This is a genomic window from Virgibacillus xinjiangensis, assembly GCF_042643145.1.
GTDB lineage: Bacteria > Bacillota > Bacilli > Bacillales > Amphibacillaceae > Virgibacillus_O > Virgibacillus_O xinjiangensis.
The window spans coordinates 1-57,671 of record NZ_JBHRSA010000034.1 but is presented as its reverse complement, the minus strand read 5'-3'; the positions used below and the strand labels follow the sequence as shown (position 1 = coordinate 57,671).

Here is a 57,671-nt window from a genome sequence, read left to right as displayed (position 1 = left end):
GCAACTCCCATATTCATCTCGTCTTTTGAAAGGGCGTTTGTACCGGCAGCAAGCGGCTGCAGACATATATCTGCCACTTGAAGTCCTGCACGTTCCACACATTTCAATATGTTATGTAAAAGTGTCTTAGAACAGGTAATGATCGTTCCTTCCATTTCCAGCCTCACGCCGATCATCCCCCGCGGATCAGTGATTTCGTCGAGCCCATCCACGATAAACTGTTTCGGCACCACATCAATTATTTCCCTTTCAGGGGGAATTGAAACCACCTGGGCTCCATCGATTACTCTGGTGATGTCTTCTTCGCCGATTTCTCTGTTTGCGCTTTGAACAGCGACGACTCCATGGCAAGGCTGTAATTGAACATGACTGCCATTAACTCCGACAATGACACGTTCAATCTGCATTCCCACCATCCGTTCAGCCTGTTCTACCGCATTTCGGATTGACTGTACAGTCTGATCGATATCTACAATGGCACCTTTCTTCATGCCATTTGACTTAGCAGTTCCAACACCGATAATGTTCAGTGAATCGTTCAACACTTCACCAATGATAACTTTTATTTTGCTGGTTCCTATATCAAGGCTAACCAGAATTTCACTGTTGTCCAACAAAAGGCACCTCCTGATTCCTTAGCATCTCTTTCAGCCGATTTTTTCCTATTCATTAGCTGTAAATGTTTTGGCATACCCTAATCTACTATTTTAGAGGATTTTACCGAAAAAAGAAAACATATATAGGTTATTCTATATAAAGGGTTTATTTCCTGCATTTATTATTATTTTTAGCAGGCATATCATAGGTTACGTATGAAACTCGTCAATTCTGACTGATAGAAGGTAAACTATCAGAAAAAGTCACTCTTCACTACCTTCCTGTCCTTCTTCAGCTTCCCCTGTTCCAAGTTCTTCAAAATAAGCACCGACACCTATATGGATGATCCCTTCACTATCTGGATCCAGCTGAGAAACAATAGAAGGGTACACTTGCATCTTCTCCGCGAAACTCCGGATAGATCCGCTTACTACATAGCCATCATTCATATAGAGCAGTATATTATTTTTACTGGACTCATTAGGCTGCCAATGAATCTCTGAAATGAGATTCAGCAAACTATGAGGAAGTTGATCCAGTTCAGCTGTCATCCTATGTAAATGTTCTTCTTCGGTAAAATTGAACAGCAGCGGAGCATCCCCTTTAAAGGGCACATTTTCCAATTGAGTTAAGACCCTCCCATTACCCAGCACCGGAAAATAGCTGCTTTCTTCCTTTATATAGCCAATTCGCTTGTACTCCTGCAGACTGATTTTCACTGTCCAGGGGAATTTCCTGCTGATTTCTGCAGACTCCACCATCGGGTTGGAGGTCAGTGCAGAAGTAATCCCAGGCTTGTCAATCGTCCAGATGTTGGTGCTGTCATCAAGCCCGCTCTGTCTAATGACTTCCTCCTCTTCCAAAAGGGAATTTCCATTAACTACAACCTCCCTCACATGACTGAGTGGAGACTGCAAGTAAATGATAACGGAAATCAAAATAAAAAAAATAGATAAATAAAAAACCAGCCTTCGGTTTGATTTCTTTTTTCTAGCTTGTTTCAACTTTGGAATACGCTCTTCAATTGAAACAATCTTTTCTTGGCTCATATCTATTTCTTCCTTTATCACATATTTACCGAAAGAAACTGAACCACGTATCCTGTTTCTTCCATGATATAAGAATTATATCACATAACATGACCCAATATATAGTCAACCTCCTATTGTATTCCCGGATTTTTCACGTCATAACTGATAATTTTTTCCATTGTTTACAGCCCATCCCAAACGCCCTAAATTTTGGAATACATACTGATATTCAATAAAATACCTACGGAACACAATGTAAGTGTAAGAGAGGATCCCCCGTAACTGAGAAAAGGCAGGGTAATTCCTGTGACTGGTATCAGACCGATTACGACACTGATATTGATCATGGTTTGGATCACCAGCATAGATACAATGCCAAGGGCCAGAAACCGGCCAAATAAATCAGGGGCATCTAAAGAAATTTTGATTCCCCGCCAAAACAGCAAGAGGAATAATCCGATGACCGCGGTTCCCCCGATAAAGCCCAATTCCTCGCCCAATATGGCGAAAATGAAATCCGTCTGAGGTTCTGGAAGGTAGAAATATTTCTGAAGGCTCTCTCCCAATCCAAGTCCCATCAAACCTCCGGGACCAATAGCATAGAGAGACTGGATAATTTGAAAACCATCCCCCAAAGGATCTTCCCATGGATTCAGAAAGGCTGTGATCCTGCTTATACGATATGGAGCTGAAGCAATCAGAAAAACAAAACCGGCCAACCCTATCAGCCCCAGTCCAATAAAATGGGAGTAACGGGCTCCTGCAACAAAAATAAGCATCATGCATGTAAGCACGAGCACCATCCCCGTACCAAGGTCCGGTTGGAGCATGATTAAGCCAAAGGCTGTAAAGACCAGCAGAACTGTCGGCGAAAATCCTTTCTTGAAGGAGGTGATGTACTTTTGATTTGCTGCTAAAAATGCTGAAAGGAAAATAATCAAGCCGAGTTTCATGAACTCAGATGGCTGGACACTGAATGCTCCCACGCCAATCCAGCTTTGGGCCCCTCCTCGTACCATCCCTATGCCTGGGATCAAAACAAGCAGCAAAAGCACAAAGCAAAGAAGCAATATATGCTTCGCGTACTTTTTCCATAGACTATATGGAAAACGCATGATGAAGAACATTGCAATAACACCAGCACCGGCAAATAACAGTTGTCTTTTTACATAGTAGAAGGAATCACCAAATTTATATTCTGCCCATACGTAAGAGGAACTGTATACCATGATGATTCCAACCAATAGGAGACCGCCAATCACCCCTAATAGCACATAATCAGGTACATATTTCCCTGTTTTCTTCAATAAAAAACACCCCTTTATCCTGAACTTGAAAAGGGGTGCTTGATTATTCATGTTTGTTTCCTATTCTAACTGTTATACAAGCCCCCTACTTTAACTTATGCACGGCTTGTATAAACATGTCTCCTCTTTCTTCAAAGCTATTATATTGGTCCCAACTGGCACAGGCTGGGGAAAGCAGAATGATATCTCCCTCTTCAGAAAGATCGTACGCCATTTTTGCAGCCTGCTCGACGTTAGTGGATTTTACGATGAATGGAACTCCTGCTTCCGCAGCAAGCGACTGAAGCTTATCCTTGGTCTCTCCGAAAAGGACGATTGCTTTCACATGGTCAAGGTACTCCTTCAACTCGTTAAAATCATTTCCGCGGTCCAATCCGCCTGCTAGAAGAACAACGGGCTGCTTAAATGATGAAAGAGCCTTTTTCGTAGCAAGAGTATTGGTGGCCTTCGAATCATTGTAGAACAATCGACCATTCACCTCATCAACAAACTGCATACGGTGCTCTACGCCAGAGAACGTTTTCAGCACAGACTGTATTCCTTCATTTGACGCTCCAGCCAGTTTGGCAGCTGCTACTGCAGCTAAAATATTTTCAAGGTTATGTTCACCGACCAACACAATGTCCGAACGTTTCACCACCCTATCATTCCCGAAATAAATGTTCGACTCATCAACCCATACACCATGACCAAGACGCCGACGGGATGAAAATGGAACCTTTATAGATGCAGCCTCCCCTGCCGCCTCCTTCAAAGTTGGATCATCCGCATTAAATACCAGATAATCGTCAGCTTTTTGGTTTTTGAAAATTTGAAATTTGGCTCTCCGGTAATTCTCCATTGTCTTATGATAATCAAGATGCGCCTCGTAGATATTCAGTAGCACGGCAATTTTGGGATGGAAGCTTTCAATACCCAGCAATTGAAAGGACGAGAGTTCTATAACCATTCTCTCCTCTGGCGCCAAAGTTTGTGCAACCTCACATGCTACTGTTCCGATATTGCCAGCCACTTTCACCGGCTGGCGACTTTGGGCAAGCATTTCAGCGGTCAACGTAGTCGTAGTGGTCTTTCCATTTGATCCCGTGATACCGATCATGGAACTCCCAGCCAAGTTCCCGGCCAGTTCAATTTCTGTAATTATCGGTATCCCCCTGCTTTGTGCTTCCTCTATTAAAGGATTTTCATAAGGGATGCCTGGGTTTTTGACCAACAGTTCGATGTCATCGAGAACACTTACAGGATGGGAGCCTACAATCACTTCTGCCCCCAGAGCCTTCAGTTCCCTCACAACGCTGTCTTCTTCCGCTACGTTCTTGTCATTTACCCGCACCCTCACTCCATTACCAAGCAAAAGCCTTGCAGCCGCTGATCCACTTCTTGCCAACCCCATAACCAAAACATGAGAATAACGGAAATTCTTCAATTGTTTTATCATCCTATACCCACCTCGATATAGACGCCGAGCACGGCAAATATTAGTCCAACCAGCCAGAAAGTAGTGACTACCCGCCACTCTGACCAGCCATTAAGCTCATAATGGTGATGAAGCGGGCTCATTTTAAACACTCGTTTACCGGTAGTTTTATAGGAAATAACTTGTATGATTACAGACAAGGTTTCTAATACGAACACACCGCCAACTACGACGAGAATAATCTCCAGTTTGGCAAGGATAGCGATAGCTGCTATGGCTCCTCCGAGTGCTAGAGACCCTGTATCCCCCATGAAAACCTTTGCGGGGTGTGCATTAAAGACCAGGAAACCAAGCAAGGCTCCCACTACGGCAAGAGAAAAGGTCGTGACTTCACTCGAAGGGAAACCATACCAGGCTAAAATGGCAAAAGCTCCGAAGGCGATAGCCGCTGTACCTGCTAACAGCCCGTCCAGTCCGTCTGTAAGGTTGACGGCGTTTGAAGCACCGACCAACATAAAGATGATCAGAAGGGCATATCCCCATCCCAGTTCCCATTGGGTATCTGTGCCAGGGAATTGGATTGTTGTGGGAAAGCCTTGACTGCGAAGAATAAAATAAAATACAAGGGCAATGACAATCTGTCCCAGAAGTTTTTGAAGAGATGTCAAACCCAAGTTCCGTTTCATGACAACTTTAATGAAGTCGTCCAAAAATCCTAGCAATCCATAACCTACCAGTACGAACAGGAGGAGCCATAACTCGTACCCGACTCCGGCTTCTCCTGCCTTCCATGCCATGATCAGGGAGGTGGCAGTTATGCTGAACACAATCATAACTCCCCCCATCGTCGGTGTACCGGTTTTTTTCATATGTGATTGTGGTCCTTCTTCTCGAATACTCTGTCCAAACTTTAAACGTCTTAAAAATGGAATGATGATTGGAGATAAAAGGACGGTTATTAGAAATGCAATGGCTAGTGTAATCACTGCTACAGTAATACTCACAATAATTTCCTCCTCAGACTTTACCGTCCATCTAGTTTATGATTGGATTAAACTTTCTATAAATGTCTCGAATTTCAACCCTCTTGAAGCCTTGAATAGTAATAAAGCATCCTTTTGAAGGTAAGAAGGTAAGTCTTCCGACAGTTTCTTTCTGTCAGAGTAATGCTGACAGAATATATCTGAGTGCTGTTGTTTGACCGCCTCTGCTATGTATTCTGCTTCATTTCCAAAGGTAAGGACTGCAGTAATCGGTTCCTCTATGACTTCTGCAACAGACCGGTGATATTCAGCAGAATCTTCTCCCAGTTCAAGCACATCACCCAGTACAAGCACCCTTTCCTGGTAACCTTGCAATTGCTTGACCACTTCAATAGCTGCCTTCATGGATGTTGGAGATGCATTATATGCGTCATTGATAATATAAGCACCTTTTTTTCCCTGAAGCATTTCAAAACGCATGCCTGTGCGATTCAAAGAGCTTAATCCCTTTTTTCGTTTTTCTATCGGTATACCAAGCTCTCTCCCAAGTATCACTGCAAAGGCTGCATTCAATGCATGATGTTTCCCAAGCAATGGAACCTTGTATTCCATATCACCAAGTTTGAACGTTGTGTATTGCGTCCCTATATCCACATTGCTGATCACTTCATCATTGTCTCTTCCAAATCCACAGGCAATGGTGCCTTTTCGTCTGTTTGCATCATTAAGTAGTTCTTCATCGCCATCAATAAGCAGCAGACCCTCTTCATTAAGTCCACTGGTAATCTCCAACTTCGCTCTGGCAATTCCTGCCCGGGACCCCAGATATTCGATATGCGATTCACCTATGTTCGTTATAACGGCATAATCAGGTTTGGATAACCTGGACAGCAGGTCGATTTCCCCAAAGGCACTCATCCCCATCTCCAGTACCAAAGCCTCTGTATCTGAAGGCATGGATAGTATGGTCAAGGGCAGTCCGATATGGTTGTTGTAATTGCCGTCTGTATAATGCGTACGATAGGAAGTCTTCATCACCGAAGCAATAAGGTCCTTGGTTGTTGTCTTTCCGTTGGATCCTGTAACACCAATGACAACAGGGTCAACTTCCTCACGGTATGTCTGTGCCAAGGTCTGGAGGGCAACGGTAGTATCCTCCACATAAAAAACCGGAAAGCCTGCCGGCAGATCTTCCGGCAGGTTCTTCTTCCGGTTCCACAGCGTGGCAGCCGCTCCATTTTCAACAGCCTGCATCAAGAAATCATGTGCATCAAAATTTTCGCCTTTTATTGGCACAAACAAAGCATCCTTTGTTACTTTTCTGCTATCTGTCATTATTTCATTGATTTTTACGTTTTTTACTTCCCCGTCAAACTTCTCGAAAATATGGGAGATCCATTCGATTGTAAATGTCATTTTCATTTCTCCTTAGCCAATATCGCATCTCTTGCAACTTTCCGGTCGTCAAAATTGAATGTTTCATATCCTACCTGCTGATAAGTTTCATGTCCTTTTCCTGCAATCAAGACAATATCATCTTCATCAGCAAAGGACACAGCCTTCTCAATAGCCGCTCGTCGGTCTTCAACCACTTCAAAGTTCGTCTCTGTCAATCCCTCAGTCATATCGGCCAGAATAGAAGATGGACGCTCTGTACGTGGGTTATCTGATGTAAAAATTGCATAATCTGCGAAATTCAATGCAGTCCTGGCCATTAAAGGGCGTTTGGTGCGGTCCCGATCACCGCCACAGCCGACAACTACAAATACTTTTCTTCTGGCAAAACCACTGATGGCTTGAAGGACATTTTCAAGTGAATCTGGGGTATGTGCATAATCAACGATGACCGAATAGTTCTGACCCGCGTAAACAGGCTCAAACCTCCCGCTGACCCCAGTTATCTTTTCTAGTCCTTCTTTGATGACGGTGAGTGGGACACCCGACACAATAGCGGCAGTAGATGCAGCCAGCATATTATATACATTGAACATCCCTATCAGTCTGCTATTAATTGATATCGTACCTGACGGTGCCGATAATTGAAAGTAGGTTCCCTCAGCGGTGACCTTGACATTTTTTGCAGTTACTTGGGCCTCTTTGTGCAGCCCGTATGTCACTACATGATGAGCAGTACTCTTGGAGAGTTTTTTAAAGTTATCATCATCCACGTTTAACACTGCAAATTTTGGTTTTTTCAAGTCGTATGTGTTTCCTAATTGAGAAAAGAGAAGGCTTTTTGCCCATAAATAATCTTCCACGTTCTGATGATAATCCAGGTGATCCTGTGTCAGGTTGGTAAAAACTGCTACATCATAATCACAACCGTAGATCCTCCCCATATCAAGGGCATGGGAGGAGACTTCCATGATTGCCTGATCCACTCCATCACTTGCCATTTGGTGAAAAGCACGCTGGAGAAACAGAGCATCAGGTGTAGTGTTCGGTACTGGGAATGTGCTATCCCCCACCTTCATTTGAATGGTTCCGACAAGGGCTGTTTTCTTTTGCCATTGGCCAAAGATGGATTCCAATAGATAAGTGACCGTTGTTTTCCCATTGGTTCCTGTCACTCCAATAAGGGGGATATTGCCAGTTGGGTGATCATAGAAGCGGACAGCCAACATTGCCAACGCTCTGATGGTATCAGGGACAACAATAGTCGGTGTTGCAAGGTTCAAGGGTCTCTCAGAGATGATAGCTGTGGCCCCATTATGAGAAGCTTCCCCTGCATACTCATGTCCATCCGCCTTCGTACCTTCAATACAAACAAATAAACTTCCCGGTTTAACGTTTCTAGAGTCTACTTCTATAGAATGAACCGCGATGTTTTCAATGGAAGATGCAGTTTCATAGAACGGTATGCCTAAAAGCAGTTCTGTCAATTTCATGTAGAACCATCCTATTCTTATTAATACCCTGCCTTAAATTCCTTATAACATCACTTTCCAGAAACCAGAAGCCAATCAGGCTTCGTATTGCCAATTTATATATTATAGCAAAATTCACCTTGCATCTCGATCATTTTCGTCGGATAAATATATTCTGACTTTTGACCCCTCATCCAGTTTTGTCCCTGGCCTTGGTTCCTGATCCATGATGATATCGCCGTTTCCGTTGGCTTCGACAGAGAGATTGATCATCATTTCCGATAATTCTTTTTTAGAAAGTCCAATCAAGTCAGGCACTTCCACTTTTGGCTGTTCTGGCCACTGGTATTCCTTCTCCATCCCTCCCGTGCGCGGTTCCACTTCCAGAGCCCGTAAACTGTCTTCAATAATAGTACCTACCACAGGGGCCGCAACTACACCACCGAATTGGACAGTATTCTTTGGATTATCCACTGCGAGATATACGACAATTTCGGGGTCGTCAGCTGGTGCAAAGCCAATGAAAGAAACAATATAATTATTCTCCATGTACCTGCCGTCAGGCCCCACCTTCTGGGCGGTCCCTGTTTTTCCGCCTACTCTGTACCCTTCAACATATGCAGGACGGCCTGTACCTTGTGCCACAACACTTTCCAATGCATGCCTGACCTCTTTGGACGTAGATTCAGATATCACACGATCCTTCAGTTTCGGTTCATATTCTTCCACCGTATCACCGGTAATCGGGTCCTCCCATTCTGCTGCAATATGCGGTTCATAGAGGTATCCCCCATTAACTGCAGCAGATACCGCCATTACCTGCTGGATTGGTGTCACTGAAACCCCTTGACCAAAAGCTGTCGTGGCCAATTCTACCGGCCCGACGTTTTCCGGCTTGAATAATATTCCGTTTCCTTCCCCACGTAAATCGATCCCCGTTTTCCTGCCGAAACCAAAATCTTTGATGTAGCTGAACAAACGCTGTTCACCAAGCTTTTGACCCAAATTGACGAACCCGGGGTTACAGGAATTCTGTACCACTTCCAAAAATGATTGTTCCCCATGCCCCCCACTTTTCCAACAGTGCAGGTTGGCACCTTCCACTTCAATGTGGCCATCATCATGGTAATGATCTTCTTCCAAATCCACCAGATTTTCCTCCAGAGCAGAAGCAAGCGTAATAATTTTAAATGTTGACCCAGGCTCGTATGTACTCCAGATTGGCAGATTACGGTCAAATACATCAGCATCCACTTCTTGGTAATTCTCCGGATCGAAATTCGGCCTGGATGACATGCCCAGTACCCCACCTGTATCGGGGTCGACTGCAACCGCCAATGCTCCATCTGGGTTATATCTGGAATCGACCAGGTCTAATTCTCTCTCTAATATTGTCTGCACTTTTGAATCAATTGTCGTCTTCAAGTTGAGCCCATCTTTCGGGGGAGAATAGACATCAGCAAGACTATCCAGCCTTTTCCCCTTCGCATCCGAATAAAAGGACAGGCTTCCTTCTTCCCCGCCAAGCCTTTCGTCGTAATGCAGTTCAAGACCCATGAGCCCTTGGTTATCGATACCAGTGAACCCAAGTACATGGGATAGATAGTCACCAAAGGGATAATAGCGCTTGGAATCCTTCGCAAGGTAAATTCCATCCAAGTTCAACGCCCGAACCAGTTCTTCCTGCTCTTCGGAGATTTTGATTCCCTCTGGTCGCAGGTTGACACTGGAGGCATTTTTTGTCAATGTTTCCAACACCTTTTGCTTAGGCATGTCCAGTACTTCTGCTAGCTTCCGTGCTGTTTCTTCAGGATCCTTGATCTGTCTTGGTACTGCGACAATAGATGGTGCTGTAACGTTCTCTGCAAGCACTTCCCCGTTCGTATCCAATATATTCCCACGCTCCGGCTCAAATACAATATCCCTTGTCCATAAATTGTCAGCTCTGGACATCAACTCATCACCAAGTACGAATTGAACATAGCCAAGTCGTATATCAATGATGGAAAAAATCAAAATGCCAAAAAGAAAAACAGCTACTATTCGTTTTTTAACCGTTACAGTAGATACACGTTTCATGGTTCATCCCCTTTTTTCAGGTATGCTTGTATCCACTATATGTAAGGCAAAAACGTAATAGAACACTGTTTCTCTGTCTGTCAACTCTATTCCATATCCGACTGTTCCTCACTGTCGCTATCCTCAGTTCCGGTTTCTTCAGCTCCCGGCGGTGAAAGTTCTACACCCAAGTAGTCACCCTTGTTCAACGGTGTACCCGGTTCGATATGCTGTACATCCACATAGCCGTTTCCAAATGTCTCCACTTGCAGCTCCAATAAACCTGCAAAGCGCCTTACTTCACGTAATGACCAGCCGCTAATATCGGGCATGACAGGTTGATCCGTGACTAATAGCACTCTATCGTTCGGAAGAACCTTACTGCCTTCTTCCACACTGCTATCTACCACTTTACCAGAACCGATGATTTCTGCTTTCAATCCGGCTTCTTCCATCCTCCGTTTTGCCTCATCGGCATCTTCACCTATAACTTGTGGGAGTTCACTCTGATGAACCTCATGTGCATCTGAAGCATCCGGGTCGATATTCAAATAATGGAGGCTATTTTCCATTACATTAGTGAATATGAAGGAGACCGGATCAGATCCAGACTGGGTCGGCTCTAACTCGGGCTGTTGAACAGCAACATACATCATTAATTGCGGATCATCTATCGGAGCCATCCCGAAGAAAGAGAAAATGTGATTCTCCCTGCCAGTCAAATATTTGCCGTCTGGCCCGGGCATTTGGGCAGTGCCAGTTTTACCTCCGACGACATAATCGTCGAGCTGATTTTTACTGCCAGTAGCATCCTCTCCATTTACTGCATCAGCCAACAACTTCCTTACCTGTGCTGCCGTATCTTTGGAAATCGGGTTTCCTACGACATTCGGTTCCTTTTCCTCGACAACTTCTCCATTAGAAGGATCTACTATACGCTTAATCACATATGGCTGAAGCAACTTCCCATCATTTGCAATGGCTGTTGCCGCCTTCATCAGCTGTATAGGTGTCATCGTCGAGCCTTGACCAAACGAAGTGGTGATTTTTTCCAAAGGCCAGTTGTATAAGATCTGTCCAATCTCTTCGTTAGGAAGGTCAATTCCAGTTTCTCTGTCTAAATGAAAAGCTTTCAGATATTCCAGATAGGTATCTGCACCTACTTTCTCCCAAAGCAGCTTTGCTGCAGCTACATTGGAAGATCGCCTGAAACCTTCATTGTAGGAAATGGCTCCCCAACCCTCACCATTATTATGGTCATGAATCGGTGCGATGCGTTCGTTCGGCCGGTAACTACCAGATTGAAACTGCTCATTGCCATTGTAGACTCCCTCTTCAATGGCCGCTGCCCATGTAAACATTTTCACAGTGGAACCTGGCTCAATAGGGGTTGAAACAGCGTCATTATACCAATTCTCCACATCGGAAGGGTTGTTGGGATTATAGCTGGGACGGGAACTCATAGCAACAATTTCCCCTGTATCAGCATCCATTACCACCGCTGTCATCCGTTCTGGATCATATTCTTCCTCCACTTCAGAAAGCGTATCTTCCAACAATGTCTGTATCTTCTGGTCAATCGTCAAATAAACGTCATTACCATCCTCTGGTTCCTGTATGATTTCATCAGGATCGAGAAGTTTGGTATTATACCGATCACGCTTATAGGAAATAAAACCATCCTCACCGGCTAACAACTCGTCCATTTCCTTTTCCATCCCGGCAATACCTTGTATTTCCTGTCTGTATCCATTTTCTGTTTTCACTTCATTCTCTCTCGCAAATCCAATGATATGAGAGGCGAACAATCCATTTGGATAATAACGGGTAGATCCCTCATCAAAGTATATTCCGGGCAAGTCCAGCGCCTCTATTTCCTCTTTTTCCTGCTGGGACATTTCCTTGCCTGCGTTGCCGAATTCCACCTGAAAACGGTTATTCTGTATTCCTTGCTGGAGTTGTTCAAGGATATAGCTCTCTTCTACCTCCAAGATGGGGGCCAACGTCCGGGCTGTATGCTCCGGGTCAGTCACGTGCAATGGCTCCGTCGAGTTTTCGGAATGGGCCTCGTCCACCACTGCATAGAGGGAAAACGCAGGTCGATCATAGGCCAATGTCATTCCATTCTGATCGTAAATCTTCCCTCTTTCAGCCCGAAGAGTATAACTCGAGGTTCGTTTTTCTTCCGCCCATTCTTCCAAAGAAACATCATCGACTTCCCCGGAAGCTTGTATATACAGGAATCGGCCTGTCAGGACAAGGAAAACCCCAATGAACAGGATCATCAGAATACCTGCCATTAAATTGGTTTTCTTATTCTTCCTCATCTCGTTGTTCTCCTCACTTAGTTGCTAAACCCCTCCGCTTGTTTCACCTGGGCATCCTGTACTTTCAATCCGTTCTCTTTGGCGATTGATGTAATACGTTCCGGCCTGCTCAATTCTTTTACCTCGAACACCAGACTTTCATTCTCTGCCTTCTGTTGTTGAACTGTCTGCTCTAGTGACTGGACCTCTCTGTTCAAAGTATCTGTGCTGGAAGAAAAGGACACCACAAACACACCAGCCCCAACCAGACAGGCGCTCATCATGGAGTATAGCACTTTTTCACCTTTCGTGACCCACCCTTGTTTACGGACCTTTACATTCACTTTTTGTTTATGATCCGGTGTATGTTGTGGTTCCATCTGCTGCCAGCTTCTCGCATGGTTTGCACTCATCGTTTTTTCCACCCTTCCCCATAGGTAAATTCTTCTCTCCATTTATTTACTTTTTTCACAATACGCAGCTTAGCTGACCTAGATCTCCTATTTTTCTCCAACTCACCAGTTTCGGCAACAATCGGCTTCCTATTTATTAATTCAAATGGGGCTTCATGATCCTTCGGAAGCACCGGCAGATTTTTAGGTGTTTCTTTTGGAGTACTCCATTTTTTGAAGGCCTGTTTACATAGACGGTCTTCAAGTGAGTGGAAAGTTATCACAGCTATACGGCCATTGACATCCACTACTTCAGCCGCCTGATGAAGTGCATCATTAAAAGCTTCCAATTCATCATTGACCGCAATCCGTAAGGCCTGGAAAATACGCTTGGCCGGATGCCCGCCTTTCCTCCTGGCCGGTGCAGGAATGCCGGATTTAATAATATCCACTAGCTGATGAGTCGTTTCGATCTCTTTGGTTTTTCTATGCTCTTCAATTTTTCTGGCAATTTGTTTGGAGAATTTCTCTTCTCCATATTTAAAGAAAATAGCAACCAAATCATTGTATGGCCAATGGTTGACAACTTCATGAGCAGTCCTTTCAGCAGACTGATCCATTCTCATATCAAGCTTAGCATCATGCTGATAGCTGAATCCTCGATCTCCTCTATCCAACTGTGGAGAAGATACCCCCAGGTCGAACAAGATGCCATCTACACGTTCAATCTGATGTTTTGCCAATTCGGTCTGGAGACCCCGAAAGTTGGAATGAATGAACAAGACTCTGTCTTGATACGGTTTCAACCTTTCCTTCGCAGCTTCCAGTGCATCCAAATCCTGGTCAAATGCAATAAGGAGCCCGGACGGACCCAAATGGGAAGCAATCTGTTCCGAGTGTCCCCCACCACCGACTGTACAATCAACGTATGTACCGTCCGGCCTCATGTTCAATCCCTCAATTGTTTCATCTCTTAATACACTATAATGTTCAAACATTCTTACACCCGCTTCTGACCATTTTCCTTTGTCTGCAGTTCTAAAACTTCTCTGCGTATACCATTTTAAATATCAAAATCCATGAGATTTTCTGCAATCTCTGCAAATGATTCTTCGGATTCCTCAAAATAGTCATCCCAGTTCTCACTTGCCCAAAATTCAATTCTGTTGGAAACACCGATGACTACACACTCTTTTTCCAATGAAGCATAGGACCTTAATGGTTGAGGAATGTTTATCCTTCCCTGTTTATCCACTTCACATTCAACTGCTCCGGAAAAGAAAAAGCGTGTGAATGCCCTTGCATCCTTTTTGGTCAGTGGGAGTTTCTTCAATTTCTCTTCCAATGTCTTCCATTCATCCATGGGGTAGGCAAACAAACATTTGTCAAGTCCACGGGTAACAACAAAGGACTCTCCCAGGTCTTCTCTAAACTTGGAAGGTACTATGATTCGTCCTTTGGCATCAATATTATGCTGGAACTCACCCATGAACATATAGTCCGCCCCACTTTCATGTTTCCATATTACCACAACCCCCCACTATTCACCACCAAATTTCACTTAAAAATTTCATTACATTCAAGTTACAGAAACAGCTATCAATTGCACACACAAAAAAGCCGCCCTTCCCTTGGAAGAGCAGCTTTACACATCAATATTTCAATTGGTGGTGATAAGTGGAGGACTATAGCCAAACCACATAATGATCCTTCTCAAACGACCACTCCGCTGCCAGCAACTCCTGGATGAAAGTCTCTCCGTTTTCATTCAAAAACGGCAGAGGATTCCATGTCCTCTCTTGAAGACCGGCATTCGGAAACATCATTGCCTGGATATGATCAAATTCATGGAATTCTTTCTTATGAGTCTCTTCTACAGCTTTTACCATCCTCTTGTGAAGAAAGTCAATCTCTCGGTTCAAATGTTCCAAGTTTTTATCTGCCAAATCACCAATATCCGCTCGTATGTCCTGTGCTGTTTCCCTTAAAGGCTTATGTGCTTGGTCAAGGGTGCTTTTCAATTCTTCAACAATCTTGGAAATTGGCGGGTTGTTCAGGGAAGCAAGCCAATTCTCCCTCTGTTCTGCAATTCCTTTGTTAACCGCTTCTTCTGCAGATATGCCATACTTATCCATTGCCTTCCGTACCTTCCTGTCTACAAGCGTAAAGGACAAGCGGGGAACAACAGGCGGCATGTTCAAACGAAGGGAGCGGAAAGCTGGCTTTAATGCCGCCCAATAACCTATTTCCCCCGGTCCTCCCACAAATGCAAGGGACGGGAAAAGCAATTCCTGCATTAATGGCCGGGTGACCACGTTATTGCTCAGCTGTTCTGGATGACTCTTAGCAACGGCTATCAACTCTTCCGTGGTCATCTTCACTTCATCCTGCTTGCCTTTCCAGTTCCCTTCTTCATCCCGGTATAATAATATTCGTTCACCATTCAGATGATAGAAGAGGTTCGCCTGGTCTTCCTCTATCTCAAGAGAAATGGAGTAGCCTTTTTTTCGAAGCTGTTCATATGCTTCCATTACCCCTCCATTGATTTCTTGCTGCCGTTCAACCATCTGAACAAAATGGCTGCTTTCCAGCTGCCGCAGTTCAGTACTCCCAGAATCAACGAGGACAATCCCTTCTTTTTCAAACAAACGAAAGATCAATTGTGCAAAAAAGTCGACATAGGTCAAGGACTGTTCCAGGGATTCTTTAATTGCTTTGTACAAATCTTTTGTATAGATGGTTTCCTTCAACTGGGAGAAGATGAAATCGACCCATTCTGCGCTGTTTTCCTTATCAATCAGGAGCGAGGAAGCAGATTGCTTCCCATACTGCTGTTGAGGTATTTTGCTTTTTCTCAACCTTGGAATTTCCGACAAATAGATATGATTGATTTCATCGAAATCATGATCTTCTCCTGCAATCCAGAAGACAGGTATTACAGGTTTACCCAATTCATTCTCCTGCTTCCGAGCCAGAGTAATGACGGAGATCAGTTTATTTATCGTATATAAAGGCCCTGTCAAAATGCCTGCCTGTTGACCACCGACAACTACCATACTGTCGTCTCCCCGAAGCCGCTCGATATTTTCCAAGGCCGATTCAGGAGCGTTCCACTTCCGGTTCATCGTTAGCAGGACATCTGCCAGTCCAGTACGGTTAAACTCCCTGCTTCTCAAGTCCTCTGCTCTCTTTCTGTAATCATTAAAAGGATGGTAATCGAAGAAGCAGCTTATATCCCCGTCCACGGAGCGGTAATTTTCTATCAGTTTACTTTGGTTATGTATAGTTATAGAGTCCATTTGCATTACTTTCATGCTCCTTCATTATTGATAAGTCCATTCCATCATGTATTGTACCTAAATCATCCAATTATTTCATGTAATCTGTTTAGATCCGTTTATATCAGTGAATGATGAACTTTCCAATCCCGATAAAAATCAGGATGACATAGAGAAAGGAAAAAAGCAAAAAGGACAGTCGCCAAAGAATTTTCCATGCCTTGCTGAAAATAATTTCACTGGTCAATTTCCATTGCAGGAAAATAAGGGCGGCCAGAATACTGAGCATCACGGATAAGATCATTCCCCACAGCTGGACCTCAAAAACAATTGATAATTCGATTCCCACAGCAGCAATATAAAAAATGGTCGTCCAATTCACCGTGCGATGCAATGCTTTCCGCTTTTTAGTTCCCATAGCGAGGGAAACTTGATAGACAAGCAATGAGGCAATAATTGGTGCAGCTATGAAAAAAGCTGTAAAATAAATAATGTATTCGGCCATCGTCCTATCCTTTCTTCTGCCCAAGACAGCTTCTTTACTCAACAGAAAATCAATATTCCTGCATAATTATCTATTGTATCAAATGTAGCAAGGTTTTAGGGGTATTTATTCCGTCTGTTTACTCATGTGCTTTCTATTTCATTCCACATGCATTTGTATTATAATAATATATATAAATAGGGTAAGTATTCAGACATCAGAGGGGGAGAATTATCTATGATGACCGGAGTGAAAGTGGAAAGATTACTAATTAATTATAAGACACTCGAAAAATTTAAGCGCTTTAAAGAATACGGGAACCAAGAACTTTCGATGATGGAGGACTTGCAGAATAACATCGTGGAAAATAACAGTGAGTCGCCTTTTTATGGGATATATTTCGGGAATAACTTGATTGCAAGGATGAGTCTTTACCGAGTAGATGCTAAATATGATCAATATTTCCAGCCGCCACAAGATTATTTGACGCTTTGGAAACTAGAAGTGCTTCCAGACTATCAGGGGCAGGGATATGGAAAAGCGATGGTGGAGTTCGCCAAGAGCTTCCAGTTGCCGATCAAGACAAATCCAAGAATTAACTCCCATGGTTTCTGGGAAAAAATGGGCTTCCAAAAAGCCCATTATGAAATGGAAAGAGACCTAGGAGAAAATCCACTGATCTGGCTCCCCGACGGAGTGGAAGAAAAATCTCAGGGATCCGAGCAAGAGACAACACGAGATTAAGTCAGTCCGGGAGACATGAGAAATAGGGTCTGTGCTTACAGGATCAAGCAAGGACTAAAAAAGCGCGATATATAGTAAGACATGAATGCTTTTCCATTCATGTCTTTTTTGTGCTGAAAAACTTATTTACGATATTCTGATTGGCCATTTCCTGCATTCTTCCATAACTTCTCCATTTCCTTCCATGTCTCTTCATATAAATTAAGCTGTTGTTTAAGGGCTCTATTTTCCTGCTGGAGGCGGTTCATCAATGACTCCTGTTCCTTCAACAGCCCTTTATCTTCTACTGGAAAATAAGCTTTCATTTTATCTAAAAGCAATATAGCTGTTTCTATGGTCGTTTTATCATGACCCAAATCCCCCGAAGTAGTTCGGCCACTCCCCCTCCCTCCAAGTTTCCTCTCCTGCTTCGCTTTTTGGATTTCTTCATCATATTGCTTACGTATGGAAGCATTCCATCGGAAGCCACATGCGGCAGAAGTTCGGTCCAACTTTCCGGCAACTTCTTTGAATGCTTCCAATTGCGTCCTTCCCTCTCGAATATAAGTTAAGACAGTATCTGCCAAAAGAAGGTCTTCCTCTTTCGACCACGCATCCTGCCGAGTCGCATTCATAGCACCCCTCCTTATGCATTTGCTATCAATATATGCAAAAAATAGGGACACTAGAATAGAGAATTCTTTAGGTCGACAAATGAATCGCTTCTTCAGTCGTTCTTATCCCCGCTTTCGTGATTCAAACCTTTCTACAGCAGCTACATGTTCTGGTGAATCCCATAGAGAGGAACTATTTTGCACTTCCTCATTCATCAAAGAAGACAGTTCCCTGCTGCAAAGCTTCTTTTTATATTGACTTTTTAACAGTTTCATCTGTCCCAGGGATTTAGTGATATAGGGGTGTAACACATCCTCCTGGTTATGCCAGTCCTGCTCGCTGACCAGGTGATGCAGCCACCCCCTTTCCCTTAAATCGACAGCACTGTATATACTTCCTTCTGTCAACCATTGAAAGGCAAAAGACGGCAACACTTTTTCATAGAGGACGGCACCCCCTCCCCAACCAGGTAGAATTCCAAGAGTGGATTGGACAAAACCAAAAGCCGACGTCTCCTTGGCTATACGGATATCGCAAGCTGTAGCTATCTCACAGCCTCCTCCTACTGCGTTGCCGTTAAGCAGACAAATCACCGGTACTGGAAAAGATATAATTTTATACAATACTTGCTTCATCGGGTGAAGAAGGGCATATGCTTCCTCCATAGTTAACCTGCCATGGAGCTCACTCAAATCACCACCGGCACAGAACATTCCATCACCAGTACCTGTGAGGACCAAAAATTTGATAGATTCCTGTTTTGCTTGCTCCAACATTTCCAACAACTCTTCTGCCATTTCTGTTGAAATGGCATTGTGCTTCTCTGGTCTGTTCAGCCGAATTTCCGCGTAATCCTCTGACACTTTTTGATAAGTGACGTTTTCAGACAATCGAATCCCCCCTCCAACATATTCCAAAACTAAATGGAAAATAAACACTCCAACTTTGTATATAAAAAAACAGATCACTGGCTGTTGTGATCTGTTCTCTGGTCGTTCATTTAGTTGCTGACAACTTCCTTGCCATCATAGTGTCCACATGATCTGCATACATGGTGAGGCTTTGTTAATTCACCACAGTTTGAGCATTCAACCATGCCAGGCACATGCAATTTTTTATGAGTACGACGTTGGTTCTTAACTTTTTTAGAAGTTTTTCTTTTTGGTACTGCCATGACCTGCTACACCTCCTTCATATTTACGAAGCAAAACCAGGTGGTTCTGCTTATTGTCTGCCGTTATCATCCTTGAACAGAGATTCCAGCTTCTTCAACCGCGGATCAACCGTCTGTTCCTTTTCCTCCTCAGTCACAAGCTTCCAGTCGCGACCTTCCAAGGGCGCTTCCTCTTGGTCACTTGTCCCATCGGAAAACACACGAAACGGAATATCCAATAGGATATTTTCCTTGATATACGGGGTTAAGTCAAGTACTTCTCCCTCAATCGGATGGATTTCATCTTCTTCCTCTTCCTTGCTATAATGCGGAGAAGTTGTAAAGACTTCATCTGCTCCGATATCAAAAGGATAAGGCACATCAACCAACGTTCTTGCACAAGGCAATATCATTTCCCCGTTGATCCGAAAGGAAAAAATTATTTGTTCCCCTTGCAGGAAACATTTGCCGGCAACACGAACAGGCCCAATCTCACGTATATCATTGTTCATTGTCTCCAATTCGGAAACGTCCACCTTTTCATCGAATGTAAAAGGTTCATTGTAAGCATTTTTTTTGATTTGGCCCAATGTAAATTTCAAGTTAATCACCTCAAGGCAACAAGAGTAATTTTAAAAGAAAAAAAGACTTTTGTCAACATACTTTCTTTACAGGTTAAAGATAGTAGCCAATTATATGATTCCCCTTCTGGTAGGCATTAATCCTTTTCCCTCAAGCTTCCTATCGTTTACATGCGTGATTCTCGTGTATATTTTTGATACAATTATTACCATTATATAGTACAGGAGCTGTTTTCATGAATGCATGCGGGTTAATTGTCGAATATAACCCATTCCACAATGGACATCTCTATCACTTGAAAGAAGCAAAGAGAACATCCGGGTCGGATTGTATGATAGCGGTAATGAGCGGAAATTTCCTTCAGAGGGGAGAACCTGCCATCATGGACAAACATTATCGGGCTAAAGCTGCTCTTTTGTCCGGTGTCGATCTAGTCCTTGAACTGCCTTATGCTTTTGCCGTGCAAAGCAGTGACCTTTTTGCAAAAGGCTCTGTATTCACTTTAGCGCAGATGGGGGTATCTACTATATGTTTTGGAAGCGAGTCTGGCGACATACATGACTTCATTTCAAGCTACCATACTTTCAAACAAAATGAAAGAGGATTTCAGCAGTCATTGAAAAGTCACTTAGAACAGGGAGTTGCCTATCCGGAAGCCAGCAGACAAGCATATCAGGAGATTGGTCTAGCCAGACAATCGATGGATTTGACTCAACCAAATAACATACTCGGCTTCAGCTATGTCAAAGCCATCCTGGAAAATGGACTGGAAATAACTCCATCGACTATTAAACGGACGAATAGCCAATACCATGATCAATCGCTTTCGGGAGAGATCTCCAGTGCAACCAGCATACGCAGAGAAATACTGAATTCAGGCTTAATCACCGACAAAGCAACCAAGACATTGCCAAAAGAAACACTGAACCTGCTGGAGGAGTACAGAACAGCAACATCTGCTTGGCATCACTGGGAAAAATACTTTCATCTACTGCATTACAAGGTCATGACGATGACGACGAGTCAGCTTTCTCGCATCCAGGGAGTTGATGAAGGACTTGAATATCGACTCAAAAAGACTGCAAAACAAGCAATCAACATGAATGAGTGGCTCCACGCAATAAAAACGAAACGATATACATGGACAAGGTTGCAGCGCATGTTCACCCACCTTTTAACGAATACAACGAAAAAGGATATGGAGGGTATCATGGGTGCCGCTTCTATCCCATACGTCCGCCTCCTTGGTATGTCACAGGCCGGACAGTCCTATCTAAGTCAGGTAAAAAAAGGATTGGAGACCCCCCTAATTACAAGTTTGGGTGGGAATGCCCATCCCATGCTTTCCATGGAGGAGAAGGCAGCATATGCTTACTACAGTATTCTGCCACCAAAAGTAAGACAAGAGTTCCAAAAACAGGAACTCAGCCCGCCTGTCAGAATCTAAGAACCCAAAGGATAAAGGGAAGACTGCCCCCTTTATCCTTTGGGTTCAAGCTGATTCAAATAATCCAGTGCATCTTCAAACGTCTTCACCGGTACAATTTTCATATCCGTATTGATTTCCTTTGCTGTTTCCTTAGCCACTTCATAATTGGATCTTTCTGTTCCACTTCCATTAGGAGCGAAAAATATATCAATCCCCTCGCGGTCAGAAGCAACCACTTTTTTATCAATCCCACCGATTCGGTATACAGTGCCATCATAATCGATTTCTCCTGTACCGCCTATATGATACCCTTTCGTAATATCGTCTTCCATCAATTGATCATAAATCTCCAGGGAAAACATCAGCCCAGCGCTAGGACCCCCTATTCGCCCACTGGAAAAATTGACCTCTGGATCCACTTCCACGTTCCTATCGGTAACAAGGCTGATGCCAATTCCGGCTCTGCTGTTGTTCCCATCGAACTGGGCAAGTGTCAATTCTTTAGTGGAGACCTCTTCTTCCCTGACCACCTCCAAGCTAACAGTTTCACCAACATCTTTTGTTTCTACATAACTGGTTAAATCAGTTGCTTCTCTTACTTCCCTTCCATCTACCCCGATAATACGGTCTCCTGTCTGAAGTTTTCCATCAGCAGGCATTCCTTCCATTACGGAAACTACATAAATCCCTTCATACTTTATGGTGATATTTTCCTGTGCCGCTTGATAGGCGACTACGGTAGATGCTTCTTGGGAACTTTCCATCATTTCTAACTGAGCCTCCATATACTGCTCTTCCGATATGCCATGTGGACGGACTTGGTTCAACGGTAGAATGTCATGATGCGGGAGCACCTTCGCCATCATATATTGAATGGGTGTTGCTTGGCTTCCACTCACCGTCACCAAATGCATATCGCCACCACTGTCATATCCACCGCTGACTTCGACGATTGGGTCGAGTGCGTCTGCCCCACCGGGCCGTTGAATATAATAATCGAGCTGGTATACGGAGAGGAAATAAGCAGTCAGCACCACCAGCAGCAGTAATAGAATATGTCCCTTTGTAAACCTCATCAGATACCCCCTTCCGGTAAAATAGAACAAAATAAAGATTGTACTGTAGCGTCCACTGTTAATAGCTATTCATCAGATCTAAAAAAATAATATGTTATTACAAAGAAAAGTATCTGGCATAAATAGGAGAGGTAGTGGCGTATATTGATATAGACTTGTACAGCGTATGAAACAAGCTAGCATTATTCTACTACTAACATTTGAGGATGTACAGACCAAGGCTCTGCCTGTAGGGGGCTTACTAATTGAGACAAATAATAAAAACAATTCTCTTGTCTGGGTTCGCCAGTTTCCTGACAATAGCTCTTATCCGTTTCCCGGATCAGGCATTTGAAGCAAGCATACGTGGGTTGAATATTTGGTGGGAGGTCGTCTTTCCTTCCCTGCTGCCGTTCTTCATTACAGCCGAATTGTTAATTGCTTTTGGTGTTGTAAAATTTATAGGCGTACTGTTTGAGCCGATCATGCGCCCACTTTTTAATGTTCCCGGAACAGGAAGCTTTGGCTGGATTATGGGAATGGTGAGCGGCTATCCTACGGGGGCCAAGATAGCAGCAAGACTTCGAGAAGAAGGACAACTGACACAAGTAGAGGCCGAACGACTAGTTTCATTTACCAACGCTTCCAGTCCCCTGTTCATTTTCGTCGCTGTCTCCATCGGTTTCTTTCATGATGCCACCTTGGGAATACTACTGGCTGCCTCTCATTATATCGGCAATGCTCTTGTTGGCATATGTATGGGGTTTTATAAGAAGAATAAAGACACAAAGCCGGACAACTCCAAAAATAAAAAGGATAAACCCGCTGTTCTGCGTGCATTTTTGGAGATGCATGAGACGCGAATGAAAGATCAGCGACCCTTGGGGGAAGCAGTCAGTGACGCCGTGCTGAATTCTATCCAGACATTGCTCATGGTCGGAGGATTTATCATCTTGTTTTCTGTTTTGACGAAGCTCCTTTTTTTGTCAGGTGTTTCATCGATATTTGCGAACCTAATTGAAGGTGCTTTTGTCCTCTTTTCCCTTCCTGCTGATATGACATTGCCATTTATATCAGGGATTTTTGAAATTACTTTGGGAGCTCAGATGATTTCTCAAACCCCAGCAGACAGCATGTTGTCAAAAGCTGTCATTGTCAGTTTCATCCTGGGTTTCAATGGGTTTTCCGTACAGGCACAAGTCGCCAGTATACTGGCCAGAACCGATATTCGATTTGCCCCATATTTCTTCGCAAGGTTTTTGCATGGGGTTTTAGCCAGCATGCTGACACTTATTCTATATAAACCATTATATATAGATAAGCAAGTGTCCCATATGGATCCTATACCGGTAACATCTCCTCGTGTCTCATCCGATACCTGGACCATCCTGCTTGACTCACTGGTACAAACGGGCCCCCTGTTTACTATAGCAAGTCTAGGGTTGGCGGTAGTCCTATTGTATCGAAGAATGAGGAAAAATGCTGCGCCATCCAGCAAGTAATGAGGGAAATTTACCACTACAAACTAAAGGGTATGCAAAATTCACCTCAGAATTTTGCATACCCTTTATTGCTGTATCAGTATGAAGAGACACAACCTGCTTTCTATTCGTTTGCTGGAGAGACATAAGTCTGGCACTAGTAGTTATACTTTTGCTTCAGAGCCTCTTCGACTGCCTGTGGAACGAGATCGGACACATCTGCCCCATATTTGGCAATCTCCTTAACAATGCTGGAACTCAAAAATGAATATTGGTTATTAGTCATCATAAAAAATGTCTCAATATTCTTGTCCAGTTTGCGGTTCATAGAAGTAATCTGCATTTCATATTCAAAGTCGCTCACTGCTCGGAGTCCACGGATAATGGCATGTGCCTGGTTCTCTCTTGCATAATCCATAAGGAGATGATCGGAGGAGTCAACAGAAACATTCGGAATGTTGCTGGTAGCAGCCTTGATCAGTTCCATCCGCTCCTCCACCGAGAACAGTGGGGACTTAGACTGATTATTGAACACCGTCACTACTACCTCGTCGAAAATCTTTGAACCTCTCTGGATAATGTCGAGATGCCCTTGGGTAATCGGATCAAAACTCCCTGGGCATATTGCTTTCTTACTCATAAAAATTAGCTCCCTTCTATTTCTTCTCGTGAGAAACTAACAGCTGACAGCATAAGCTAGCCTGTAGGGACCCCCAACTGTTCATCCTTGTAATATACCAACTTGAATGCTGCTAATTTAATTTTTTCGATAAATTGTAACCGCAATGCTTCCCCCATAATCCTCCTGTCTGAGGAGGGTGAAACCAGTATGTAGTTCAGACAATACATCAGCTGGGTCATGCTCGCAATAGACGATTCCAGTTGGCGCAATCAACCTCAGCCGAATAATCTCGTGAAGCAGCTTTTCGTAGTCCACTTTTCTGAACGGGGGATCAAGAAGGATAAGGTCGAACTCCAGACCTCGTTTCGCGGCTGCTTGGATTGCCCTGTATGCATCCGCTCGAAACACTTCCGCCTGTTCTTCTAGCTTTAACATTTTGAGATTCGCATATATTGTCTGAACGGCTTTCGGATGTTTATCAACAAAAACGGCACTGTCCATCCCTCTGCTTAGAGCTTCGATTCCAAGGGAACCGCTGCCTGCAAAGAGGTCAAGCACTGCCCCGCCTTGGAAGAATGGACCCATTATTTGATAAACTGCTTCTTTTACTTTATCAGTTGTCGGCCTTGTAGATTTGCCGGTTACTGCCTTCAATTGTCTACCCTTATGTTCTCCTGCTATTACACGCATCAGCTCACCCCATCACACAGCTATTCGAACCTAATCGTACCATAACCCTATCCATCCTGACAGTGAAAAGAACCAGAAAACCCGCCAGGCAAGCATATGACCTCAGATAACATTATCTTGTCTTTCAGTAAAAAAATTTGCATCCACGTGTATATAATCTTCTCTTTTGTCTATAATAACTTAATGAAACAGCTGGTAGTTAGCTTGGCTGTTTCAAAACTCGGAGAAGACTTAAACTTCCCCATAAGTTCTTCCTCCGGTTTCTCCTCTCCCTTTGCCTTTTTGTTTATCGAAAGGGGCCTGCAGAGATTATCTCTGCAGGTTTATTTTTTTAAAGAGGATGTCTAGAAGCAAAAAACCTGTCGGACGAATCCGCACAGGTTCTGCTAAATGCCCATTTTATAATCAAACTGTTTCGCTTCATCCGGCTTTTTATTTTCGAAACTGGTCTCTACGAACGGTTTATGGGACTTTTCGACTTTAAAAACAAAGGATAGCTTCTTCAGTTTTTGTTCTGTTTCTTCTATTTCCGTTTGATCTACATAGATCACTGCATATTTCAGCCGCTTCGATGTATAGATGATATGACCATAACGTTTTAATTGTTTGATGTTTTTCATATGCTGGAACCAGACAATCAACCCTTGACGATTTACTCTCATAAACTCTCCCCATTATTCATTGAATATGTGTTACAAGGGACGGTTAGGATGCACACCCGCATCCTCCGCCACTGCCGCATCCACAGCCACTGTCTGTCAAGGCCGCTCCATCCTTCGGCGCTTTTATCTGATCACTTGCACTTGAGGCCACATACTGGCTGATCTCATCCAACAAGTTTTGCAGATTTCTTTCAGCTATTTTAAACGAGGCTACTTTTGTATTCATATCCATTTCTCGTTTGGTAGAACGCACTTTTTTCATAATATCATTATAATCAGGATGGTATCTGCCAAAACGCTGAACATCCTCGTAATGGTTCTTTATATCAGCAAAAGCCTTGATCAGCTTTTGGGCTTCTTCATCTTCATCCAGTGCTTTGCGGGAATAATTGTATGCTTCCATTACCTCGGATTCCAGAACCATCTTACCTAATTGCTCCGAGCGATCAAGAATATCTACATATTCCATGGTTGCTATCATACAGGAACACCTCCACTGTTATCATACCATTTTATTTTCGGTAAGAAAACAACAGGGAGATCTTAATCTTTCATCGCCTCAGCGAATTGAAGCATCATGCCAGCCATTTGTACCTGTTGGTTCATCTTCTCCAGCTTCTGCGGAAGTGTTTTGCCATGGAAGAATTTTGCTTCCTTTTCCATCTCCCGGATACGTTGAGGATTACGTGATAGGTATCGGTACCAGACTGGATTATATCGAATGAAATGCAGCAAATCCGGCCGGGATTCTAAATAGTGGTACGTGTAGGGGTCCATCATTTATCCTCCTTAATCACCGAACCAGTCAAAAGGGTCTCTTGGTCGTGGTGGTGTGTGCTTGCTTTTTTGGAATTGTTGGATTATTTCCTGTACCGCAGCTATGGAATGGTTCAACTGACTGACCTGGCTTTGAATTTTGTTGATATCCATATGTTCCGCGACTTTCATCAGCTGGCGGAACAGCTCAGGCGACTTCTCGTTCGGGCCGTCAGTGTCCTTTGCTTCCTTCTCTTTTTTGTATGGTGCCCAGAACTCATCATCTTCTCCAAGCAGGGCCCATTTCTCATAATATTCCTGCCATGACCTGCCGCTTCTTCTTATTTCCGCTCTTAACGATGGATATTTATTGATGAATTTCTTGAATTCGATCACCGATGGATGCAATTTACCCTCACTCATTGTCTCACCCCTTTACCTGCATGGTCACCTGTACTGGTATTTTATGCCCTATTGCAAGGAGGCGTGAGAACTAGTAGCTAAGTTGCTTAATGAAATTCTGAGTATAATGGAAATGATAAACACCAACCCCTAAGTGTGTATAATCTTCATTCAGCAGTGCCTGGCGATGTCCTTCACTATTGAGCCATCCATGCATTGCAGATGGAGCATCCGGATATTGTGCAGCTATGTTCTCCCCTGCGGCCATGTAGGGTATATCGAGGAGTGCGAGCCTTTCCTTCAGCCCATCACCATTCAGACTGGTATGTGAGAAGTAATCCTGTTCAGCCATATCCTTGCTGTGCCCATAAGCAACTTCACTCACATTCTCTTCCCATCGCACCAAAGACTTTTCAAATTGGTGACGGATAATATTTGTGATATCAAAGACCTGTTGTTCCATCCCCTTTTCAATTTCTGTCCATTGTTGATCAGTCAACTCCGGCTCTTCAGGGAGACTCCCCCTGTATTCCACTTGATAAGGTCTATGGGTGAGCAGTACATCACCATTCATGATTCTTATAGAGGATAACTGGTCGGTAAAAGTATCGAAATAGGCTTGAACATATAAATCATCGGATATTTTTGCCAGCGGCCGTTTCTGCAAATCCTCTGGACTTAAGTGGAATGTATAGGATGATAAGCCATCCTGATAGGATACCTGTTCTGTAAAGGAGAAGTGCTCTGAAACTTGGGTGTAGCTATCCCCTATTGATACAGGTTCTATATCCACCTCTTTCCCAATTGCATAGACGCTTATGATTTTTTGTTCCTCTATAGCGAATTGGAGGTAATGACTTGCTTGATCAGTATATACCCACCACGTATAGCCATACGGACTGTCGTCTCTTCGGTCAGGGTCACCCATTTGTTCTTCCAGTTCGGCAGTTGGTTTCCCCATCCATTCGAACAGACTGCCTTCCCATGGGATATCCTCTTGCTGTGGTGCCGATTCTTTTGATTCCAGCTGAAGTCGTTTCTCTTCCACCAACTCCACCATCTTTTCGATCGAACCTTCTGCAGATAACCCATAACGATCGAACAAATAAGAGCCGCCGTACACCAACACAGCCAGGACAAACATGGATTTAAGAAAACGCATCATTCAAAGCTCCTTTTCTTCATATATAATAAACTTGTATGCTTAGTGACGGATTTGCATTCTATTCTATCTATTATAGATGAAAGTATTTGAAAATAAACAGCCATAGCGAAAAACTGCAGGAGAGTACGCACTTCGTTTCCATTGCAAGTTAAAGGATTTCGTACTATTATAAATAAGGAAGGATAATTAGGAGAGGTGAAGAAGATGAAATTGGAAAATACAGGGTTAGAAGATATCACCATCGACTTAAAGCCCCTGGACCATATTACAGGGAACCATGCATTCATACGTGCTGGACAGTGGGACTATGAAAGAGTGACATACGATTATAAAATAAATTCCAACGAGAAAAATATTACATACTATATCCGTGTCCAGGGTTACGCAATCGAAGGTGATGTAGATAGAGGCAATGCCATCATAAAACTGATGCCCCCATTGCTCGGTAAACATTACTATCCACATGGAGTGGAATACGGAGAGGAAGAGAACTTTCCTGAAAACTTGGTGGAACGTTCCCATAACTTGGTTTCCAAACTTGCGGAAGACATCGCCCAATATCAAAAATAACGTATGGTAAAACCAACTGTTCAAAAATTGTAGGGCAGTTGGTTTTTATTCGCCGATTCTCCTATATGGAAGTTACCGCTGAACGCATTCTTATTTTTTTACCTATAATTTGATTACTCTAAAGGAGGCAATGTACCAACTTGTTCCGTTCTATAACAAAGCGCCAATGGACTTTGATATTATTGGCAGTATTGCTACTTCTATCAGCCATTTTTATTTTGCCGGTATCCATCCCTTTAATCATAGCCTTTATTACAGCACTCGTGCTGAACCCCCTGATCAGGTGGACACAGCGAAAAGGAAGGATGAACAGAAAACTTTCGGTCACTTGCGTCTTCCTCCTATTCATTCTATTCATCGGGGTCGTCGGAACGTTTACCGTTACCAAAGCCGTCACGCAAGTGGTTAACTTTGTGGAAGACGTCCCAACCTATGTAAATCAAATGAACCATATTTACCAAGACTGGGAAAACCGTATACAGCAATATACAGATACTTTACCACCTGAATTTGTTGACCAAGCTTCTGAAAGCATAGAGGACAGTTTGACCTCTCTAAGTAATACTGCCAAAGAGATCATTACCATCGATAATATCGCACAGATATTCGCAAAAGTACCACAATATCTAGTCAGCTTCATCGTATATCTCATTGCTTTATTTTTATTCATGCTGGAACTTCCGAGTTTGAAATCTAAAACATACCATATGCTTACCAAAGAAACAGCAGAAAAAGTTTCTTTTATGAACGAGCGTTTGAAAAGTGTTTTCTTCGGCTTTTTCAAGGCTCAATTCTTGGTAAGTCTCATTATCCTTGCAGTGACTTTGATCGGGCTCTATTTAATCGTACCGGAGGTGGCCCTAATCATGGCCCTGATCATTTGGCTGGTGGATTTGATTCCGATTATCGGCTCCATTGCAGTACTCGGACCATGGGCTCTGTTCCTGCTGCTGGCAGGCAATATGCCTACAGGGATTCAGCTCGCAGTGTTGGCTATCATCCTTTTGGCTATCCGCAGAACCGTTGAACCAAAAGTGATGGGCCAACATATCGGATTGTCACCTCTGGCAACGTTGATCGCTATGTTCCTCGGCCTTCAATTAATCGGTATACTCGGCTTTATCCTGGGTCCCCTTCTTGTTATCGCATTTAACTCTGCAAGGGAAGCGGGAATCATCAAAGGGAAAATTAAAATATAAAAAAAGGTGAAGCCGAGGCTTTACCTTTTTTTATGATCCAAATATTGCTTTCAGCATGCTGGTAGTTTCTCCGCCATCATATAGTATGTACAACAGAAGATAGACCATCACCCCGGTTATTGCAGTGAAAAACCAGATAATGCTTGTATATGGTCCAATCTTACGATGTTTGATAATGTTACGTTTAAATGCCAGAGTCAAAGATACAATGCCAAAAACGGCCCCAGTAGTAGCCAGGATAATGTGAAATACCAGGAAGATCGTATAATAAATTTCCAGTTCTTCAGGTCCTCCAAAGCTTGTATTACCCAAGAAAATAGTACGGGACATATATATGATGAAAAACAGTAATGCGCTGACTGCTGCTGCAAGCATCACTTTTCTATGTCCTTCCGTATTACCCTTCCAAATCAATCTCCATCCTACAGCCACTAAAATGGCACTTAAAACAATAAATAATGTACTGAGTGTCGGCAATAAAGGCATATACTAAACTTGATTCTCCCTTCATCGGCAAATCGATACCGGTTTCTCTTGAATAAAAAACATACTATGTCGACAGTATAGTGGACAGACCTCCCAGTGACTGTTGAAAAAGCCACCCCATTCAATTCCTTAAGCACTCTCAATGAAAGACAATGCTTAAGGGACTTTTAGAAGAAACCTGCACACATTCACCTGCCCTCAGGATGTTCATATTCACTCATTATAACGCACTCGACACATAGATAGCAGGCATATATATGACGATTTTAGCACAAGATAGATGACCATGCTGCCCTTCCTCTGGCCATAGAAAAAGACCGGGAGTAGTTCCCGGCCTTATTGTCTATTACCACCATGTAATTACAAGGAGGGCTGCAAGCGTTAAACACGCCGCAAAAATCCCACCATAAATCATAATTGCTGGCATTTCGTGACCTTTATCCTTCATGTGCATGAAGTAATAAAATTGAAAGCCTACCTGAATTACTGCCAAGATAAGCAGAATCGGGATGAGAAACATGCTGTCAAGAGACTCAGAGGCCACCAGCCCGAAGGCAATTAGTGTAAAACCAATCATAAGCGCAAAGGATATCAGCTGCTTCTTCATTTCTTCTTTTTTCTTTTGTCTGCGGAAGGTATCCATTTTATTGGTATTTGAGTTCTCAGCCATAATTAGCTCACCATCCCCATCAAGTATACGACAGTAAAGATAAACACCCATACAACATCGATAAAGTGCCAGTAAAGACTGAATGTGTAGAACTTAGGAGCATTATACAAATTCAAGCCTCTTTTAGCATTCCGCACCATCAGCGCAATCAGCCAGCTCAAGCCGAATGCTACGTGCCCGCCGTGGAAGCCGACAAGTGTATAAAAGGCAGAGCCGAATGCAGATGACCGGAAAGTAAATCCATAATCATGGATATAGTGTGCAAACTCATATATTTCAAAGGCAAGGAAAGCAATACCCAGTAGAGCCGTGATTCCCAGCCAAAGCTGCATCTTAGCAAAATCGTTGTTTTTCATATGGTATACGGCATAAACACTTGTCAATGAACTTGTCAACAGCAGAATTGTCATGATGAAGACAAGCTCCATACCGAATAAATCCTGGGTGCCTGGACCACCTGCAGTCGAATCTTTCAACGCCAAGTATGTCCCGAACAGACAAGCGAATAGTACAGTTTCACCACCTAGGAAGAACCAAAGGCCCAGGAATTTATTTTTCCCTTCATGGGTGGCCTTTTCCGGTTCCTGCGGCATTGTTTCAGGATTTAGGGAATGATCGTGACTCATCTCATTCAGCCTCCCTTTCAAGTTCTTCTTTGGAAATATGATAACCATGGTCGTCTTTCAGGGAGCGGATCAACATAGATCCCAAAGCAATAGCCATCCCGACGTAAACTGCAATCAGCCATGCACTGTTGTCTGTCTGGTAGATGAACCCGAAACTTGCAATCGTGAACCCTATCGTCATGATTAATGGCAAAATAGAACCATTAGGCATATGGATTTCACTTATAGGTTCCGCCGGGGTCATCTTCGTGTTGCCATCCATCTTTTCAATCCATAGTGGATCGAGTCCACGAACCAATGGCATTTGTGTAAAGTTGTAATGTTTTGGCGGAGAAGATGTTGCCCACTCCAATGTACGGCCATCCCAAGGATCAGCAGGCGCCTTCTCTCCTTTTACAGAAGTGTAAATGATATTGATAACAAAGAGCAGACCGCCAAGCCCCATCAATAGAGCACCAACTGTACTGATCAAGTTTCCAGTATCCAGTCCCTGGTTCTCAAGAAAGACCCAATAACGACGTGGCATCCCCATCAACCCAAGGAAGTGCTGGATAAAGAAAGTAAGATGGAAACCAATGAAGAACAGCCAGAAAGAAATCTTGCCCATTGCTTCATTCAACATTCTTCCGAACATCTTAGGCCACCAGTAATGCAGTGCAGCCAGAATTCCAAATACTACACCACCGACAATTACGTAGTGGAAGTGAGCTACAACAAAATATGTGTCATGGTACTGATAATCAGCAACTGCCGAAGCAAGCATAACACCAGTCATTCCACCGATTGTAAAGGAAGGAATGAAGGCTAATGTCCACAACATTGCCGAATTTATCGTGATGGTACCACCCCACATGGTGGCTAGCCAGTTGAAAATTTTAATCCCTGTCGGTACCGCAATCGCCATGGTGGCTATGGCAAAAATCGCGTTAGCAGTAGGCCCTAAACCTACGGTAAACATGTGGTGTGCCCAAACCATGAAGCCAAGGAAGGCGATCAGTATGGTAGCGAACACCATAGCTGTATAACCGAACAGCCTTTTCTTTGAGAATGTCGGGAATATCTCACTGAATACCCCGAACGCAGGCAAAATCAAAATGTATACTTCCGGGTGTCCGAAGATCCAGAACAAATGCTGCCATATTACAGCATTTCCACCCAAGGCTACATCAAAGAAAGCAGAACCGAACATACGGTCAAACATCAGCAAGAATAAGCCGACTGTCAATGCTGGAAAAGCGAATAGAATCAATACACTGATAACGAATGTAGTCCATGTAAACAATGGCATACGCATGTAGGTCATACCAGGTGCACGCATCGTCACTATAGTAACGAGGAAGTTGATACCCCCGATCAATGTACCGGCACCGGATAGCTGTAGACCCATGACGTAAAAGTCCACACCATGGCCAGGTGACTGAATCGACAATGGAGCGTAGGACGTCCAGCCAGCGTCAGGTGCTCCACCTAGGAACCAACTGCAATTAAGTACGACTCCACCCAGAAAGAAGAGCCAGAATCCCAGTGAATTCAAAAATGGAAAGGCTACATCCCTGGCGCCGATCTGGAGTGGCATTATATAGTTCATTAAACCGACTAATAACGGCATGGCTGCCAAAAATATCATGGTAGTTCCGTGCATCGTGATCATCTCATTATAGAGACCTGCACTAATAAAATCATTTTCAGGTACCATAAGTTGAATACGTATAATCATTGCTTCGAGACCGCCGAGTATGAAGAAGAACCCGCCACCGATCAGGTAGAGTATCCCGATTTTCTTGTGGTCAACAGTGGTCAGGTAATCCCACAGTACAGCGCCGAAGCCTCTGTTTTGAGTAGCTGTACTCAAAGTTTAAACCTCCCTTTTAACTTCTTCCATCCCTAGATGACGTTTAGATTAATTTCCTGCACTTTCAGGAGTGATTTCAGAGTGTTCAAGCTGCATCAAATACTCCGCGATACTGCTTGCTTCCTCTTCGGAAAGTTGTGGGTAGTTGCCGGTCATCTTATTACCCGGCTTGATTGCCTCTGGGTCCATTAACCAATCCACCAGGTTCTCTTTGGTAGGTTCCAGGACTCCCGCCACAGTTGTACGGTTTCCGTAATTGGAAAGATTAGGACCGACATTGTTCGGCGAAGATCCAATCGCATGGCAAGCTACACAACTGTTTTCTTCGAAGAGTGCTTTACCATCCTGTGCCACCGCATCCTGAGGTTCAGAATCAGTATTTACATTCTGCATATCTTCCACCCATTGATCGAACTCTTCAGGACTAACTACTACTACTTTAAAGTCCATCAAGGAGTGGCCCGGCCCGCAAAGCTCGGCACATTTACCCCAGTAAACACCCTCGTCATTCGCTTCAAGGTACATGGTGTTCTCATTTTCAGGGTTTACATCCATCTTCCCTGAAATTGCAGGCACCCAGAAGGAGTGGATAACATCGGAAGCTACCATATCAAGGTAGACCCTCTCACCTGCCGGAATGTACATATCCTGGCTGGTTTGTATCTCTTGCCCTTCATAATTAAAATGCCACCAGTACTGGTTACCAGTAACTTCAATGGTAATCCCGTCTTCCTTTGCAGACTCATCTGCCAGATCATATGTGGCAGTGACCGTAGGAACAGCGATGACAAGTACAAGAATAATGGGAATAACTGTCCAGACAGTTTCCAGCGTTTTATTCCCTTCCACCTGTTTCGGTATGTAATCATCCTGTCCTTTCTTCCTACGGAAACGAACTAGCGCAAGAACATAGACAATCATTACTATCAAAAATACAAAGATCATGACGATAGTCGAAAGAATGATTAAGTCCATGGAAGACTCAGCACCATACCCTTTTGGAATGAATGCCGACAGATTTTCTTTACCACAGCCAGCTAACAATAGGGCTGCAAACACCAGAGGAAAGATTTTTTTGACATTTCCCATCCAACCTTTCATGTATCCATACCTCTCTTTCTCTTTATGAATTCCTTATATAAAAATTATTTAAGGACCGTCAGTTGATAATTGGCAATGTTACCAAAATCATCATCAAAAACATAACGGTTAAATAATTTAAGGAGTAAATAAATATGATATTTGCCCATTTCAGTGCATCTTTCATAAAAAATCCCCTAAGACCGATAAACAACCAGCCCAGGTTCAACAGTGTAGCGATGACTACAAAAACGGTGCCAAGTGATGACAGCAGGAATGGCAGTGGTATCAAGCATGCTATATATACCACAATCTGCCGTTTGGTAAATTCAAAACCATGTACAACAGGCAACATCGGTACCCCTGCGGCTCTATAGTCCTCCACTTTCTTCATAGCAAGTGCTAAAAAATGTGGAGTTTGCCAAATAAACATAATCAGAAACAAGGTTAACGGCACGACATGGAAAGAAGGATCCACTGCTGTCCACCCGATCAATGGGGGCATGGCTCCAGAAATGCTTCCAACAACTGTATTGAGAGTAAATCTGCGTTTAGCCCACATGGTATATAGCACGACATAAGAAAACCAACCGAACAACCCAAGTGCAGCTGCTTCTACTGTAGTGAAAAGCAACATGACCAGGCCTATAATGGTAGCTGTCACTCCCATAAACAATACAGTGTGGAGAGAGAAGCTGCCTGTTACTGTCGGTCGGCCTTTTGTACGTGTCATTTGTGGGTCTATGTCTACATCATACCAATTGTTCAAGATACATCCACCGGCAATTACAAATGCTGTACCACCCATGGCTAGGAGAAACACATCCCACATAGCAGTTATGGAAGAACCAGTAAAATATAATGCCAACCAAAAGCCGGCAAATGCTGTAATCAAGTTCGAATTGATGATGCCTACTTTTATCAAGGCCTTGAACTCGTTTATTATGGAAGTTTTCGGTTCTTCTATAACAGCTTCTTTCTTAATGAGCTGTGAAGAAGTTGTCTCCACATTGTCCATCTATATTTCCCCCCTTCACTCCCCGCTTTCTAAGCATTCCATCTATCAGGAACACTTCTAAGCCGATATTCTTTCTCGTATGCGTATAACCGCATCAATTGTAACACGGAACCAGAAGACAATCTAACCAATTTTTGTGTCGTGATCCCTCCTGGACGGATATGCACTTGCTTATGTAGTAATAAACCGAGTGCAACCAATGCAAGTACATAACGTTTACATATAGATGAATTATAGCATACCTCTTTAGACTATTTCTAGCAAACAAAGGGGTATAATGCAAGCGTTTATTCTCTTTTTGTCAAAGATATGACAAATTTTACGTGCAACTGTAACAATTATGTGTCAGTTACCATATTTTCTTGAAATTCCGTTGCTTTCCTATATGAAATGATATTATTATAATAGTATTGCCTAAAAACCACCTAGCTATTATATATAATACATACAAAGTGAGGATGCATACAATGAAACTATTAAAGTGGCTCTCCGTCCTTTCAACATTAGGGATGGTTTTCGTTCTTACCGGGGGAGCGCTTGTTACCAAGACCGGTTCTGCGGACGGCTGTGGCGACAGCTGGCCTCTGTGTCATGGCGAGCTTATACCCAGTGAGATAACACCTGAGTTAGTAATCGAGCTCAGCCACAGACTGGTATCTGGTGGCATGGGAATATTAGTGGTCATTCTTGCAGTGCTTGCATGGAGGCAGATCGGTCATGTTCGAGAAGTGAAGTTTCTTGCCTTTCTCTCTGTATTCTTCCTTTTTGCCCAAGCACTCATAGGAGCTGCTGCGGTAGTTTGGGAGCAAAATGATTTCGTCCTTGCCATTCATTTTGGCATCTCTTTGATATCCTTTGCCTCCATTCTTCTGTTGACACTGCTAATATTCGAAGTTGACAAGAAATTTGACTCCAAATCTCTTATTATAAGAAAAAAACACCGACTGGAAATTTATGCAGTCAGCTTTTATACTTTTATTGTCGTATATACTGGCGCCCTGGTCAGGCATACAGAATCAAATTTAGTCTGTGGAAGCTGGCCATTCTGCAATAATGCCGCTCCCCTGGACTTTGCAAATTACAGTGCTGAGCAATGGATACAGATGGGACACCGTCTTGCCGCCGCAGTTTTATTCATCTGGACACTCACGGCATGCATCCGTCTCATGAAAAGTTATAGCCATTCCAGAGTTATGCGTGGAGGATGGGGAATAATTCTTTTGTTGATCAGCCTACAAGTGCTATCTGGTGCACTGATCATTTTTACCATGCTCAACCTCGGGATCGCTCTATTGCATGCGTTGATCATTTCTTGTTTCTTCGGCTTATTATGTTATTTCATCCTCCTCTCGTCCAGAAGTTCAAAGTATGAAAAGGAATCATAAAATAGCTCCGTGTATCAAGAAAGGGGAAGTGACCAAATAATGGTCACTTCCCCTTTTATAATAACTATGCTGTTTTATTCAAATTCTACCAGCAAGTCTTCTACCGCAATGGTATCACCTTTGCTGACATATACCTCTTTGATCACTCCAGAATATGGCGCCTGTACAGTGGTCTCCATCTTCATTGCTTCGTTGATCAGCAAATAATCGCCTTTATTCACTTGATCCCCTTTTGAACAGTTCACTTCCAACACTGTACCAGGCATAGTGGCCCCAATGTGCTTATTATTGGACTTGTCCACTTTCTGTTTAGTAGCCACAGCTGATTTAATACTATCATCCTTGACCACTATTTCCCTGCCCTGGCCATTCAGTTCAAAGTAAACGACACGGGTACCATCTTCCCTTGCTTCTGAAACCGAAACAAGTTTTACGATCAATGTTTTACCCTTCTCTATTTCAACCTCGATTTTTTCTCCTAATTTCATTCCATAGAAGAATGTCGGCGTATCTAATACAGACATATCCCCATAAGTGTCATAGAAGTCGTTATATTCTTTGAAAACTTTCGGATAAAGTGCATATGCAATTAAGTCAAAACTGGTGACTTCACGGCCCAGCATTTCATATAGTTCATCCCTGAGTGAGTCGAAGTCAATCGGATCCAGCAGTTCACCCGGCCGTACGGTAATTGGTTCTCTCCCCTTCAGAATGATTCTCTGCAATTCTTCTGGGAATCCCTGGTATGGCTGACCAATATAGCCTTGAACAAACTCTATGACCGATTCTGGGAAGTCAAGAGATTCCCCGCGTTCATAGATGTCTTCTTCCGTCAGATCATTCTGTACCATGAATAGGGTCATGTCACCGATCACTTTGGAAGAAGGTGTTACTTTGACTACATCGCCAAACATATCATTTACTCTCCGGAACATTACCTTGACTTCATTCCACCTGTCTTCCAGCCCTACTGCTTTAGCCTGCTGTTTTAGGTTGCTGTACTGTCCTCCAGGCATTTCATGCATATATATTTCCGTATGCGGCGCTTTCATTCCGCTTTCAAAGTCCTTATAGTATTCACGGATTCCTTCCCAGTAATGGGATAGTTGTTCATACTTCCCTATATCCACCTTAGGCTGACGTCCATTTCCTTCAAGTGCATGATAGAGTGTTTGGGCACTTGGCTGTGAAGTCAAACCGGCCATTGGACCATTTGCTACATCCACTACGTCTACACCTGCTTCAACAGCACGTGCATACATGAAGGTGCCATTTCCACTTGTATCATGAGTATGGAGATGGATCGGCAGATCAGTGCTTTCTTTAAGAGTGGAAATCAGCTGATAAGCGGCCTCCGGTTTCAAAAGTCCAGCCATATCTTTGATGCCAAGTACGTGGGCACCAGACTGCTCCAGCTCTTTCGCGAGATTTTTGTAGTAGTTCAAATCATACTTCTTGCGGCCCGTATCCAGGATATCCCCGGTATAGCACATCGTAGCCTCCGCAATTTTATTGCTCTCTCTGACCGATTCAATAGCAAGAGTCATGCCTTCTACCCAGTTGAGACTATCGAATATCCGGAATACATCAATACCGGCATTCGCACTCTTATCTACGAATTCCTTGATCAAATTATCCGGATAGTTTTTATACCCTACAGCATTGCTGGCGCGAAGCAACATTTGAAGAAGAACATTCGGCATCTTCTGTCGCATATTCAGGAGTCTCTCCCACGGGTCTTCTTTCAGGAAACGGTATGCAACATCGAAGGTTGCTCCTCCCCACATTTCCACAGAAAACAGGTTTGGCAGCATACGTGCAGTCGGCTCAGCAATCCGCTCAAGATCCTTGGAACGAATTCGTGTAGCGAGCAATGATTGGTGTGCATCTCGGAAAGTAGTGTCTGTCAGGAGTACCTCTTTCTGCTCTTTCAGCCACTTGGCAACCCCTTCAGGTCCTTGCTCGTCCAAAATCTGCTTTGTGCCGTTTGGAACTTTTTCCAACTTATTAACATTCGGAACAATCAGCTTAGGAAAATCCGGCTTTCCTGTCTTTCCAATACCATCGAGCCCATTTACTGTTGTATGGCCGATATAATTCAACATCTTCGTACCACGGTCTTTCCGTCGTGGGAAGACAAATAATTCCGGTGTTTCATCTACAAAATTGGTGTTATACTCCGCATTCAGGAATTTCTCATGTAGGATGACATTTTCCAAGAAAGGAATATTGGTCTTAATTCCGCGGATACGGAATTCCTTTAGATTACGCACCATTTTCAATGCAGCTTGTTCGAACGTCAAGGCCCATGTTGAAACTTTCACTAGCAATGAATCGTAATGCGGAGAAATCACTGCGCCCTGAAATCCGTTGCCAGCATCCAGACGAACACCAAAGCCGCCGCCTGTACGATAAGCCATTATACGTCCAGTATCAGGCATGAAATTGTTCAGCGGGTCCTCTGTAGTCACCCTTGACTGAATGGCATAACCACTGGTCCTAATATCTTTCTGTTCCGGTATACCAATTTCGGAAGTATGCAGACCAAGTCCTGTTGCCACTTTTATTTGGGTTTGAACGATATCGACACCCGTAATCATTTCAGTTATGGTGTGTTCCACTTGGACTCTTGGGTTCACTTCAATGAAGAAAAATTCCTTGTCGGTCACAAGGAACTCGACCGTCCCTGCATTTATATAATCGACATTTTTCATTAAATCGACAGCCGCTTTGCAAATCTCTTCCCGGAGTTCATCAGCGAGAGACAAACTTGGTGCAACTTCTACGAGTTTTTGATGTCGGCGCTGAACAGAGCAATCCCTTTCATATAAATGCACAATATTTCCGCTTTGGTCTCCAATGATCTGAACTTCTATGTGTTTTGGGTTTTCAATGAATTTCTCCAAATAGACTTCATCGTTCCCAAACGCAGCTTTAGCTTCAGACTTCGCCCGGTCGTAAGATTCGGACAATTCTTCTTCGTTGCGGACAATTCTCATTCCTCGTCCGCCGCCGCCGAGAGAAGCTTTGATGATAATCGGATATCCATGTTCACTACCAAACGCCTGTGCTTCTTCCAATGAGCTGATTGCTCCGTCTGTTCCTGGTATTACAGGGATACCTGCATCAATTGCCTGCTCCCTTGCTTTCACTTTATCCCCGAACATGCTGAGATGCTCGCTTGTAGGACCAATAAAGATGATCCCCTCTTCTTCACATCTGCGTGCAAAGTCAATGTTCTCGGATAGGAATCCGTAGCCCGGATGAATGGCATCCACGCCTACCTCTTTTGCCAATTTGATGATCCCTTCAATATCGAGATAGGCATCAATCGGTTTCTTGCCTTCCCCAATCAAGTATGCTTCATCCGCTTTAAAACGGTGATATGCTTCTGTGTCTTCTTTGGAATAGACTGCGACTGTACGGATATTCAGCTCGGTACAAGCTCTGAATACACGTATGGCAATCTCACCTCTGTTAGCTACTAGTACTTTATTTATCTGTTGTAATTCACCCATCTTTTTCCTCCTCTATGAATCTCTCTTTCTGTAGTCGCTACGTTATTCCTTTTTTCTGTCTCATGTCTGGTACCTTCCTTATTGACAGACATGGCAATATTGTTCAAAATCCCCATCGATGCCATCAAGACAAGCAATGAAGATCCGCCATAACTTACAAAAGGAAGAGGTACACCGGTGATTGGCAGGATTCCGCTAATTGCGCCTAAATTGATAAATGCCTGAATGCCTACCATAGAAGAGATTCCTATAGCAAGCAGTGAACCAAAGCTGTCCTTGCATTTGCGGGCAATGAATAGCCCTCTGAGAACGATCAAGGCAAGGAGACTGATGACAATGACTACACCTAGAAACCCGAGTTCCTCGGCGATGATGGCCATAATGAAATCAGTATGCCCTTCCATTAAGTAACCCAGCTTCTGGACGCTTTGTCCAAGCCCTTCTCCAGTCAATCCTCCGACGCCAATGGCTAGATACGACTGAATTAGCTGATAACCACCTGAATCCGGTGCCTGAAACGGCTGATAGGCACCTGTGAATCTATCAATCCGGGTTTCTGTTATCATGCTTGGCAATGCTAGAGCTACGATAGTCAATCCCAACAGCATAAGAAGCATCAGATGCTTCAGTCGTATGCCCGAGCTGAATATTACTGTGCATGCTATCAGGAAAATAATTGCTGCTGTTCCGATATCCGGCTGCAGGACTATCAAACCAAGTATTCCTACTGTCATGATCAGCGGTGGGAGGACCCCTTTGGAGAATTGGCTGATATAATTCTGTTTTTTGGAATAGACAGAAGCCAAATACATAATCAATGCCAATTTTGCAAATTCTGCAGGCTGCAGACTGAGTGGACCGATAACAAACCAAGAACGGGCATTATTGACGGTTGTTCCAAATATTAAGACACCTGCTAATAATACAATAACACCAATTATAATTATTTTCATTAATTTTTGATAGTACCTATACGGAAATAGGGCACATAGCACAAAGGCAACAAGCCCGATGCTGAACCAAATGGACTGTCTGACTAGGTAATGTGTACTATCATGACCTTCGACCACAGCCACCACCATACTGGCACTGTAGATCATGACCAATCCAAACGCTGCTAAAACAATAGGTGTAAAAATGAGAGTAAAGTCATAATCTTTTATTTTTTTCAACATCTTTCTTCTCCCCAAATATGTAAAATGTAAATATTCTGCTCCTCATCTTCGGGTATGGGCCAGCTATGGACATGGCTCTTCCAGGAAATTCTGGGTTTTATCTGGTCGAAGGTATCTTTGAATATCAGTCGAGCCATATCTGCGTGCAGGATCCGTGTTCAGCCTTGTGAATTGAATGTGTGCAAAAAAACCTTGCCATTACACATGCAGGCAAAGTTTTTGCTTTTTCACATAGCACCTAACATGATACGAATACCATGTTAAAGCGTTCTTTGTGCTGCTTCATGCAGTATATTAAGCTTTTTCTCCAGATTCTCGAGAAGCTCTTTGCCTTCCTCTTCACTGATCAGGTCCAATCTAACAGCAAAATCGATTTCCCGAGACAAACCAAACATCTGGGTATCCAGGACATCCTCATATACAGGGCATTGCGGCATGGTCAGATTCTCTATTTGAACTTCTATCAGTCGTAAAATTTTATCAGCATCAGCCTTGAGAAGGGCATGAGCTTTTTCACGATGATTCAAGGTCACCTCAGGCATCAACTTAATCCCTCCCGCGAAAAGACTTCTTTCTATATTTATCTTAGCGGTAGAAGCGGGAAAATGCAAATAAAATTAATACAACCTGGCCGATGAGGAATTTACTTGATGAAAAATGGCCATCTCTCTGCTATCCTTGAAAGTGATACATATTCGAGGAGTGAGTAAAATGATCGTACCAATTAAAGGGAATGTTTTCTATACTATTACTTTGGATCCGACCGTTTGGATTTTCGATGATCGAAAAATACTTTTGGAGGATGCTTTCAACGCCAGTGCAGTTCCTATCGAAGAAAAAGACGAAGCAGAAGCTGCCTCCGAACGATTTAATCGGGAAGTATACGAGCATCAAATCAAACCCCCTGTCAACAGAAGCGTCTCCAGAATGGAGGGCAAAGAAATCTTGGCGAATTCTTATGTTATGCCAATCCGTGATTTCCTTGAGAACGCCGAAGTCAAGAGTGATGCCACTGCGGCGACCATTGTTACCAAAAATGGGACCCACCAATTAACACTGGATGAACTGCATCAATCATATTTTCTATTTGCAGTTGACGGTAAGCCGCTGAAAGAAGATGGCCCAGTCCACTTATATTATGGCGATGGCTCCAACCAGGAAGATCCGATTAGAAATGTTTCTGAGATTATTATCGAATAAGTCCAGTAAAAGAATAATTATTAGTAACTAGTAAGGGTGCAGCATTTAATTTGTGTTGCACCCTTATTGTCATCATCGGCGAGAAACGGTATTTCCCCATGATTATCCGTATAAATGCTTTCTTCCTCCATAAACTATCCCTATCGGATACAATACTAGGAGGAATGCTTCATGGTCATACGAATGGGAATACTTTTGCTGTCTTTGTTTTTCGTATTACTAGGTTGCCAGCAAGAAGAAGAAGAACCGCTGGCTCAACAGGAAAATGAGAATAGTGATATGATGCAGGTGGAGAATTCAGCACCTGCTGAGCGAAAGGAATTAGATAACGAGCAGATTGCCGATCGTCTGGCAAACTTGGCGGATGACGTGCCTAATGTCGAAGATGCAACTGCCGTGGTGGCTGGCCCTTATGCTGTAGTAGGAATTGACGTAGACAAAGACTTGGATCGGTCAAGAGTCGGTACCATCAAATATTCCGTATTGGAAGCACTTTATCATGATCCATATGGGAAGACAGCAGTCGTAGTGGCCGATGCCGATGCCAACGAAAGAATTCGTGACATGGCAGATAAAATCAGCCAAGGACACCCGGTACAAGGAATAGTAGATGAAGTTGCGGCAATTGTAGGCCGGTACATGCCTGATTTCCCTATGAATGAAAACGCACCACAAGAACCAGATCAAAATAAACAAATGATCCCGGAAAATGAGGAACAGAAGTTAGAGGATATAGAGGAAGAACAATCCAAACCTCCAAGCGAATAAGAAATAAACAGGCGGATGCTCGGGCATCCGCCTGTTTCTAGTTCTGCTGATTTTCCAGCTTATTTTCATCTTTCTTCTCATTATAATATTGCACGCCAAACTGCGAACCCTCTGATACCATTTTGGAATTCGCTCTGAGTGCAGGGTCTTGCCCATCTGTCTGGTCTGGAACACCAGCATCTTCAAATGTAGAGTCATCAGCCTGATAGTATGTTTTCACCTTTTGTTTGACCGTATTTACTTTCTGGGATATTTTTTCACGGTTTTGTTTGTCCTTCATGAGATAACCTGCCGCCACAGCCCCTGCTACTCCAGCTGCCGTTAACATATTACGTTTATCCATCAAATCTCCCTTTCCATTGTGTTTTTTTATAATGTACCCTATTATCTGTCTCTAAAACATATGGAGGAGCTTCTTTAAGGAATTAGGTGATTATGATATAGTAACTGTAAGCACTGATTATTGAGGTGACAACATGCAGGTAAAATGTACGATATGCGACAACATCCATACACTGGAAGATGATTGCTTGGAGGCAAAAAGACTCCGCAATCGCAGGATCCATATGTATCTCTGCCAAATGTGCCATGACCGGATTGAGGAAAAAACTAACAAACGGCATGCTACAGGCAATTTTCATTTGTATAGAGAAAGAAAGAAGAAAAAAGATTTAATATAGATTCATTTTTTCATGAAATACTTTTCCGGATTCTTGAATACCTACAAAACGCCCAGGAAGGGCGTTTTTTAGTAGCTGTTTTCCTTTTTACGCTGTTGATACAACCGAAAACGGTAGATGGCAAGCACAATTGTAATAATGATGAGACTTTCCGTAATGGGCAGGTTGAATATACTGAAGATCGTAATGATATAGGTTCCGATTGCCAACAGGATATAGACAAAGATCGTTTTGATTGGAGATAGTTTCCTGGCGAAACCCAATTGATATGCTCCCGCTGAGAATATTAAATTAAGTACATAGAATACTGAAAATATGTGGTCCGTCCCGAAAGTTTCCAAAATAATGTCAAATAGAAAAGTAAAATTAATATCTTCCATATGTATCCCCCATTATGCTGATTGCAAAAAATGCCATTGTTTGACTCCTGTATATCATACTAGAACTTGGCCATTCTTGCTAGTATGAAAAAGCCTATAGAACCTGCATCTCAACCTATTGCTTTCTGAATCATATGAACCGGTACCGTGTGCGTCTCTATCCTGCACAAGAAAATTTTGAACAACCAATAAATTTGCTATATACTTGAAGGGATACTAGATAGAGGTGTTTTGATGAAGAAAATTGATGGACGGGCACTCTTAATGGCTATTCTGGTTATCCTGATGTTTTTACTGGTAGGTTTTGCTATCGCTCTCAGGAATATTTGGTTGATTGTTTTATTCGTTATTGCTGGCTCAGCCATTATGGTCTATGGAATTGCTCGCAAGCGAAAAAGAAAGTGACGCTATTGTCACTTTCTCCCTACTTTTATATACGAATCCAAGAGTCTTTCCTGAATGCTTGGATTCACAGTAAGTACGGAATCTTTATCAAGCAGGCTCAACTGATTTCCGTCAATATTAGTAGTAACTCCACCTGTTTCTTTCACAATCACCATGCCTGCTGCCACATCCCAGGGAGCAAGGTTCATTGATAAGTATCCATCCAGCACACCTTCCGCTACAAAGGCGAACTCAAGAGCAGCAGACCCGTATGTCCGCGTGCCTCTTACATCCTTCACAAACTGCTGCATGTATTTTTCTCCTACTAGCCTGTTTTCGCAGAGCCAAAAATGGTTCAGGCCGAACACCACTTCCTCGAACTTTTTGTCTTTATCCAATGGAGTAAGAGGGATATCGTTCTTATAGGCACCCTCCCCATGTTTAGCCTGATAGAGGACATCTGACATTACATCATAAATCAGTCCTATTTCCCCTATTCCATCCTCATAAATTGCTAAGGAAATGGCGAAATTCTTTTTTTGGTGAACAAAATTCATAGTGCCGTCAATGGGGTCAATAATCCAGACAACCCCTTCCAGGGAATTCAGATCATCTCCAAAACCTTCCTCACTTAATATGGAATGATCGGGGTATTTCCCTTTGATATGGTCAGCAAAGAACTCCTCGGTTTCTTTATCCATTGCTGTAACCAGATCGTTGGCATTCGATTTCGTATCGATATGAAGCGGATCCTTGATTTTGTGCCGAATATTCCTGCCTGCTTCAAGTACCCAGTCTTTGGCCTGGTTAAACAGCATGTCCCGTTTTTCTTTATTCATAAATACCTTCCTCCACATCTTTACTACCTCTATACTACCAGACTTTCTATAGATGCGTCATTCCAAGAGGAACGATCCCTATATAAAAAATAGAAGTCCCATATGCTTACTGCCAGCATGTGGGACCCCACGATTAATGCTACTCATTATCCACCTTCATCATTTGATCTCTCAACTGGCTCAGCTTTTCCTTTGACTTGATGATCTGGACTTTATCTTTCTCTTGTAGCGCATCATAAAGCGTCACCAGTTCGTAGTCAATTTCCATCTTTATCACTGGCAGTTTTTCTTCAGCTTCTTTTTTTCTCAAGGCTTCCATTACATATTTCACTGTCCACACCCTCTCGGTATTCTTGTAATATGTTTATGAGCTGTTTGAAATTTTGGTTCAATAATTTTCTGAAAGTGGCTTAGTTATTTTTTAACATTCCCCTAACTGTGTACCTTTTAAACATCGCCCCATTTAATTTCTTGACAACACTGTCTCCCATCCCTAATAATCACTATTATCAAGTTCTAGTGTCGAAAGGGTGAACATAATGACATTCAAAGGATTTACCGAAGAGGATTTTAATACCTTTACTATTGACGGCCTTGATGAGCGAATGGAAGCAATCCAGACAAGAATACAACCTAAATTTGAGGAAATCGGCAATCATTTTGCCAACTTTCTTTCCGCTAAATTGGAAAATGAAATGTTTCTCCATATTGCGAAACATGCCAGAAGAACCGTCAATCCACCAGAGGATACATGGCTGGCTCTTGCCGATAATAAAAGGGGCTATAAGAAGCATCCTCACTTCCAGGTAGGCCTATTCGATGACCATGTATTTATTTGGCTTGCTTTGATTTATGAACTGGATTTTAAAAAAGAGATAGCCGAAACTTATGTTGAGAATTTCCAAGAATTGAAATCTATACCAGGAGATTACATGGTTTCTTTGGACCATACAAAGAGGGATGCCATTCAATTGGACAAACTCCAACTGAAAGATGTGGAACGGTTCCGGGATGTAAAAAAAGCTGAATTTCTCATTGGCCAACATTTACCGATTGGCGACCCTCGTTTATCAGACGGGAAAAAGTTCCTGGAGACTGTGGAAGAGACCTTTGAAACATTGATCCCTTTCTATAAACAGGCCCTCCAGGCTAGAAATTAGCGACATACAGGGGCAACATGAAGAAAAGGCAATGCTCGTATCGAGCATTGCCTTTTTACATGGAAACGACAGATCCTTCCGACTTTCTTGCAGTCTTTACAACCTTGTAACTCGAGTACCCCGATGCTCTCTCAAATTCAGCAAATAATGTCTTTTCTTCGCTCTTTGAAGGAACAATCTCTTTGAAACGGTTATATAAAGCCAATACATCCTGCCTTTTTGCTCCACTCTCATAGGCTTTCTCAATTACACTGAAAAAGTTGACAACATCAATTATTTCTTGTTTCGTCCATGTCTCATCCATTGGATATTGATAGTCCATGCCTTGCTCACTCCTTTGCGTTCCATTTTTTCCGTATTTCTGCTGCCTCTCTAAATATGGCACCGAATAAATCTTTGACCGTAAGGACATCATGTATTCTAGCTGCGCCCTGACCGGCCCATCCAAATCCCTCTTGCTCACGTCCTTCTATTATATATTTCTTATTTGAGTGGCCGCTTATGTAATCTTTCAGTCCTTCATAGCCGACTTCCTTTTCCTCAAGCGCAAGGATTCTGTCTGTCCAGCCATTTTTAAGGGCCCTGGCTGGTGCTCCTATGGAACGCTTGATCACTACGGTATCTGTCTCATCAGCTGAGAGAATGGCATTCTGATAAGTTTTATGGGCGTCCTTGCACTCCTTAGTGGCAATAAACCGGGTGCCCATTTCTATTCCCTCTGCCCCTAATGCCAAGGCAGCCATCATTCCCCTGCCATCCACTATTCCACCTGAAGCAATTACAGGTATGGAAACTTCATCGACAACCTGTGGAGTCAAAACAAGTGTGCCGGTATCACTTCTGCCAAGATGGCCACCACCTTCTTGACCGACAACCATGACAGCATCTGCCCCTAGTTCTTCCGCTTTCTTCGCCTGGCGACGGGCAGCAACCAATACCAATTTTTTGATAGAATGACCTTCTACCATATCAAGAACGCCCTTGGGATTTCCTCCTGTTACAGAGATAACTGGAACTTCTTCATCTACTGCGACTTTGGCCATATGTTCAAATGGGCGGTCGTGCTGGCCAATCGCAAAGTTTACTCCAAAAGGTTTTGATGTCAATTCTTTCACTCTACGAATCTCCCGTTTAAGACTATCAGGGTCCGGCAGACTCATGGCAGTGATTTGCCCCAACCCTCCTGCATTGGAAACTGCAGCTGCCAAGTCAGCATAAGCTAAGTGTGCCAATCCCCCCTGTATGATGGGATACTCAATATCCAATAGTTCAGTGACCCTTGTATTCCAATCCATCCGGCACTCCCCTTTTCTTAAAAGTATCTAGTAACATCATAACATGCTGGAGTTAAAAGCCATAACCTGTTTCAGGTGCAAAACAAAATGGGAGCCAAACTGTATTGGCTCCCATTTTTTTCACTATAACTTATTTACCGCTGCAACTAGGACATGTTCCATAAAGGGTCGTTACTTTCTCTTCCTCATAGGTATCAATAACTTCATGACAATCCTGGCAGACGATTGTTCCCATCTGGACCACTCCTTTGATCAATTTATGTTATCTTAACTGTATTATAGTATGTCACATTTATTTTTGCAACCCCTTTCTTACACATTATTCAGCTAATTATTATGCAAGATTATTAAATCGCTTCAATTCAAAGACAGATCGGGCAAAGAGAACAGATTATTTTTGATGGGAAGAAACAAGGTCTGTCCACCGCTAAGCTCAATGCCTTTAAACGCTTAGTGCTATGCCAAAGGAGGACAGCCCTCTGGGTAAAATCATAGTACAAGGGTGGGGCAAGCAAAAGAAGCATACCCGTCATCTGACTGGTATGCTGCATTAAAAGATTTTATGCCATATCATTTTCAACTATTTTCGTTTCAACCATGTAATCAACTAAGCCGGAGTATTAGTCTATACTCACTTCCTCAGGATCGGCTATTTCATAACCTTCCTCTCTCAGACCTCCAACGATATCAGCAAGCGCTTCTGCTGTCCACTCCCTGTCATGCATCAATAAGATAGCACCAGGTTGTAAGAGGGAATACGGAACATCAACTTCCGGGCCTTCACCAGAAACCATCGCCTGCTCAAGCTTTTCAGCATCCTTATATGGCTCGAAATAATCATATCCATAGGTCCAGTTCATCACCAGCATGCCCTCTTCTTCGGCCACTTGATTTGCATAGGCAGTGTTCATTCCATGAGGTGCTCGGAAAAATCGTGGTCTTTCCCCAATAATTCCTTCGATATGATCATTTAATTCGAGGATCTCCTCTCGCTGCTCTTCCTTTGTCAACTCTGGTAGTTTGGCATGACTGAATGTATGGTTTCCAATAGGGAACCCTAAGTCGTGAATTTCCTTAAGCATCTCTTTTTCCTCATCCGTATCCAAGAAATGACCATTCACAAAGAAAATAGCCTTAGCATTATTTTCTTTTAACGTATTCGCCATCTCCACTGCGTATGTATCAGGTGCGTCATCAATCGTGAGAAGCACTACCTCTTCATTCGCGCTTTCCACCATAGGAGTGAGGGACCATGAATCCCGGTTGATTTCATAATGGGGTTCAGATGGTTGAGCCTTCTCTTCCACTTCCTCACCTTCCTTGACAGCTTCTGGGTTCTCCTCTTCACTTTCTACCGTTTCTTCCTGGTCTGTTTCTGTTTCGGCCGGATTCTCTTGATTTCCCGTTGTCTCTTCCGAATTGCTGCACGCTGACAATAGGAGTAATGTCAGCAGGAACAACATCCATAACCTTTTCATTAGATTGTCCCCTCCCCTTCCGGTTTACTGTTTTAATCTATTATATCGGATGATCTCTGTATTTGGTCAATTCCACTGGAATAATTTTCTAAACGTTTAGTCACACGAAGATAGGGTAACTTACATACATCGAATGAATATCGTCCATTGGGCAATAGTAAGGGTATGAACATAATGCTTGAAAAGCAGGACGATTTTTGTTTTACTAAATAATTGTGTCCTTATAATTAATTGACAGAAAGGATGATCGACTTGAAGGGTGTTACACGCGTATTCTACATTTCGGCGGTAGTAGCCATTCTATTCATCATTTGGGGTATCATCCCTGAAAGCGTACTGCCAAATGGTAATCTTGATAATGTAACGACTATTATTCAAAATTATATTGTAAATCAATTTGGCTGGTTTTACTTGCTTGCTGCTACTGGCTTTTTAGGTTTTGCTATCTACTTGATTTTCTCAAAGTATGGAAATATCAAGTTAGGGAAACCTAATGACAAACCGGAGTACTCCTATTTGACATGGTTTGCTATGTTGTTCAGTGCCGGTATGGGTATTGGTCTTGTATTCTGGGGTGCAGCTGAACCCATTTCCCATTTCCATTCTCCACCTTATGGGGATCCACTTACCAATGATGCTGCGAAGACGGCGCTTCAGTACAGTTTTTTCCACTGGGGTTTGCATCCTTGGGCCATTTACGCCACACTCGCCCTGGCACTAGCTTACTTTAAATTCCGTAAACAATCAGCCGGGTTGGTAAGTTCTATCTTGGAACCATTGTTTGGAGAGAAAGCAAAGGGTCCATTGGGAACATTAGTTGATTTTATCGTAGTATTTGCCACCATCTTTGGCGTAGCGACTTCTTTAGGATTTGGAGCTATTCAAATCAGCGGAGGGATTTCCTACTTATTCGGAATTGATTCCACGGTAGCATTACAGCTCATCATTATAGCGATTGTTACGGTATTGTTCATGGCTTCGGCGATGACAGGGCTGAACAGAGGAATCAAATACTTGAGTAATACCAACTTGGTATTGGCCATTGCATTGATGCTATTCTTCCTGTTTGCAGGACCGACCAACTTTATTATGACATTGTTTACAAATACATTCGGCGGCTATATACAAAACTTGCCGGAAATGAGTTTCCGAATGACACCGTTCAATGATGAAAATGCAGCATGGATCAACGGTTGGACGATCTTCTACTGGGCATGGTGGATCGCCTGGGCTCCATTTGTAGGGACTTTTATCGCGAGGGTATCCAGAGGACGTACCATTCGTGAGTTTGTTCTCGGAGTACTGCTTGTACCTACCATATTCGGTGGATTGTGGTTTTCAGTCTTTGGTGGTACAGCTATCGGACTTGAATATTTCCAAGGGGTAGACATCATGTCAGGCATAAATGAGATGGGTGAAGAAGTTGCATTATTCTCCGTTCTCGAGCACATCCCTATGGGCACTTTCCTATCCGTTATTGCGATTTTACTGATCTCCACCTTTTTCATCACATCGGCAGATTCGGCTACATTCGTATTAGGGATGCAAACAACTGGTGGTAGTCTGTACCCACCTAGAACCGTAAAATTTGTGTGGGGAATCATCCAATCCGGTGCAGCTGCAGTATTACTTTGGCAAGGAGGACTTGCAGCACTGCAGACAGCATCGATTATCGCGGCTTTCCCATTCGCCATCATCATGATTTTGATCGTATTCTCTCTGGTCAAAGCACTTCGAGAGGAAAAGGCGGCGATCGATATGAAAAAGAGAAGAAGAGACTGAGAATAGACAGGCTGGTGAATTCCAGCCTGTTTTTTATATGTTCCTTTGTTATCTTTCGACATCATTCTTTTCAGTTATATAACAGTTTGGTAACATCGCCATATTCGGTGGTTATATTTGATACAATAAATACTAAGTTACAACAGGCTTCGCTATCAATGATTCCATTAAGGAAGGTGAGCAGGATCAGAAGATTACTCTTCATTACAGTCATCCCCCTACTTATTTTATCAGCAGCCGGCTGTCAAAGCCCTTCAGCTGCAGTAGAAGTAGTTTCTTTTCAGCCCTCGGATTATGAAGTCTTATTCTACACGAACAGTGAAGAGGATACAGCATTGGAAGATAAGTATAAAGACGCCATCATTGATGTCAAAGCGAAATATCCTGAAGAATTTGCGGACATGCAAGCTGTTACAAAAAATATGAATGAATTGACTGGCGAGAATTCTGCTGAAGGCCCCAATCTGGTGATTCTGAAGAATGGTGACCCTATCAAGCATCTGAATGGAGATCAACCCAAACAGAAGATACTGAACCAACTGGAAAGTTTATTGAAGTGATTTAATCTTATTTCTTTCTAGGCTGTTCTCGACAGGGTTCAAGTGTGGCATGTAACAATAAAAATGTAAAAGGGGAAGACGCGGAATTGTATGGGCTCTGCGTCTTCCCCTTTCAGCTTTACTTTGTGAACCTTGTGTGAAAGTCCTGCACTTGTTTCACGCTTCTGTTTAGGGTGTAATAAAAACTGCAATCACCAAAACCCCACGGAGGATATCCTCCGTGGGGTTTTGGTTTAAACCTCTGTATTGGTGACTTACAGCATGTGGATAGGAGTGCCCATAGCCACTTCTGCTGCTTCCATTGTAATCTCTCCCAAGGTTGGATGGGCATGAATGGTCAAAGCGATATCTTCTGCAGTCATACCTGCTTCAATGGCAAGTCCTAGTTCAGAAATCATGTCACTTGCATTAGGTCCAGCGATTTGTGCGCCGATAACCAGACCATCATCTTTACGGGTAATCAATTTCATGAATCCGTCACTATTATTGAGAGACAGTGCACGGCCATTGGCTGCGAATGGGAACTTAGATGCTTTTACATCATATCCTGCTTCTTTTGCTTCACTTTCCGTATATCCTACAGAGGCGAGCTCAGGATCAGTAAATGCTACCAAAGGCATACCCAGGTAATCAATTTCAGCCTTTTCACCACTAATTGCTTCTGCTGCTACTTTTCCTTCGTAGGAAGCTTTATGAGCAAGTGGAGCACCTTCTACGATGTCGCCAATAGCATAGATGCCATCCTGGCTTGTACGGCCCTGTTTGTCGACTTTGACTAGACCTTTATCGTCCATTTCTACACCAGCTTGTTCAAGTCCTATTTCATCTGTGTTAGGACGACGGCCTACTGTCACAAGTACATAATCAGCTTCGATGGTTTCTTCTTTACCATTTGCTTCATAAGAAACTTTCACACCATCATCAGATTCTTCTACACCTTTAGCCATGGCTTCAGTGATAATGCTGGCGCCTTTATTCTTAAGACGTTTTTTGACTAACTGGGTCATTTGCTTCTCGAAACCGCCAAGGATGTCTTTTGCTCCTTCCAGAATCGTAACCTCAGTTCCGAAGTTTGCATAGGCAGAGCCAAGCTCTGTACCAACGTATCCCCCGCCGATGACTACCAGCTTCTTAGGGATTTCTTTCAGGTTCAAAGCACCAGTGGAATCAAGAACACGATCGGAAAATTTGAAGGTCGGGATCTCGATTGGTGATGAGCCTGTAGCAATAATGCAGTTATTGAATTTATAGGTTTGAGAGTTTTTCTCATCCATTATCTTAACTGTCTTATTATCGACGAAGTATACTTCACCTTTTACAATATCAACCTTATTCCCTTTCAAAAGTCCTTCGACTCCGGAAGTCAGCTTATTAACAACACTGCCCTTCCACTCTTGGACTTTGGAGAAATCAACCGACACGTTTTCTGTAGTAATGCCAAGTTCTTCATTGCCGTGTGCATGTTCTGTTAAATGGCCAGCTTGGATTAATGCTTTAGAAGGGATACATCCCACATTAAGACAAACTCCCCCAAGAGCACCTTTGTCAACAATTGTCACTTTTTGCCCTAATTGGGCGGCACGGATAGCGGCAACATAACCGCCTGGTCCCGCGCCTACTACCAGTGTATCTACCTCAGTTGGGAAATCTCCTACTACCATAATATTACGCCTCCATCATAATTAGTTGTGGATCACTTAGTAACCGCTTGATCTGATTGAGAGCCATTTGTGCAGTAGCTCCATCAACAATACGATGATCAAAGCTCAAGGATACTGCGAGTACTGGTGCGATAACTACTTCTCCATCACGGACAACCGGCTTTTCAGCGATACGGCCGATGCCAAGAATGACAGCTTCCGGATAATTCAGTACCGGAGTAAACCATTGCCCGCCAGCAGAACCTATATTAGTGATGGTGTTGGAAGCACCTTTCATCTCGTCTGGTGATAGTTTACCACTTCTCGCTTTTTCTGCCAATTCATTGATTTCTTGAGAAATGCCGAAGATAGACTTGCGATCGGCGTTCTTCACCACTGGTACAAGCAGACCTTTATCTGTGTCGGCAGCAATACCAATATTGTAGTAATGCTTGTGGACAATCTCGTCTGTATTCTCATCGATCATGGCATTGATGATCGGGAATTTCTTGGAAGCAGATACGAGAGCTTTGGCGACATATGGCAGGTATGTCAACTTGATATCCTGCTCGGCAGCCACTGCTTTAAACTTCTTACGGTGTGCTACAAGCTCTGTAACGTCCACTTCATCCATCAATGTTACATGAGGTGCTTTTGTTTTGGAATTGACCATAGCATTGGCGATGGATTTCCGGATACCGCTCATTTTTTCGCGAGTTTCAGGGAATTCTTCCCCTGCTGCTGGTGCGCTTGTTTGTGGAGCTTGTTTTTCTTCTGTTTCTTCATTGGAAGCTGCTTCTGTTGCTTGGTCACCGTTCAAGTAATTGTCGATGTCCTCTTTCAGCACACGTCCGTTTTTACCAGAGCCGTTCACTTCACTGATCTTGACGTCATTATCACGTGCATACTTCCTTACAGAAGGCATGGCGATGACGCGTTTCCCTTCATTATCACCAGAGTCTGCTGCTGGTACGGATTCTTCTTTCTCCGCCTTTTCCTCTTTGGAATCAGTTTCCGTTGCCTCTTCTTTATCTTCTTCTTGGGAAGCACCATCATCTTCGTACCCTTCTGCATCGAACGTAACAAGGGTATCTCCCACTACTGCAACTGAACCTTCTTCCACGAAGATTTTTTTAACGGTGCCATCTACCGGAGAAGGGATCTCAACAACCGATTTATCGTTTTGAACTTCGCAAAGAACATCCTCATCCGTAACGGTGTCGCCTTCTTTGACGAACCACTTTACAATTTCACCTTCGTGTATACCTTCACCAATATCAGGTAGTTTGAATTCATATGCCATTGTTATGACCTCCGATCATTTTTTTAGAAATTCATTACACTGTTGACTTTTTCAATGACGTCGTTATGATTAGGCAGCCATACTTCTTCAGCATCAGAGAATGCATAAACTGTATCTGGTGCAGTGACGCGCAGAATAGGAGCTTCTAAATGAAGGATAGCTCTCTCCTGAATCTCAGAGATGACTCTGGATCCGACACCAGCCTGGCGTTGCGCCTCCTGTACCATCACCACACGGTTCGTCTTTTTCACTGATTCCACAATAGTATCGACATCAATCGGAGATACTGTCCTCAAATCGATTACTTCCGCACTGATACCATCTTTTTCAAGTTCTTCTGCAGCTTTTAGAGAGGTGTGGACCATAGCGCCATAAGCAATCAATGTCACATCAGTACCTTCCCTTTTTACATCTGCTTTGTCCAACTCAACCGTGTACCCTTCTTCTGGAACTTCACCACGGAAAGAACGGTACAATTTCATGTGCTCCAGGAATACCACTGGATCATTATTGCGGATGGAAGAGATCAGCAACCCTTTTGCTTCATAAGGGGTAGACGGAATTACCACACGGATTCCCGGCTGTTGTGCAATCAGGCCTTCTAATGAGTCTGCATGGAGTTCAGGAGTATGAACACCGCCTCCGAATGGTGCACGTACAGTGATCGGCATGTTATAGGCGCCACCTGTACGATATCGCATACGGGCCATTTGTCCATTGATAGAGTCCATTACTTCATATACAAAGCCGAAGAATTGAATTTCCGGAACTGGACGGAAACCTTGCGTGGCAAGACCGATGGATAAACCGCCGATTCCTGACTCCGCAAGCGGCGTGTCGAAAACGCGATCTTCCCCGAATTCATCCTGCAACCCTTCAGTTGCACGGAATACACCGCCATTCTGACCGACATCTTCACCGAATACCAGCACATTCTCATCATTTTTAAGTTCTGTGCGCATTGCATCAGTGATTGCTTGAATCATTGTCATTTGTGCCATGATTTACTTCGACTCCTTTTCTTTATATTCTTCCATCTGTTCCTGAAGATTTACAGGAAGCTCTTCATGCATATTAGAGATGAAATCAGTCACTTTTTGTTTTGGATATTGATCCGCTTCTTTGATAGCTTTCTTAATATCATCTTTAGCTTCATCAATTACTTTGCTTTCCTCTTCTTCCGACCACAGTCCCTTGTTTTCCAAGAAGGTGCGGAAACGTACAAGTGGATCTTTTTTCTCCCACTCATTATCAAGTTCTTCTGTACGGTAGCGAGTAGGGTCATCACCGGACATGGTATGCGGGCCATAACGGTAAGTCAGGGTTTCAATCAACATCGGGCCGTCCCCGTTGATCGCGCGGTCGCGTGCATTTTTAGTTACTGCATATACTGCGAGCACGTCCATTCCATCTACCTGAATGCCCTCAATTCCAGCGGCTACTGATTTCTGTGCCAACGTTTTTGCACTAGTCTGTTTTTCCACAGGTACAGAGATAGCAAAATAGTTGTTTTGAACAAAGAAGATGGCCGGAGCTTTATAGGCACCTGCAAAGTTGATACCTTCGTAGAAGTCACCTTGGGAAGTTCCGCCGTCACCAGTGTAGGTTACTGCAACAGCCTTTTTGCCGCGTTTTTTAATTCCAAGTGCTACACCGGCTGTCTGAACGTACTGGGCGCCGATAATGATTTGTGGGCTCAAGGCATGTACACCTTCGGGCATTTGATTGCCGTGGAAATGCCCTTTTGAGAATAGGAAAGCCTGATAAAGCGGAAGACCCTGCCAAATCAACTGAGGCACATCGCGATATCCTGGAAGGATGAAATCATCCTTTTCCAATGCAAACTGGCTTCCCAATTGCGAAGCTTCTTGTCCTGCAGTAGGGGCATAGAATCCGAGGCGTCCTTGGCGGTTCAATGCGATGGAACGCTGGTCCAGGACACGGGTATAAACCATTCTCCTCATAAGCTCTTTCAATTCATCATCTGAAAGATCTGGCATATCTTCCTGGTTTACTATTTCTCCATTTTCATTAAGAATCTGGAACATTTCGAACTGACTTTCAACACTTTCAAGTACGTGTTTCAAAATAGTTCACCTCTTCCTTTCTTATATCCATTAATATTATTATCTTTACTATCCTTCCCAAATCAGAAAAAAATCGTACCTATTTCCTCTAAAGCATGTACCCTGTTTTGTTATCCATTAATCACTAATCCAACGTTACTGCATAACTGTTACATAAATTCAGTGCATGTTTACTGGTACAATTTTTAATCTGCCTTCATATTAGCTTAAACAGGAAGGTAGGGTCAATGGTTTTGCCCACAAAATTATTTTTTATTTTTATATAACACCTGTGGGACTCCCCCAATTTTAAAAGTCATGCTGTTATAGTATAAAGGGAGATCTGTTTCATTTCTGTATTATTGATAACTAATTTGATTTCATTGTCTCAACAAAAAGAACGGACAAGCTGTATTAGTTTTTTCGGCTTGCAATTAAATCGAGTAGGAGGAGGTGACTAACCTCCGTCCTCTCACACCACCGTACGTACGGACCCGTATAC

Annotated in this window: 60 protein-coding genes (1 of these 60 running past the window's edge); 13 read left to right on the top strand and 47 right to left on the bottom strand. The window is 43.2% G+C overall.

Translation table 11 applies throughout. The features are described from left to right. From ftsA to ACFOGI_RS08200, 14 genes are all read right to left on the bottom strand, one after another. Window positions 1-614, bottom strand: the beginning of a protein-coding gene (gene ftsA / locus ACFOGI_RS08265) for a cell division protein FtsA (protein WP_390271275.1). The gene continues 676 nt to the left of window position 1, outside the view; only the first 614 of its 1,290 coding nucleotides appear in the window; the start codon lies at window positions 612-614; the stop codon falls past the left edge of the window. Between the two features lie 246 nt (window positions 615-860). Next, window positions 861-1,646 carry a cell division protein FtsQ/DivIB gene (locus tag ACFOGI_RS08260; RefSeq protein ID WP_390271272.1) on the bottom strand — a complete coding sequence of 262 codons (786 nt, stop codon included), beginning with the start codon at window positions 1,644-1,646 and terminating at the stop codon, window positions 861-863. 185 nt (window positions 1,647-1,831) lie between these two features. Next, complete coding sequence (gene spoVE, locus ACFOGI_RS08255; protein ID WP_390271269.1) at window positions 1,832-2,935, bottom strand: stage V sporulation protein E; 1,104 nt, start codon at window positions 2,933-2,935, stop codon at window positions 1,832-1,834. 85 nt (window positions 2,936-3,020) lie between these two features. Beyond that, window positions 3,021-4,370: a UDP-N-acetylmuramoyl-L-alanine--D-glutamate ligase gene (murD, locus tag ACFOGI_RS08250; RefSeq protein ID WP_390271517.1), complete on the bottom strand. Its 1,350-nt coding sequence runs from the start codon at window positions 4,368-4,370 to the stop codon at window positions 3,021-3,023. Further along, a complete protein-coding gene (gene mraY / locus ACFOGI_RS08245) occupies window positions 4,370-5,356 on the bottom strand; it encodes a phospho-N-acetylmuramoyl-pentapeptide-transferase (RefSeq protein ID WP_390271266.1) in 987 nt (328 codons plus the stop codon). The genes murD and mraY overlap by 1 nt, the downstream gene beginning before the upstream one ends. A gap of 36 nt (window positions 5,357-5,392) precedes the next feature. Next, on the bottom strand, window positions 5,393-6,751 hold the full coding sequence (locus ACFOGI_RS08240; RefSeq protein WP_390271263.1) for a UDP-N-acetylmuramoyl-tripeptide--D-alanyl-D-alanine ligase: 1,359 nt from the start codon (window positions 6,749-6,751) through the stop codon (window positions 5,393-5,395). Between the two features lie 2 nt (window positions 6,752-6,753). After that, complete coding sequence (locus ACFOGI_RS08235; RefSeq protein ID WP_390271260.1) at window positions 6,754-8,223, bottom strand: UDP-N-acetylmuramoyl-L-alanyl-D-glutamate--2,6-diaminopimelate ligase; 1,470 nt, start codon at window positions 8,221-8,223, stop codon at window positions 6,754-6,756. Between the two features lie 114 nt (window positions 8,224-8,337). After that, window positions 8,338-10,281, bottom strand: a complete 1,944-nt coding sequence (locus ACFOGI_RS08230; protein WP_390271257.1) for a stage V sporulation protein D — start codon at window positions 10,279-10,281, stop codon at window positions 8,338-8,340. 86 nt (window positions 10,282-10,367) lie between these two features. Further along, a complete protein-coding gene (locus ACFOGI_RS08225) occupies window positions 10,368-12,587 on the bottom strand; it encodes a penicillin-binding protein (protein ID WP_390271254.1) in 2,220 nt (739 codons plus the stop codon). A gap of 17 nt (window positions 12,588-12,604) precedes the next feature. Then, window positions 12,605-12,979: a cell division protein FtsL gene (gene ftsL, locus ACFOGI_RS08220; RefSeq protein ID WP_390271251.1), complete on the bottom strand. Its 375-nt coding sequence runs from the start codon at window positions 12,977-12,979 to the stop codon at window positions 12,605-12,607. Continuing rightward, window positions 12,976-13,956: a 16S rRNA (cytosine(1402)-N(4))-methyltransferase RsmH gene (gene rsmH, locus ACFOGI_RS08215; RefSeq protein WP_390271248.1), complete on the bottom strand. Its 981-nt coding sequence runs from the start codon at window positions 13,954-13,956 to the stop codon at window positions 12,976-12,978. The genes ftsL and rsmH overlap by 4 nt, the downstream gene beginning before the upstream one ends. A 65-nt stretch (window positions 13,957-14,021) precedes the next feature. Further along, window positions 14,022-14,453 carry a division/cell wall cluster transcriptional repressor MraZ gene (gene mraZ, locus ACFOGI_RS08210; protein WP_390271515.1) on the bottom strand — a complete coding sequence of 144 codons (432 nt, stop codon included), beginning with the start codon at window positions 14,451-14,453 and terminating at the stop codon, window positions 14,022-14,024. Between the two features lie 190 nt (window positions 14,454-14,643). Next, complete coding sequence (bshC, locus tag ACFOGI_RS08205; protein ID WP_390271245.1) at window positions 14,644-16,272, bottom strand: bacillithiol biosynthesis cysteine-adding enzyme BshC; 1,629 nt, start codon at window positions 16,270-16,272, stop codon at window positions 14,644-14,646. An 88-nt stretch (window positions 16,273-16,360) separates the two neighbouring features. After that, complete coding sequence (locus ACFOGI_RS08200; protein WP_390271242.1) at window positions 16,361-16,783, bottom strand: DUF3397 domain-containing protein; 423 nt, start codon at window positions 16,781-16,783, stop codon at window positions 16,361-16,363. A 177-nt stretch (window positions 16,784-16,960) separates the two neighbouring features. On the opposite strand from ACFOGI_RS08200, the gene ACFOGI_RS08195 reads away from it, so the two are divergent. Then, on the top strand, window positions 16,961-17,464 hold the full coding sequence (locus ACFOGI_RS08195; protein ID WP_390271513.1) for an N-acetyltransferase: 504 nt from the start codon (window positions 16,961-16,963) through the stop codon (window positions 17,462-17,464). A 122-nt stretch (window positions 17,465-17,586) separates the two neighbouring features. Here ACFOGI_RS08195 and ACFOGI_RS08190 read toward each other — a convergent pair whose 3' ends face one another. The 4 genes from ACFOGI_RS08190 to ACFOGI_RS08175 all read right to left on the bottom strand — a co-directional run bounded on the left by ACFOGI_RS08190 (window position 17,587) and on the right by ACFOGI_RS08175 (window position 19,813). Further along, a complete protein-coding gene (locus ACFOGI_RS08190; RefSeq protein WP_390271239.1) occupies window positions 17,587-18,078 on the bottom strand; it encodes an RsfA family transcriptional regulator in 492 nt (163 codons plus the stop codon). 102 nt (window positions 18,079-18,180) lie between these two features. Continuing rightward, window positions 18,181-18,948 (bottom strand): enoyl-CoA hydratase/isomerase family protein, encoded by a 768-nt coding sequence (locus ACFOGI_RS08185; protein ID WP_390271237.1) that lies wholly within the window; start codon window positions 18,946-18,948, stop codon window positions 18,181-18,183. Window positions 18,949-19,058: 110 nt separating this feature from the next. Next, window positions 19,059-19,232: a 50S ribosomal protein L32 gene (rpmF, locus tag ACFOGI_RS08180; protein ID WP_390271234.1), complete on the bottom strand. Its 174-nt coding sequence runs from the start codon at window positions 19,230-19,232 to the stop codon at window positions 19,059-19,061. 50 nt (window positions 19,233-19,282) lie between these two features. After that, window positions 19,283-19,813 (bottom strand): YceD family protein, encoded by a 531-nt coding sequence (locus ACFOGI_RS08175; RefSeq protein ID WP_390271231.1) that lies wholly within the window; start codon window positions 19,811-19,813, stop codon window positions 19,283-19,285. Window positions 19,814-20,028: 215 nt separating this feature from the next. Between ACFOGI_RS08175 and ACFOGI_RS08170 the strand changes: the two genes are divergently transcribed. After that, window positions 20,029-21,240: a nucleotidyltransferase gene (locus tag ACFOGI_RS08170; RefSeq protein ID WP_390271228.1), complete on the top strand. Its 1,212-nt coding sequence runs from the start codon at window positions 20,029-20,031 to the stop codon at window positions 21,238-21,240. Between the two features lie 32 nt (window positions 21,241-21,272). Here the strand turns inward: ACFOGI_RS08170 and ACFOGI_RS08165 are convergent, their stop codons facing one another. Further along, window positions 21,273-22,298 (bottom strand): SepM family pheromone-processing serine protease, encoded by a 1,026-nt coding sequence (locus ACFOGI_RS08165; RefSeq protein ID WP_390271225.1) that lies wholly within the window; start codon window positions 22,296-22,298, stop codon window positions 21,273-21,275. A 245-nt stretch (window positions 22,299-22,543) separates the two neighbouring features. Between ACFOGI_RS08165 and ylbJ the strand changes: the two genes are divergently transcribed. Further along, window positions 22,544-23,779 carry a sporulation integral membrane protein YlbJ gene (gene ylbJ, locus ACFOGI_RS08160; RefSeq protein WP_390271221.1) on the top strand — a complete coding sequence of 412 codons (1,236 nt, stop codon included), beginning with the start codon at window positions 22,544-22,546 and terminating at the stop codon, window positions 23,777-23,779. A gap of 136 nt (window positions 23,780-23,915) precedes the next feature. Here the strand turns inward: ylbJ and coaD are convergent, their stop codons facing one another. The 7 genes from coaD to ACFOGI_RS08125 form a co-directional block, all read right to left on the bottom strand. Beyond that, window positions 23,916-24,398, bottom strand: coding sequence for a pantetheine-phosphate adenylyltransferase (gene coaD / locus ACFOGI_RS08155; protein WP_390271217.1), 483 nt, complete (start codon window positions 24,396-24,398; stop codon window positions 23,916-23,918). Between the two features lie 117 nt (window positions 24,399-24,515). After that, complete coding sequence (rsmD, locus tag ACFOGI_RS08150) at window positions 24,516-25,070, bottom strand: 16S rRNA (guanine(966)-N(2))-methyltransferase RsmD (RefSeq protein WP_390271214.1); 555 nt, start codon at window positions 25,068-25,070, stop codon at window positions 24,516-24,518. A 386-nt stretch (window positions 25,071-25,456) separates the two neighbouring features. Further along, a complete protein-coding gene (locus ACFOGI_RS08145) occupies window positions 25,457-25,732 on the bottom strand; it encodes a YlbG family protein (RefSeq protein WP_390271211.1) in 276 nt (91 codons plus the stop codon). Between the two features lie 43 nt (window positions 25,733-25,775). Next, entirely contained in the window at window positions 25,776-26,213 is a 438-nt protein-coding gene (locus ACFOGI_RS08140) for a YlbF family regulator (protein ID WP_390271208.1), read from the bottom strand. A gap of 62 nt (window positions 26,214-26,275) precedes the next feature. Next, window positions 26,276-26,509, bottom strand: a complete 234-nt coding sequence (locus ACFOGI_RS08135) for a YlbE-like family protein (protein ID WP_390271205.1) — start codon at window positions 26,507-26,509, stop codon at window positions 26,276-26,278. Between the two features lie 12 nt (window positions 26,510-26,521). Continuing rightward, window positions 26,522-26,911, bottom strand: coding sequence for a YlbD family protein (gene ylbD, locus ACFOGI_RS08130; protein ID WP_390271202.1), 390 nt, complete (start codon window positions 26,909-26,911; stop codon window positions 26,522-26,524). Window positions 26,912-26,981: 70 nt separating this feature from the next. Continuing rightward, entirely contained in the window at window positions 26,982-28,052 is a 1,071-nt protein-coding gene (locus ACFOGI_RS08125; protein ID WP_390271199.1) for a CAP domain-containing protein, read from the bottom strand. A gap of 207 nt (window positions 28,053-28,259) precedes the next feature. On the opposite strand from ACFOGI_RS08125, the gene ACFOGI_RS08120 reads away from it, so the two are divergent. Both ACFOGI_RS08120 and ytvI read left to right on the top strand, forming a co-directional pair. Then, on the top strand, window positions 28,260-28,625 hold the full coding sequence (locus ACFOGI_RS08120) for a YugN family protein (RefSeq protein ID WP_390271196.1): 366 nt from the start codon (window positions 28,260-28,262) through the stop codon (window positions 28,623-28,625). 140 nt (window positions 28,626-28,765) lie between these two features. After that, window positions 28,766-29,824, top strand: a complete 1,059-nt coding sequence (gene ytvI / locus ACFOGI_RS08115; RefSeq protein WP_390271193.1) for a sporulation integral membrane protein YtvI — start codon at window positions 28,766-28,768, stop codon at window positions 29,822-29,824. A 30-nt stretch (window positions 29,825-29,854) separates the two neighbouring features. Here the strand turns inward: ytvI and ACFOGI_RS08110 are convergent, their stop codons facing one another. The 6 genes from ACFOGI_RS08110 to cyoE form a co-directional block, all read right to left on the bottom strand. After that, window positions 29,855-30,310: a DUF420 domain-containing protein gene (locus ACFOGI_RS08110; RefSeq protein ID WP_390271190.1), complete on the bottom strand. Its 456-nt coding sequence runs from the start codon at window positions 30,308-30,310 to the stop codon at window positions 29,855-29,857. Between the two features lie 346 nt (window positions 30,311-30,656). Continuing rightward, on the bottom strand, window positions 30,657-30,980 hold the full coding sequence (gene ctaF / locus ACFOGI_RS08105; RefSeq protein ID WP_390271187.1) for a cytochrome c oxidase subunit IVB: 324 nt from the start codon (window positions 30,978-30,980) through the stop codon (window positions 30,657-30,659). A gap of 2 nt (window positions 30,981-30,982) precedes the next feature. Further along, on the bottom strand, window positions 30,983-31,606 hold the full coding sequence (locus ACFOGI_RS08100) for a cytochrome (ubi)quinol oxidase subunit III (protein ID WP_390271184.1): 624 nt from the start codon (window positions 31,604-31,606) through the stop codon (window positions 30,983-30,985). 1 nt (window position 31,607) lies between these two features. Beyond that, window positions 31,608-33,458: a cytochrome c oxidase subunit I gene (gene ctaD / locus ACFOGI_RS08095; protein WP_390271181.1), complete on the bottom strand. Its 1,851-nt coding sequence runs from the start codon at window positions 33,456-33,458 to the stop codon at window positions 31,608-31,610. Window positions 33,459-33,506: 48 nt separating this feature from the next. Continuing rightward, a complete protein-coding gene (coxB, locus tag ACFOGI_RS08090; RefSeq protein ID WP_390271178.1) occupies window positions 33,507-34,559 on the bottom strand; it encodes a cytochrome c oxidase subunit II in 1,053 nt (350 codons plus the stop codon). Between the two features lie 58 nt (window positions 34,560-34,617). Then, window positions 34,618-35,556 (bottom strand): heme o synthase, encoded by a 939-nt coding sequence (gene cyoE / locus ACFOGI_RS08085; RefSeq protein ID WP_390271175.1) that lies wholly within the window; start codon window positions 35,554-35,556, stop codon window positions 34,618-34,620. A gap of 458 nt (window positions 35,557-36,014) precedes the next feature. On the opposite strand from cyoE, the gene ACFOGI_RS08080 reads away from it, so the two are divergent. Continuing rightward, window positions 36,015-36,941: a COX15/CtaA family protein gene (locus ACFOGI_RS08080; protein ID WP_390271172.1), complete on the top strand. Its 927-nt coding sequence runs from the start codon at window positions 36,015-36,017 to the stop codon at window positions 36,939-36,941. A 74-nt stretch (window positions 36,942-37,015) separates the two neighbouring features. Here ACFOGI_RS08080 and pyc read toward each other — a convergent pair whose 3' ends face one another. The 3 genes from pyc to ACFOGI_RS08065 all read right to left on the bottom strand — a co-directional run bounded on the left by pyc (window position 37,016) and on the right by ACFOGI_RS08065 (window position 42,176). Next, window positions 37,016-40,459: a pyruvate carboxylase gene (gene pyc, locus ACFOGI_RS08075; protein ID WP_390271169.1), complete on the bottom strand. Its 3,444-nt coding sequence runs from the start codon at window positions 40,457-40,459 to the stop codon at window positions 37,016-37,018. Continuing rightward, window positions 40,438-41,634 (bottom strand): putative lipid II flippase FtsW, encoded by a 1,197-nt coding sequence (ftsW, locus tag ACFOGI_RS08070; protein WP_390271166.1) that lies wholly within the window; start codon window positions 41,632-41,634, stop codon window positions 40,438-40,440. The genes pyc and ftsW overlap by 22 nt, the downstream gene beginning before the upstream one ends. 260 nt (window positions 41,635-41,894) lie before the next feature. Next, complete coding sequence (locus ACFOGI_RS08065) at window positions 41,895-42,176, bottom strand: YlaN family protein (RefSeq protein ID WP_390271163.1); 282 nt, start codon at window positions 42,174-42,176, stop codon at window positions 41,895-41,897. A 169-nt stretch (window positions 42,177-42,345) separates the two neighbouring features. Between ACFOGI_RS08065 and ACFOGI_RS08060 the strand changes: the two genes are divergently transcribed. Continuing rightward, on the top strand, window positions 42,346-42,834 hold the full coding sequence (locus ACFOGI_RS08060) for a hypothetical protein (protein WP_390271159.1): 489 nt from the start codon (window positions 42,346-42,348) through the stop codon (window positions 42,832-42,834). Between the two features lie 171 nt (window positions 42,835-43,005). After that, on the top strand, window positions 43,006-43,602 hold the full coding sequence (locus ACFOGI_RS08055; protein WP_390271156.1) for a YhcN/YlaJ family sporulation lipoprotein: 597 nt from the start codon (window positions 43,006-43,008) through the stop codon (window positions 43,600-43,602). A gap of 37 nt (window positions 43,603-43,639) precedes the next feature. On the opposite strand, the gene ACFOGI_RS08050 is transcribed toward ACFOGI_RS08055, so the two are convergent. Further along, a complete protein-coding gene (locus ACFOGI_RS08050) occupies window positions 43,640-43,945 on the bottom strand; it encodes a hypothetical protein (protein ID WP_390271153.1) in 306 nt (101 codons plus the stop codon). A 133-nt stretch (window positions 43,946-44,078) separates the two neighbouring features. On the opposite strand from ACFOGI_RS08050, the gene ACFOGI_RS08045 reads away from it, so the two are divergent. Further along, window positions 44,079-44,282, top strand: coding sequence for a YlaI family protein (locus ACFOGI_RS08045; RefSeq protein ID WP_390271150.1), 204 nt, complete (start codon window positions 44,079-44,081; stop codon window positions 44,280-44,282). A 68-nt stretch (window positions 44,283-44,350) separates the two neighbouring features. Here ACFOGI_RS08045 and ACFOGI_RS08040 read toward each other — a convergent pair whose 3' ends face one another. After that, window positions 44,351-44,662: a YlaH-like family protein gene (locus tag ACFOGI_RS08040; protein WP_390271147.1), complete on the bottom strand. Its 312-nt coding sequence runs from the start codon at window positions 44,660-44,662 to the stop codon at window positions 44,351-44,353. Between the two features lie 234 nt (window positions 44,663-44,896). On the opposite strand from ACFOGI_RS08040, the gene ACFOGI_RS08035 reads away from it, so the two are divergent. Then, on the top strand, window positions 44,897-45,067 hold the full coding sequence (locus ACFOGI_RS08035; protein WP_390271144.1) for a DUF5325 family protein: 171 nt from the start codon (window positions 44,897-44,899) through the stop codon (window positions 45,065-45,067). Between the two features lie 8 nt (window positions 45,068-45,075). On the opposite strand, the gene ACFOGI_RS08030 is transcribed toward ACFOGI_RS08035, so the two are convergent. Next, window positions 45,076-45,885, bottom strand: coding sequence for an inositol monophosphatase family protein (locus ACFOGI_RS08030; protein WP_390271140.1), 810 nt, complete (start codon window positions 45,883-45,885; stop codon window positions 45,076-45,078). Window positions 45,886-46,024: 139 nt separating this feature from the next. After that, entirely contained in the window at window positions 46,025-46,216 is a 192-nt protein-coding gene (locus ACFOGI_RS08025) for a hypothetical protein (RefSeq protein ID WP_390271138.1), read from the bottom strand. Between the two features lie 208 nt (window positions 46,217-46,424). Here ACFOGI_RS08025 and ACFOGI_RS08020 point away from each other — a divergent pair, with 208 nt between their 5' ends. Continuing rightward, window positions 46,425-47,045 (top strand): YktB family protein, encoded by a 621-nt coding sequence (locus ACFOGI_RS08020; RefSeq protein ID WP_390271135.1) that lies wholly within the window; start codon window positions 46,425-46,427, stop codon window positions 47,043-47,045. A 55-nt stretch (window positions 47,046-47,100) separates the two neighbouring features. Here the strand turns inward: ACFOGI_RS08020 and ACFOGI_RS08015 are convergent, their stop codons facing one another. The 4 genes from ACFOGI_RS08015 to ACFOGI_RS08000 form a co-directional block, all read right to left on the bottom strand. Beyond that, window positions 47,101-47,367: a UPF0223 family protein gene (locus ACFOGI_RS08015; protein WP_390271132.1), complete on the bottom strand. Its 267-nt coding sequence runs from the start codon at window positions 47,365-47,367 to the stop codon at window positions 47,101-47,103. Window positions 47,368-47,374: 7 nt separating this feature from the next. Continuing rightward, window positions 47,375-48,340: an NAD(P)H-dependent flavin oxidoreductase gene (locus ACFOGI_RS08010; protein ID WP_390271129.1), complete on the bottom strand. Its 966-nt coding sequence runs from the start codon at window positions 48,338-48,340 to the stop codon at window positions 47,375-47,377. Window positions 48,341-48,470: 130 nt separating this feature from the next. Beyond that, window positions 48,471-48,575, bottom strand: coding sequence for a GapA-binding peptide SR1P (locus tag ACFOGI_RS08005; protein ID WP_390271127.1), 105 nt, complete (start codon window positions 48,573-48,575; stop codon window positions 48,471-48,473). A 385-nt stretch (window positions 48,576-48,960) separates the two neighbouring features. Continuing rightward, complete coding sequence (locus tag ACFOGI_RS08000; protein WP_390271124.1) at window positions 48,961-49,818, bottom strand: polysaccharide deacetylase family protein; 858 nt, start codon at window positions 49,816-49,818, stop codon at window positions 48,961-48,963. A 252-nt stretch (window positions 49,819-50,070) separates the two neighbouring features. Between ACFOGI_RS08000 and ACFOGI_RS07995 the strand changes: the two genes are divergently transcribed. Next, window positions 50,071-51,600 (top strand): glycine betaine uptake BCCT transporter, encoded by a 1,530-nt coding sequence (locus tag ACFOGI_RS07995; RefSeq protein ID WP_390271122.1) that lies wholly within the window; start codon window positions 50,071-50,073, stop codon window positions 51,598-51,600. Window positions 51,601-51,776: 176 nt separating this feature from the next. Then, on the top strand, window positions 51,777-52,160 hold the full coding sequence (locus ACFOGI_RS07990) for a hypothetical protein (protein WP_390271120.1): 384 nt from the start codon (window positions 51,777-51,779) through the stop codon (window positions 52,158-52,160). A gap of 254 nt (window positions 52,161-52,414) precedes the next feature. Here ACFOGI_RS07990 and lpdA read toward each other — a convergent pair whose 3' ends face one another. Genes lpdA through pdhA form a run of 4 tightly spaced genes read right to left on the bottom strand, consistent with a single transcriptional unit; the run spans window position 52,415 to window position 57,190 of the window. Then, window positions 52,415-53,821, bottom strand: a complete 1,407-nt coding sequence (gene lpdA, locus ACFOGI_RS07985; RefSeq protein WP_390271117.1) for a dihydrolipoyl dehydrogenase — start codon at window positions 53,819-53,821, stop codon at window positions 52,415-52,417. 4 nt (window positions 53,822-53,825) lie between these two features. Then, complete coding sequence (locus ACFOGI_RS07980; protein ID WP_390271114.1) at window positions 53,826-55,103, bottom strand: dihydrolipoamide acetyltransferase family protein; 1,278 nt, start codon at window positions 55,101-55,103, stop codon at window positions 53,826-53,828. Window positions 55,104-55,126: 23 nt separating this feature from the next. After that, window positions 55,127-56,104, bottom strand: a complete 978-nt coding sequence (locus ACFOGI_RS07975; protein WP_390271111.1) for an alpha-ketoacid dehydrogenase subunit beta — start codon at window positions 56,102-56,104, stop codon at window positions 55,127-55,129. Between the two features lie 3 nt (window positions 56,105-56,107). After that, complete coding sequence (gene pdhA / locus ACFOGI_RS07970) at window positions 56,108-57,190, bottom strand: pyruvate dehydrogenase (acetyl-transferring) E1 component subunit alpha (RefSeq protein ID WP_390271108.1); 1,083 nt, start codon at window positions 57,188-57,190, stop codon at window positions 56,108-56,110. Window positions 57,191-57,671 lie beyond the last annotated feature (481 nt).

Bases quoted from the DNA above. Each gene is read 5' to 3' on its own strand.
- rpmF (WP_390271234.1), bottom strand. From the start codon at position 19,232: ATGGCAGTACCAAAAAGAAAAACTTCTAAAAAAGTTAAGAACCAACGT.
- rsmD (WP_390271214.1), bottom strand. From the start codon at position 25,070: ATGCGTGTAATAGCAGGAGAACATAAGGGTAGACAATTGAAGGCAGTA.
- ftsL (WP_390271251.1), bottom strand. From the start codon at position 12,979: ATGAGTGCAAACCATGCGAGAAGCTGGCAGCAGATGGAACCACAACAT.
- ACFOGI_RS07980 (WP_390271114.1), bottom strand. From the start codon at position 55,103: ATGGCATATGAATTCAAACTACCTGATATTGGTGAAGGTATACACGAA.
- ACFOGI_RS08020 (WP_390271135.1), top strand. From the start codon at position 46,425: ATGACATTCAAAGGATTTACCGAAGAGGATTTTAATACCTTTACTATT.
- ylbD (WP_390271202.1), bottom strand. From the start codon at position 26,911: ATGAGTGAGGGTAAATTGCATCCATCGGTGATCGAATTCAAGAAATTC.
- ACFOGI_RS08145 (WP_390271211.1), bottom strand. From the start codon at position 25,732: ATGAGAGTAAATCGTCAAGGGTTGATTGTCTGGTTCCAGCATATGAAA.
- ACFOGI_RS08010 (WP_390271129.1), bottom strand. From the start codon at position 48,340: ATGGATTGGAATACAAGGGTCACTGAACTATTGGATATTGAGTATCCC.
- ACFOGI_RS08225 (WP_390271254.1), bottom strand. From the start codon at position 12,587: ATGAGGAAGAATAAGAAAACCAATTTAATGGCAGGTATTCTGATGATC.
- ACFOGI_RS08120 (WP_390271196.1), top strand. From the start codon at position 28,260: ATGAAATTGGAAAATACAGGGTTAGAAGATATCACCATCGACTTAAAG.
- ACFOGI_RS08005 (WP_390271127.1), bottom strand. From the start codon at position 48,575: ATGGGAACAATCGTCTGCCAGGATTGTCATGAAGTTATTGATACCTAT.
- ACFOGI_RS08140 (WP_390271208.1), bottom strand. From the start codon at position 26,213: ATGATAGCAACCATGGAATATGTAGATATTCTTGATCGCTCGGAGCAA.
- ACFOGI_RS08030 (WP_390271140.1), bottom strand. From the start codon at position 45,885: ATGAATAAAGAAAAACGGGACATGCTGTTTAACCAGGCCAAAGACTGG.
- lpdA (WP_390271117.1), bottom strand. From the start codon at position 53,821: ATGGTAGTAGGAGATTTCCCAACTGAGGTAGATACACTGGTAGTAGGC.
- ACFOGI_RS08135 (WP_390271205.1), bottom strand. From the start codon at position 26,509: ATGGACCCCTACACGTACCACTATTTAGAATCCCGGCCGGATTTGCTG.
- ACFOGI_RS08060 (WP_390271159.1), top strand. From the start codon at position 42,346: ATGATCGTACCAATTAAAGGGAATGTTTTCTATACTATTACTTTGGAT.
- ACFOGI_RS08100 (WP_390271184.1), bottom strand. From the start codon at position 31,606: ATGAGTCACGATCATTCCCTAAATCCTGAAACAATGCCGCAGGAACCG.
- ftsW (WP_390271166.1), bottom strand. From the start codon at position 41,634: ATGTTGAAAAAAATAAAAGATTATGACTTTACTCTCATTTTTACACCT.
- ACFOGI_RS08015 (WP_390271132.1), bottom strand. From the start codon at position 47,367: ATGGACTATCAATATCCAATGGATGAGACATGGACGAAACAAGAAATA.
- ACFOGI_RS07975 (WP_390271111.1), bottom strand. From the start codon at position 56,104: ATGGCACAAATGACAATGATTCAAGCAATCACTGATGCAATGCGCACA.
- ctaF (WP_390271187.1), bottom strand. From the start codon at position 30,980: ATGGCTGAGAACTCAAATACCAATAAAATGGATACCTTCCGCAGACAA.
- ACFOGI_RS08165 (WP_390271225.1), bottom strand. From the start codon at position 22,298: ATGAGGTTTACAAAGGGACATATTCTATTACTGCTGCTGGTGGTGCTG.
- ACFOGI_RS08050 (WP_390271153.1), bottom strand. From the start codon at position 43,945: ATGGATAAACGTAATATGTTAACGGCAGCTGGAGTAGCAGGGGCTGTG.
- ACFOGI_RS08230 (WP_390271257.1), bottom strand. From the start codon at position 10,281: ATGAAACGTGTATCTACTGTAACGGTTAAAAAACGAATAGTAGCTGTT.
- ACFOGI_RS08000 (WP_390271124.1), bottom strand. From the start codon at position 49,818: ATGAAAAGGTTATGGATGTTGTTCCTGCTGACATTACTCCTATTGTCA.
- coaD (WP_390271217.1), bottom strand. From the start codon at position 24,398: ATGAGTAAGAAAGCAATATGCCCAGGGAGTTTTGATCCGATTACCCAA.
- cyoE (WP_390271175.1), bottom strand. From the start codon at position 35,556: ATGGACAATGTGGAGACAACTTCTTCACAGCTCATTAAGAAAGAAGCT.
- bshC (WP_390271245.1), bottom strand. From the start codon at position 16,272: ATGAAAGTAATGCAAATGGACTCTATAACTATACATAACCAAAGTAAA.
- ACFOGI_RS08170 (WP_390271228.1), top strand. From the start codon at position 20,029: ATGAATGCATGCGGGTTAATTGTCGAATATAACCCATTCCACAATGGA.
- ACFOGI_RS08260 (WP_390271272.1), bottom strand. From the start codon at position 1,646: ATGAGCCAAGAAAAGATTGTTTCAATTGAAGAGCGTATTCCAAAGTTG.
- pyc (WP_390271169.1), bottom strand. From the start codon at position 40,459: ATGGGTGAATTACAACAGATAAATAAAGTACTAGTAGCTAACAGAGGT.
- ACFOGI_RS08125 (WP_390271199.1), bottom strand. From the start codon at position 28,052: ATGCGTTTTCTTAAATCCATGTTTGTCCTGGCTGTGTTGGTGTACGGC.
- ACFOGI_RS08190 (WP_390271239.1), bottom strand. From the start codon at position 18,078: ATGAATGCGACTCGGCAGGATGCGTGGTCGAAAGAGGAAGACCTTCTT.
- ACFOGI_RS08080 (WP_390271172.1), top strand. From the start codon at position 36,015: ATGCATACAATGAAACTATTAAAGTGGCTCTCCGTCCTTTCAACATTA.
- ACFOGI_RS08110 (WP_390271190.1), bottom strand. From the start codon at position 30,310: ATGCCTTTATTGCCGACACTCAGTACATTATTTATTGTTTTAAGTGCC.
- ACFOGI_RS08235 (WP_390271260.1), bottom strand. From the start codon at position 8,223: ATGAAATTGACAGAACTGCTTTTAGGCATACCGTTCTATGAAACTGCA.
- ACFOGI_RS08045 (WP_390271150.1), top strand. From the start codon at position 44,079: ATGCAGGTAAAATGTACGATATGCGACAACATCCATACACTGGAAGAT.
- coxB (WP_390271178.1), bottom strand. From the start codon at position 34,559: ATGAAAGGTTGGATGGGAAATGTCAAAAAAATCTTTCCTCTGGTGTTT.
- mraZ (WP_390271515.1), bottom strand. From the start codon at position 14,453: ATGTTCATGGGTGAGTTCCAGCATAATATTGATGCCAAAGGACGAATC.
- ACFOGI_RS08035 (WP_390271144.1), top strand. From the start codon at position 44,897: ATGAAGAAAATTGATGGACGGGCACTCTTAATGGCTATTCTGGTTATC.
- ACFOGI_RS08065 (WP_390271163.1), bottom strand. From the start codon at position 42,176: ATGCCTGAGGTGACCTTGAATCATCGTGAAAAAGCTCATGCCCTTCTC.
- ACFOGI_RS08195 (WP_390271513.1), top strand. From the start codon at position 16,961: ATGACCGGAGTGAAAGTGGAAAGATTACTAATTAATTATAAGACACTC.
- ACFOGI_RS08040 (WP_390271147.1), bottom strand. From the start codon at position 44,662: ATGGAAGATATTAATTTTACTTTTCTATTTGACATTATTTTGGAAACT.
- rsmH (WP_390271248.1), bottom strand. From the start codon at position 13,956: ATGTTTGAACATTATAGTGTATTAAGAGATGAAACAATTGAGGGATTG.
- ACFOGI_RS08055 (WP_390271156.1), top strand. From the start codon at position 43,006: ATGGTCATACGAATGGGAATACTTTTGCTGTCTTTGTTTTTCGTATTA.
- ACFOGI_RS08240 (WP_390271263.1), bottom strand. From the start codon at position 6,751: ATGACATTTACAATCGAATGGATCTCCCATATTTTCGAGAAGTTTGAC.